The organism is Variovorax sp. YR752, from assembly GCF_943372545.1.
Genome location: NZ_CALRZC010000048.1, coordinates 1 through 43,305, shown reverse-complemented (window position 1 = coordinate 43,305; position 43,305 = coordinate 1). Strand labels below are relative to the sequence as shown.

37 protein-coding genes and 3 tRNA genes are annotated in these 43,305 nt (G+C 68.5%); 32 read left to right on the top strand and 8 right to left on the bottom strand.

Annotation, left to right across the window (positions count from 1 at the left end):
* The first annotated feature begins 343 nt into the window (after window positions 1-343).
* The 18 genes from AAG801_RS13915 (at window position 344) to AAG801_RS13830 (ending at window position 26,051) form a co-directional block, all read left to right on the top strand.
* Window positions 344-2,257 carry a serine/threonine-protein kinase gene (locus AAG801_RS13915; RefSeq protein WP_341888898.1) on the top strand — a complete coding sequence of 638 codons (1,914 nt, stop codon included), beginning with the start codon at window positions 344-346 and terminating at the stop codon, window positions 2,255-2,257.
* Between the two features lie 60 nt (window positions 2,258-2,317).
* On the top strand, window positions 2,318-3,901 hold the full coding sequence (locus AAG801_RS13910) for a murein transglycosylase A (protein ID WP_341888897.1): 1,584 nt from the start codon (window positions 2,318-2,320) through the stop codon (window positions 3,899-3,901).
* Window positions 3,902-4,012: 111 nt separating this feature from the next.
* On the top strand, window positions 4,013-4,681 hold the full coding sequence (locus AAG801_RS13905; protein WP_341888896.1) for a hypothetical protein: 669 nt from the start codon (window positions 4,013-4,015) through the stop codon (window positions 4,679-4,681).
* A 27-nt stretch (window positions 4,682-4,708) separates the two neighbouring features.
* Window positions 4,709-5,842: a hypothetical protein gene (locus AAG801_RS13900; protein WP_341888895.1), complete on the top strand. Its 1,134-nt coding sequence runs from the start codon at window positions 4,709-4,711 to the stop codon at window positions 5,840-5,842.
* A gap of 128 nt (window positions 5,843-5,970) precedes the next feature.
* Window positions 5,971-7,992: a caspase family protein gene (locus AAG801_RS13895; RefSeq protein ID WP_341888894.1), complete on the top strand. Its 2,022-nt coding sequence runs from the start codon at window positions 5,971-5,973 to the stop codon at window positions 7,990-7,992.
* 57 nt (window positions 7,993-8,049) lie between these two features.
* On the top strand, window positions 8,050-8,607 hold the full coding sequence (locus AAG801_RS13890) for a type VI secretion system tube protein Hcp (protein WP_101488406.1): 558 nt from the start codon (window positions 8,050-8,052) through the stop codon (window positions 8,605-8,607).
* 28 nt (window positions 8,608-8,635) lie between these two features.
* Window positions 8,636-9,478 carry a type VI secretion system accessory protein TagJ gene (locus AAG801_RS13885; RefSeq protein WP_341888893.1) on the top strand — a complete coding sequence of 281 codons (843 nt, stop codon included), beginning with the start codon at window positions 8,636-8,638 and terminating at the stop codon, window positions 9,476-9,478.
* Window positions 9,471-9,986 (top strand): type VI secretion system baseplate subunit TssE, encoded by a 516-nt coding sequence (gene tssE / locus AAG801_RS13880; protein ID WP_062481207.1) that lies wholly within the window; start codon window positions 9,471-9,473, stop codon window positions 9,984-9,986. The genes AAG801_RS13885 and tssE overlap by 8 nt, the downstream gene beginning before the upstream one ends.
* Window positions 9,987-9,993: 7 nt before the next feature.
* Window positions 9,994-11,886, top strand: coding sequence for a type VI secretion system baseplate subunit TssF (gene tssF, locus AAG801_RS13875; protein ID WP_341888892.1), 1,893 nt, complete (start codon window positions 9,994-9,996; stop codon window positions 11,884-11,886).
* On the top strand, window positions 11,883-12,935 hold the full coding sequence (gene tssG, locus AAG801_RS13870) for a type VI secretion system baseplate subunit TssG (protein ID WP_341888891.1): 1,053 nt from the start codon (window positions 11,883-11,885) through the stop codon (window positions 12,933-12,935). The genes tssF and tssG overlap by 4 nt, the downstream gene beginning before the upstream one ends.
* A 39-nt stretch (window positions 12,936-12,974) precedes the next feature.
* Complete coding sequence (gene tssH, locus AAG801_RS13865) at window positions 12,975-15,677, top strand: type VI secretion system ATPase TssH (protein ID WP_101488409.1); 2,703 nt, start codon at window positions 12,975-12,977, stop codon at window positions 15,675-15,677.
* Window positions 15,678-15,717: 40 nt separating this feature from the next.
* The gene (gene tssI, locus AAG801_RS13860) at window positions 15,718-18,540 is read left to right on the top strand and encodes a type VI secretion system tip protein TssI/VgrG (RefSeq protein ID WP_192194725.1); all 2,823 of its coding nucleotides are present in this window, start codon (window positions 15,718-15,720) and stop codon (window positions 18,538-18,540) included.
* Between the two features lie 29 nt (window positions 18,541-18,569).
* Window positions 18,570-21,167 (top strand): DUF2169 domain-containing protein, encoded by a 2,598-nt coding sequence (locus AAG801_RS13855; protein WP_341888890.1) that lies wholly within the window; start codon window positions 18,570-18,572, stop codon window positions 21,165-21,167.
* Window positions 21,168-21,180: 13 nt separating this feature from the next.
* Window positions 21,181-22,236 carry a pentapeptide repeat-containing protein gene (locus AAG801_RS13850; RefSeq protein WP_341888889.1) on the top strand — a complete coding sequence of 352 codons (1,056 nt, stop codon included), beginning with the start codon at window positions 21,181-21,183 and terminating at the stop codon, window positions 22,234-22,236.
* Window positions 22,237-22,280: 44 nt separating this feature from the next.
* Window positions 22,281-22,970, top strand: a complete 690-nt coding sequence (locus AAG801_RS13845; protein WP_180838813.1) for a DUF3540 domain-containing protein — start codon at window positions 22,281-22,283, stop codon at window positions 22,968-22,970.
* Window positions 22,971-22,979: 9 nt separating this feature from the next.
* Window positions 22,980-23,375, top strand: a complete 396-nt coding sequence (locus AAG801_RS13840; RefSeq protein ID WP_056584565.1) for a DUF4150 domain-containing protein — start codon at window positions 22,980-22,982, stop codon at window positions 23,373-23,375.
* 154 nt (window positions 23,376-23,529) lie between these two features.
* Window positions 23,530-25,215 carry a type VI secretion system-associated FHA domain protein TagH gene (gene tagH / locus AAG801_RS13835; RefSeq protein WP_341888888.1) on the top strand — a complete coding sequence of 562 codons (1,686 nt, stop codon included), beginning with the start codon at window positions 23,530-23,532 and terminating at the stop codon, window positions 25,213-25,215.
* 41 nt (window positions 25,216-25,256) lie between these two features.
* Entirely contained in the window at window positions 25,257-26,051 is a 795-nt protein-coding gene (locus AAG801_RS13830; RefSeq protein WP_341888887.1) for a PP2C family serine/threonine-protein phosphatase, read from the top strand.
* Window positions 26,052-26,146: 95 nt separating this feature from the next.
* Here the strand turns inward: AAG801_RS13830 and AAG801_RS13825 are convergent, their stop codons facing one another.
* The 5 genes from AAG801_RS13825 to AAG801_RS13805 all read right to left on the bottom strand — a co-directional run bounded on the left by AAG801_RS13825 (window position 26,147) and on the right by AAG801_RS13805 (window position 30,505).
* Window positions 26,147-26,647 (bottom strand): peptidoglycan-binding domain-containing protein, encoded by a 501-nt coding sequence (locus tag AAG801_RS13825; protein ID WP_341888886.1) that lies wholly within the window; start codon window positions 26,645-26,647, stop codon window positions 26,147-26,149.
* An 86-nt stretch (window positions 26,648-26,733) separates the two neighbouring features.
* Complete coding sequence (locus AAG801_RS13820; protein WP_101488416.1) at window positions 26,734-27,213, bottom strand: type VI secretion system tube protein Hcp; 480 nt, start codon at window positions 27,211-27,213, stop codon at window positions 26,734-26,736.
* 152 nt (window positions 27,214-27,365) lie between these two features.
* Entirely contained in the window at window positions 27,366-28,859 is a 1,494-nt protein-coding gene (tssC, locus tag AAG801_RS13815; protein ID WP_192194731.1) for a type VI secretion system contractile sheath large subunit, read from the bottom strand.
* 52 nt (window positions 28,860-28,911) lie between these two features.
* Window positions 28,912-29,424 carry a type VI secretion system contractile sheath small subunit gene (gene tssB / locus AAG801_RS13810; protein WP_101488418.1) on the bottom strand — a complete coding sequence of 171 codons (513 nt, stop codon included), beginning with the start codon at window positions 29,422-29,424 and terminating at the stop codon, window positions 28,912-28,914.
* Between the two features lie 49 nt (window positions 29,425-29,473).
* Window positions 29,474-30,505 (bottom strand): type VI secretion system ImpA family N-terminal domain-containing protein, encoded by a 1,032-nt coding sequence (locus tag AAG801_RS13805; RefSeq protein WP_341888885.1) that lies wholly within the window; start codon window positions 30,503-30,505, stop codon window positions 29,474-29,476.
* A 71-nt stretch (window positions 30,506-30,576) separates the two neighbouring features.
* On the opposite strand from AAG801_RS13805, the gene tssJ reads away from it, so the two are divergent.
* Window positions 30,577-31,092, top strand: a complete 516-nt coding sequence (tssJ, locus tag AAG801_RS13800; protein ID WP_341888884.1) for a type VI secretion system lipoprotein TssJ — start codon at window positions 30,577-30,579, stop codon at window positions 31,090-31,092.
* A 28-nt stretch (window positions 31,093-31,120) separates the two neighbouring features.
* On the opposite strand, the gene AAG801_RS13795 is transcribed toward tssJ, so the two are convergent.
* Window positions 31,121-32,446: a DotU family type IV/VI secretion system protein gene (locus tag AAG801_RS13795; RefSeq protein ID WP_341888883.1), complete on the bottom strand. Its 1,326-nt coding sequence runs from the start codon at window positions 32,444-32,446 to the stop codon at window positions 31,121-31,123.
* A 253-nt stretch (window positions 32,447-32,699) separates the two neighbouring features.
* Between AAG801_RS13795 and AAG801_RS13790 the strand changes: the two genes are divergently transcribed.
* Window positions 32,700-33,398, top strand: a complete 699-nt coding sequence (locus tag AAG801_RS13790) for a response regulator transcription factor (RefSeq protein ID WP_341888882.1) — start codon at window positions 32,700-32,702, stop codon at window positions 33,396-33,398.
* Between the two features lie 4 nt (window positions 33,399-33,402).
* On the opposite strand, the gene AAG801_RS13785 is transcribed toward AAG801_RS13790, so the two are convergent.
* Window positions 33,403-34,635, bottom strand: a complete 1,233-nt coding sequence (locus AAG801_RS13785; protein ID WP_341888881.1) for an NUDIX domain-containing protein — start codon at window positions 34,633-34,635, stop codon at window positions 33,403-33,405.
* Window positions 34,636-34,714: 79 nt separating this feature from the next.
* Between AAG801_RS13785 and AAG801_RS13780 the strand changes: the two genes are divergently transcribed.
* The gene (locus tag AAG801_RS13780) at window positions 34,715-35,392 is read left to right on the top strand and encodes a phosphoglycolate phosphatase (protein WP_341888880.1); all 678 of its coding nucleotides are present in this window, start codon (window positions 34,715-34,717) and stop codon (window positions 35,390-35,392) included.
* Window positions 35,393-35,404: 12 nt separating this feature from the next.
* Here AAG801_RS13780 and AAG801_RS13775 read toward each other — a convergent pair whose 3' ends face one another.
* Window positions 35,405-36,010, bottom strand: coding sequence for a chalcone isomerase family protein (locus AAG801_RS13775; protein ID WP_341888879.1), 606 nt, complete (start codon window positions 36,008-36,010; stop codon window positions 35,405-35,407).
* Window positions 36,011-36,338: 328 nt separating this feature from the next.
* On the opposite strand from AAG801_RS13775, the gene trpE reads away from it, so the two are divergent.
* From trpE to AAG801_RS13720, 11 genes are all read left to right on the top strand, one after another.
* Window positions 36,339-37,841, top strand: coding sequence for an anthranilate synthase component I (gene trpE, locus AAG801_RS13770; protein WP_099794846.1), 1,503 nt, complete (start codon window positions 36,339-36,341; stop codon window positions 37,839-37,841).
* Complete coding sequence (locus AAG801_RS13765; RefSeq protein ID WP_056584604.1) at window positions 37,838-38,230, top strand: GxxExxY protein; 393 nt, start codon at window positions 37,838-37,840, stop codon at window positions 38,228-38,230. The genes trpE and AAG801_RS13765 overlap by 4 nt, the downstream gene beginning before the upstream one ends.
* Window positions 38,227-38,811: an aminodeoxychorismate/anthranilate synthase component II gene (locus AAG801_RS13760; protein ID WP_099794847.1), complete on the top strand. Its 585-nt coding sequence runs from the start codon at window positions 38,227-38,229 to the stop codon at window positions 38,809-38,811. The genes AAG801_RS13765 and AAG801_RS13760 overlap by 4 nt, the downstream gene beginning before the upstream one ends.
* A 5-nt stretch (window positions 38,812-38,816) precedes the next feature.
* Complete coding sequence (gene ltaE / locus AAG801_RS13755; protein ID WP_341888878.1) at window positions 38,817-39,875, top strand: low-specificity L-threonine aldolase; 1,059 nt, start codon at window positions 38,817-38,819, stop codon at window positions 39,873-39,875.
* A 197-nt stretch (window positions 39,876-40,072) separates the two neighbouring features.
* On the top strand, window positions 40,073-41,095 hold the full coding sequence (gene trpD, locus AAG801_RS13750) for an anthranilate phosphoribosyltransferase (protein ID WP_341888877.1): 1,023 nt from the start codon (window positions 40,073-40,075) through the stop codon (window positions 41,093-41,095).
* Between the two features lie 37 nt (window positions 41,096-41,132).
* Window positions 41,133-41,933, top strand: coding sequence for an indole-3-glycerol phosphate synthase TrpC (gene trpC, locus AAG801_RS13745; protein ID WP_341888876.1), 801 nt, complete (start codon window positions 41,133-41,135; stop codon window positions 41,931-41,933).
* Window positions 41,930-42,652 carry a uracil-DNA glycosylase gene (locus AAG801_RS13740; protein WP_341888875.1) on the top strand — a complete coding sequence of 241 codons (723 nt, stop codon included), beginning with the start codon at window positions 41,930-41,932 and terminating at the stop codon, window positions 42,650-42,652. Before trpC ends, AAG801_RS13740 begins: the two co-directional genes overlap by 4 nt.
* A gap of 94 nt (window positions 42,653-42,746) precedes the next feature.
* A tRNA-Tyr gene (locus tag AAG801_RS13735) sits at window positions 42,747-42,832 on the top strand.
* A gap of 65 nt (window positions 42,833-42,897) precedes the next feature.
* Window positions 42,898-42,971, top strand: a tRNA-Gly gene (locus AAG801_RS13730).
* A gap of 42 nt (window positions 42,972-43,013) precedes the next feature.
* Window positions 43,014-43,088: transfer RNA gene (locus AAG801_RS13725), tRNA-Thr, on the top strand.
* A 73-nt stretch (window positions 43,089-43,161) separates the two neighbouring features.
* A partial coding sequence (locus AAG801_RS13720) for a GTP-binding protein (RefSeq protein WP_341888899.1) occupies window positions 43,162-43,305 on the top strand: 144 nt, incomplete at its 3' end.

Sequence of the window (43,305 nt, the reverse complement as noted above, 5' to 3'; positions counted from 1 at the left end):
ACAAATTCCAACCGCCGCAGGCGCGAAGCGCCTGCGGCGGCCCACTGGCCGAGCGCAGCGATGGCCCGTTTGGTATCCAAACCCCTTCTGTATGCGCCGAGGAGCGCAGCGTTTCGCGGATCAGGGCTCGCCCTTGTTTGAGCGAAGCGAGTTTGGGCGAGACCCCGCGAAACGTGAGCACCGCAGGTTGCCCGCAGCGACGCGGAGGGACGCAGACAGTAGGGTCGCCTTTCTTTTGCCTACGTTTCTTTGGCGAAGCAAAGAAAAGTAGGTCGCCCGCCGGGGCGAGACCCGGCCCCGGAAAGCAAACCAAAAACGGCGTTCACCCAGCAGGAGCAGGTCAATGACCGACAACGCCCCTCCACCCGAAGACGACCGCACCCGAGTCGTCTCACGCACTCCCACAACCGAAGCTGACACAGGCGGCGCCACCGTCATCACCGCCGGCGGCTTCACCACAGCCTCAGGCACCCCAGTCAACAGCCCAGCAACAGCAACCCACGACGCAGGCCTCCTCCCCGTAGGCAGCCGCCTGGCCGAATTCGAAGTCACCCGAGTCGTAGGCCAAGGCGGCTTCGGCGTCGTCTACGAAGCCTGGGACCACACCCTAGAACGCGTAGTAGCCATCAAGGAATACCTCCCCACATCGCTATCGACAAGACAGCAAGACGGCACCGTAGTCCCCTTGTCAGAAAGACACAGAGAAACCTTCGACCTAGGCATGCGCAGCTTCATCAACGAAGCCCGCCTCCTCGCCCAGTTCGACCACCCCTCGCTACTCAAGGTCTACCGCTTCTGGCAAGAAAAGGGCACCACCTACATGGTCATGCCCTTCTACAAGGGCGACACCTTGCGAGAAGCACTCGTAGCCATCCCGGCAGGCGTCGACGAAGCCTGGCTCACCCGCATCATGGACGGCGTCACGCAGGCCCTCGCCGTGATGCACAGCGCCAACTGCTACCACCGCGACATCGCCCCCGACAACATCATCCTGCTCGAAGGCTCCGGCCGCCCCGTGGTGCTCGACTTCGGCGCCGCGCGCCGCGTGATCACCGACAAGACGCAGGCGATCACCGTCATCCTCAAGCCCGGTTACGCGCCCATCGAGCAGTACGCCGAGATGCCCGACATGTCGCAGGGCGCGTGGACCGACGTCTACGCGCTCGCCGCCGTGATGCACGTCGCGGTGTGCGGCCGTGCGCCGCCGCCGTCGGTGGCGCGGCTGCTGTCCGACAGCTACGTGCCGCTCGCGGGCAACGACATCCTGCGCCAGCGCTACAGCGACCGGCTGCTCGCCGCGATCGATGCGGGCCTGGGCGTGCGGCCCGAAGCGCGGCCGCAGTCGATGGCCGAGCTGCGCGCGGCGCTGGGCCTCGAAGTCGGCCACAGCATCGCACCCACGCCGCGCACCGTGCCGCCGTCGGGTGCACGAAGCAGTCAGTCGGGTGCCGATGCACCCACCGTGATCGGCACGGCCCACATGCCGAAGCCCATCGCCGCCAAGGCACCTGTCTCCAACAACAGCAAGAGCAGCGGCAGCAACAACAAGGCCGTCCTCGGCGCAGTCGCCGCTGCCGTGCTGCTCGCCGCAGCAGGCGGCGGATGGTGGTTCCTCGGCCGCACAGGCGGCGAAGGCGATGCAGGCAAGACGGCGCAAACCGCCACACCCGCACCACCCCCCGACACCCCCACCCAGGTCGCCGAGGCCCCACCGCCGCCTCCACCCCCGCCGCCCCCCAAGCCACGCACCCCCATCGAATCCCTGCAATCCCTCGCGGCCGGTGCCGCCCCGGGCTTCGAGGTCACGGCCACGCCGAAGAAGGCCGAGGTCGCCATCGGCAAGGACAAGCTGGCCTTCGAAGTGCGCAGCAAGCGCGACGGCTTCGTCTACGTGTTCCTGCTGTCCAGCGGCGGCGAGATGTTTCTGCTGTTCCCGAATCTGCTCGACAAGTACAACAAGATCACCGCCAACGCCGCGCTCGCGCTGCCGCGCGCCTCCTGGCCGATGGACGCCGGCGGGCCGGCCGGCACCAACCAGTTCGCGGTGCTCGTGAGCGAGCACGAGCGCGACTTCGGCGCCTCGGGCGTGCAGAACGAAGGCGTGTTCCCGCAGTTCCCGCTGCCGGTGCTCGCGGCACTCGAAGCCACACGCGGCACGGGGCCGTCGCCGCTGTTGGGCAAACCGGTGTGCGCGCCGGGCGCTCCGCCGTGCAACGACGTCTATGGCGTCGCGAATTTCAAAATCGTCGAGAAGTAATCGTCTGTAGAGCGTCGGCCGCTTTCGGCCCCCTTTCCACGACCCGACCAGGAGACTTTCATGCACACGTCACCGTCGCCGCACTTCGCGCTTCCCCTCTGCCGAACGGCCGCCGTGGTCGCGCTGGCACTGCTGGCCGCCTGCGCCAACACGCCGCCGTCCGCCACGGGCACAGCCGCCACGCCGACCGCCACGACCGACCCCGCGACCGCACCGGCCCGTCCCACCGGCGGCAGCGTGGCCGGGCAGGCGCGCACCTTCTCGACCCAGCTCGCCACCTACACCTCGGTCGGCTTCGACGCCGTGCCGGGCTGGGCGCGCGACGACTTCTCGGAAAGCTGGCCGGCGTTTCTGGGCAGCTGCAAGGTGCTCAACGGCCGCGGCGCCGAGTGGAAGGAGGTGTGCGACCGCGCGCTGAAGGTCGACGGCAAGAGCACGCAGGCGATCCGCGGCTTCTTCGAAAGCGAGTTCTCGGCGTACCAGATCCGCGACGACGACCGCAAGCCCGACGGCGTGGTCACCGGCTACTTCGAGCCCGAGATCGCGGGCAGCCGCACCTACGTCGCGCCATTCATCTACCCGGTCTACGGCCAGCCCGAGGACATGCTGTTCGTCGATGCGCGCAAGCTCCCGGCCGGCAGCGGCACGGTGGCCGCGAAGGTCGAGGGCCGCAACGTGATCGTGCAGACCGGCCTGAACACGCGCGACATGGGCGCGCCGGGCCTGTACGCGCTCGACCTCTCGGCCATCACCCGCGACACGCTCGACCGCAAGGTGCGCCTGCGCATCGACGGCAAGCGCCTGCTGCCGTACTACACGCGCGAAGAGATCGAGACCAAGGGCGCGCCCAACGCCAAGGTGCTGGCCTTCGTGAGCAGCGCCACCGCGCTGTACGAGATGCAGATCCAGGGCTCGGGCCGCATCAAGCTGCCCAGCGGCGAGATCGTGCGCGTGGCCTATGCCGAGCAGAACGGCCAGCCGTTCCGCCCGACCATCGCGCAGGCCGCCAACGGCAAGCCGCGCAGCGCCGTGAAGGTGCGCGGCGGCTCGCTCGAGCTGACGCTGGACGACGGCGACGACGAAGACACGGGCGCCATCGACAACAGCGTGATCCGCACGCGCGGCTTCACGCTGGCACGGCCCACGTCCAGCGGCGCGGTGGTGGTGCCGGGCCGTCGCACGGCCGGCGCGGTGGCCGGCTCCGGCATCAAGGACCCGAGCTACGTGTTCTTCAAGGAATCGACCTCGCCCGCGGGCGGCCCGGTGGGTGCCTTCGGCGTGCCGCTGTCGGCCGGCCGTTCGATCGCGGTCGATCCGCGCAGCACACCGCTGGGCTACCCGGTGTTCGTGTCGACGCGCACGCCCGGCAGCGGCGCGCCCATGCAGCGCCTGACCATCGCGCAGGACACCGGCGGCGCGATCCGCGGCGCGGTGCGGGCCGACTACTTCTTTGGCAACGGCCAGCAGGCCGCCACCAACGCGCGCCGCATGAAGGAGCGCGGGCAGCTGTGGATCTTGCTGCCGCGCGGCCTTGCGGTGGCGCAGGCGGCGGTGTCGGGGGCGATCCGCACGCGCGGTGGTCCGGTCGGCGCCAACCTGCCGCAATGCCTCGTTCCAAGCGAAGGCGTCTGCGTCGACGACTGACTCCACTTTTCTCGAACCCCTTGGCCCTTCATGCAGGAAACCCTTTCGTCCGCAGAAAGTTCTGAACTCGTCCGCCTCTGGCGGCGACGGCAGACGCTGTCCTCGGACGACATGGGCACCATGTACCGCATCGTGGGCGATGCGCTCGTGGCCTGCAATCCGCCCGAGCTGCAGGTGCTGGGCGAGGGGCGGCAGGAGCTGGTGGCGCAGTTCATCTACGTGAAGGTGCTGCGGCTCGACGCCGACCCCGACGAGTCGGAAGAGCGCGCGGGCCACAGCGCACCTTCCACCGCCTTCGCACTGTGCGCGTACTTCCGCCGCTACCTCATCGACTGCACGCGCGCCAGCGCGTTCCGCCGCAAGGTGTCCATCGGCGACCAGATCACCGAGGTCCAGCTCGAAGACGAACTCGGCCCGGGCGAAGACCTCGAGGGTTGCCTGGCCGAGCACGGCTTGAGCGCGCAGGCCGTGCAGCTGGCGGCGCGCGCCTTCATTGCCGGGCTGCCCGAGCCCGAGCGCATCCTGCTGTGCGAGGGCTTCGGGCAGGAGGCCGAGGGCGGGCTGTCGGGCATCGCCTCGCGCCACGCCATCGCCTCGTACCACTACCGCGCTGGCCGGCTGGGCCTCGTGCACAAGCGCGAAGGGCTGGGCGCCGGCTATGCGCAGACCCGCATCGGCAGCTGGATCGGCCAGACCCTGGGCATTGCCCTCGAGGCCGACAACATGGCGGCGATCCTGCAGGTTTTCAAAATCCTCGGAGCTGAAGCGTCTTATGTCTGAAGACATAGCCATTCAGGAACAGACGCCATGACCACCGACCTCTGGCCCCCGCTCAGCGTGATCCGCCATGCGTTCGAAACCGGCGCGCCGCCGGGCGATGCCCCACCGGGCGTTGCCACCGTCGCGATGCCGCACAGCAGCAGCGCGAGCGCGGGCACGCCCGTCGTGTCGGACCTGCTGCTCCCTTTGACCGAATTGGCCCGGCGCCGCGAGGCTGTCGCCCGGCGCGCCTTCACTGCGCGCTGGGCGCCGGGCCGCCTCGTGAGCGTGGTGCACGACGGGCGCCTGCTCGGCGTGCTGCTCGACCGCTGCATCCACGGCGATCTCTGGCAGGGCTGGATGGCCGCCGGCGAGCCCGACTGGGCCTCCGACTTCGACGTGCTGCTCGAGCCCGACGACGAGCCCTTCGAGCCGATGTTCGGCGTGATCCAGGCCTGGAACGTGCTCACGCTCGAACCCAGCCCGCAGCTGGCCGCGCGCGTGCTCGGCGAGGTGTCGGCCACGCGGCTGGCCGCGATCCGCGCGGTGCACGACGAATGGGCCGCGCACGCGGTGCCCACCATTTCACCGGAGCCAGGGCGCATTGCGCTGCGCGCCGTGGGCGGTGCGTTCTCGGTGCTGTCGGGCACGCCGCTCGGGCCGCAGGACCCGCGTGTCGACTACCAGGCGCTGTACCGCGATGCGGGTTTGCAACTCGGTCGTGCGTTGGCGCAACCGCAGGACGAAACGCCCGCCGCACCATCGCCATCGCCCGCCCGGCCACTGCCACGGCCCGAAGACGGCTGGTGGGGCAGCATCCGCCGCTGGTTCGGCGCCGAAGGCTGGGCGCGCCCAGCCTTTGCGGCGGTGGCGCTGTTCGCGGTGATCCAGAACGTGGGGCTCATCGGCGGGCGGAGCACCACCGAAGACGACGACGTGCGCTTTCGCTCGGTGCCTGTGGCGCCTGTCGCGGCGCAGGCGAATCTGGTCGTGCGCTGGAAGGACGGCGTGCGCATCGATGAAGCCGATCGCCTGCTGCGCACGATGTCGGCCGAAGTGGTCGGCGGGCCGGGGCCGAACGGCGTCTGGCGGTTGCGCGTGGCCGATCCGGTCGGCGACTTGTCGGTGCTTGCGGCGTCGCCGTTGGTTGCATCAGCCGGACCGGCTTCGGAACAACGATGACACGCGCCGCGCGGCCCCCGTCTTTCTCCCTCCCCCGCTGGGGGAGGGCGGGGGTGGGGGCAAGCGGCGCATCCATCGGGCGCTCTGCCCGCCCCCATCCCAACCTTCCCCCAGCGGGGGAAGGAGCGATGCGGGTGCTCGGCTTGCAGGTGCTGTGGATGCTGGCGCTGCTCGTCTGCGGCAGCACCGCCTTCGCCACCCAGCGCGCCTTGCTCGTCGGCGTCTCCGAACTCGTCAACCAGCCGCAGGCCCTGTGGCTGCAGGCGCCGCGCAACGACGTGATGCTCATGCGCGATGCCTTGCTGAAGCAGGGCTTCACCGTGCCCGACATCGCCGTGCTCGCCGACGGTGTGCCCGGCGCCGCGCTGCCCGAATCGCAGGCCATCCACGAGGCGCTGGCGCGGCTGCTCGCGCAGTCGGCCAGCGGCGACTTCGTGCTGCTGTATTTCTCCGGCCATGGCACGCGCCTGCGCGACGTGGCCAAGCGCTACCAGGAGCCCGACGGCCTGTCCGAGAACTTCCTCGCGCGCGACGTGCGCGGCACGCTCGGCGCCGACGCCGCACTCAGCGGCGACCTGCGCGACGTCGACTTCGACGCCTGGATCCAGGCCTTCCTCGCGAAGAACGTGTTCGTCGCCTCGGTGTTCGACACCTGCTCCGCCAACTCCATGACGCGCGGCACGGGCGATGCGCCCGCGACCGCCGAAGGCCCGGCCGACGACGAGGTGCGCTGGCGCGGCCTGCGCACGACGCAGCTCACAGGCGGTGGGGCACCCGCACGCTCCCTTTCTCCGCCAGTAGTGAACGACGCCGTGCCGCGCGCCCGCTACGTGGCGTTGTTCGCGTCCGAGAGCCACCAGATCACGCCCGAGCTGCGCCTGCCGCGCAAGGCGCGCAGCGCCCGGCCGCAGGGCCTGCTGACCTGGGCCGTGGTCGAGTCGCTGGCGCGCAAGCCCGCCACCTGGCGCGACCTGTTCGACGGCGTGCTCGCGCTGTACCCACCGGTCATCGACGAGCTCGCGCAGCGCTTTCCCACGCGCGAGCTGCCGTCGCCCGTGGCCGAGGGCAACCTCGATGCGCCGCTGTTTGCCAACAGCGGCGCGCCCGCGTCCACGCGCCCCGTGTGGAGTGCACAACGCAGCGGCGACAGCCTGGCCGTCAAGGCCGGCCTGCTCGACGGCCTGGCGGCGCTGCAGGAGGTGCGCGTGCTCGCGACGCTCGACGACGGCACCGTGCGCCGCGCACCGGCCGCCATCGCACAGATCAAGCTCGGCGGCGCTTGGCTCGCCGTGCCCGCGGCGTTGAAGGACCTGCCGGGCAGCGCCTTCTGGAGCGTCACGCCGGTCACCGAGCCGGCCGCGACGGCCCTGCGCGTGCGCGCCGACAAGGCGCTGCCCGCCGGCCTGAGCCTCGACTACCCGGCGGCGATCCGCCTGGCCGACGATCCCGCGAGCGCCGACGTGCGCTGGACCGACCTCGGCCCCGCAGGCCATCGCCTCGAAGCGCTCGCGCCCGTGTTCGGCACCGCCGCTTCAGCCGTCGTGGTGCCCGACGTGGCCGCGCTGCGCCGCCGCCTCCAGGCCCTGGCGCAGCTCAAGTGGCTGGCCCAGTTGCAGGCCCATGCGAAGGGCGGTCAGCTCGACGGTTTCGATGCGGCGCTCGAAGTCTGGAGCGCCGACCGGCTGCTGCGCAGCGTGCCGGTCGCCGAGGCCGCGAGCGTGCTGCCTGCATTGCGGGCAGGGGAGCGCGTGCGCCTGAACGTGCGCAACACCAGCGGCCGTTCGCTCGACCTCGTCATCACCGGCATCGACGCGCGCGGCGCGCTGCAGGCGGTGTACCCCGACGGGGCCGGCGAAACCAACCGCTTCAAGCGCGGCACGCCCGAGCAGCCGGCGGTCAAGCGTTTCGATCTGCCCTGGCTCGACACAGCCGGCGAGGCGCGCCTGCTCGTCATGGCGGTGCCGGCCGCGCCCCACAGCGCGCCGCGCCTGTTCGGCGTGGCCGCCGCGGCGCAGGCCGATGTGTCGGAAGTGCGCGTGCGCGGCGGCCAGCCACCGGCCGCCAGCGGCGAGCGCCAGGTGTTCGCGGCCTTGCTGCGCAGGAGCGGCAGCAGCAGCGCTGCCACGGCAGACGGTGGGGCGCGGCCATGAGGCGGGCGCGCGTGGTGCCGGTTCAGTTGATTTCTTTGTCCGAATCCGGAGGTTGATATGGCATTTCTCGAAGACGGCTCCTGGAGCCCCGAAGACGCACGGCAGTTCTACGAACTGATCGGCACCGGCTCGGCCGAGACCGACCTGGTCATGATGATCGAGAGCAAGGGCTCGCCCGTCGAGGGCGAACTCGAACGCGTCTTCGACGACGGCAAGGCGCGCCTGAACATCGGCGGCTACTACTGGTCGGTGCAGGTGCCCGAGTCGTCTGCACAGAACCAGGTCGTGCCCAACAACTTGGTCGTCGCGCGCCGCAGCGACGCGGCCACGGCCACGCTCGCCAGCCTGCTGCGCGCGCAGGAAAAAGACCTGAAGGTCGTCATCAGCGCCTACAAGGCCGGCGGCGATCCGCAATCGCCCGAGGCGCAATCGACCTTCGAGATGTCGCTGGAAAACGCGCGCATCTGCCGGCTGGTGCTCAACTCCGGCGGCCACTGGGGCGTGCCCTCGGAGCTGGTCTCCATCAGCTACCGCACGGTGAAGATCAAGTCGGCCCCGCAGAAGACCAGCGGCGCGCGCGGCGCGGTGCGCGAATGCCAGTTCACCCGGACCTGATTCCGAACGCCTCCAGGAGCACTACGCCATGACGACGACCGCCGCAGACTTCCTCAAGGCCGCCGACCCGGTGGCCGCTCTCAAGGCCCTGAGCGACGATGTGCGCGCCAAACCCTCCGACGCCAAGCACCGCGTCTTCATGGCGCAGTTGCTGTGCGTGCTCGGGCAGTGGGAGCGCGCGCTCAACCAGCTCACCGTCGCGGCCGAGCTCGACGCGCTCGCCGTTCCCATGAAGCAGGTGTACGGCGAGGCCGTGCGCTGCGAAGGCCTGCGCGCCGAGGTGTTCGCCGGCACGCGCACGCCGATGATCTTCGGCCAGCCCGATGAATGGCTGGCACTGCTCATCGAATCGCTGCTGCGGCAAGGCCGCGGCGAGAGCGGGCTGGCCGAAGACCTGCGCCAGCGCGCCTTCGACGGCGCACCCGCCATCGCCGGCACCATCGATGGCGTGCCCTTCGAATGGCTGGCCGACGCCGACATGCGCCTGGGCCCGGTGCTCGAGGCCTTCGTCAACGGCAAGTACTACTGGATTCCCTACGCGCGGCTTGCGCACATCAAGATCGAACCGCCCGAAGACCTGCGCGACTGCGTCTGGATGCCCGCGCACCTGCAGTTCGAGAACGGCGGCGAAACGCTGGCGCTCATTCCCACGCGCTACGAAGGCACCGAGGCGCAGGAAGACGGCGAGCTGCGCCTGGCGCGCAAGACCGAGTGGCGCGAGCTGCGCCCCGAGGTCTGGGCCGGCTACGGCCAGCGTGTGCTCGGCAGCGATGCCGGCGAGTACGCGCTGATGGACGTGCGCGAAATTCTCTTCACGCCCGCCGCCGCCGACACGGCCGAGGGCGGTGAAGAAAGCAGCGGCGGTGGCTGAACTCACCGCGCAGGAGCGGCTGCAGCCCTCGCTGCTCGACCGCCTCGTCGACCACGCGCCCGATGAAAAGCGCGAGGGCGACGACAAGCGCACGCTCACCAAGCAGGCGCTGCGCCAGGCCGTGCTGCGCGACCTCGGCTGGCTCTTCAATGCCACGGGGCACGGCCTCTCGATGGATGACAAGCAGCACCCGAATGCCGCGCGCTCCGTCATCAACTACGGATTGCCTATGCTGTCTGGCCAGTTCACCTCGTCGGTGCAGCGTGTCAGCATGGAACAGGCTTTGAAGAACGCAATCCTGCAGTTCGAGCCGCGCATTTTGTCCCGCACACTCGAAGTCGAACTCGTCATGGAAGGCCCGGCCCTGGAGTCCCACAACAGCATCGGCCTGCAGATCCGCGGCATGCTGTGGGCGCAGCCCGTGCCGCTCGAGTTCCTGATGCGAAGCCGCGTCGATCTGGAAGAAGGACGCATCGAGATCGTGGACATGGCGCAAAACCCAAGGTAAGTCCGACATGGACCCTCGGCTGCTGAGCCTGTACGAGCAGGAACTGCGCTACTTCCGCGAAAGCGCCGCCGAGTTCGCGCGCGCTTTTCCGAAGATCGCGCACCGCCTGGGCATCGAAGGCCAGGAAGTCGCCGACCCGTACGTGGAGCGGCTGATCGAGGCCACGGCCTTTCTCTCGGCGCGCGTGGGCCTGAAGCTCGACGCCGAATACCCGCGCTTCACGGGCCACCTGCTCGACATCGTCTACCCGCACTTCCTGGCGCCCACGCCGGCCATGACGGTGGTGTCGTTCGTGCCCGACCCGGAAGACGCCAACCTCGCGGCCGGCCCCACGTTGCCGCGCGGTGCCGGCCTGCGTGCGCGCCAGGCCGTGGGGCAGAACACGCACTGCGAGTTCCGCACCGCCGCCGCGCTGCGCATCTGGCCGATCGAGGTGCAGCGTGCCCAGTACTTCACCTATGCGCCCGACCTGCCGTTGAACACGCATCCGCAGTCGCGCGCCATCCGCGGCGGCCTGCGCATCGCGTTGCGCGCCACGGCGGGTCTGGACTTCAGCCAGATCGGGCTCGACGACCTGGTGCTGCATTTCGGCGGCGCGGAAGACGTGGCCTGGCAGCTGCACGAATGCGCGCTGGGCCAGCCCATCGGCGTGTGGGTGCGACCGCTCACGGCCAGTGGCGCCTTGCAGGGCACGGCGCGCAGCCTGCCGGGCAGCGCCATTGGCGCGGTCGGCTTCGAGGACGACGAGGCCCTGCTGCCGGTCACGGCCACGGGCTTCTCGGGCTTCCGGCTGCTGCAGGAGTACTTCGCGTTTCCGCAGCGCTTCCAGTTCGTGCGCATCGGCGGGCTGCAGGCGCTGCTCGCGACGATGCCGGTGACCGACATCGAGATCGTGCTGCTGTTCTCGCGCGGCGATGCGGCGCTCGAGAAGCTGGTGAGCGCCGACAACGTGCAGCTGCACTGCGTGCCCGCCGTCAACCTGTTCACCAAGCGGCTCGACCGCGTGCCCGTGACCGAGGGCGTGAGCCAGCTCCACCTCGTGCCCGACCGCACGCGGCCGCAGGACTTCGAGGTGCACACCGTCACCGAGGTCATCGGTCACGGCGCGCCCGGTGCCGACGCCGCGGTGGCCGAGCAACCGTTCCGGCCGTTCTACTCGGCCTTCCACGGCAGCCGCAACAGCCATCCGGCTTACTTCACGACCACGCGCGAGCCGCGCATGCTCTCGGTGCGCCAGCGCACCGAAGGCCATCGCAGCAGCCACATCGGCTCCGAGGTCTACATGCAGATCGTCGACCCGCAGCAGGCGCCGTATGCCGCCACGCTGCGCCAGCTCGCCGTGACCGCGCTGTGCACCAACCGCGACCTGCCGCTGCTGATGCCGCTGGGCCGCGAGAACGACTTCGACTGCGTCGATTCCTTTCCCGTGCAGCGCGTGCGCATGGTGCGCGGGCCGTCGCGGCCGGTGTCGCCGGTCGTGAGTCAGGGGCTGGGCTGGCGCGTGGTCGATCACCTGGCGCTCAACTACCTGTCGCTGTCCGACAGCACGCCGGAGCAGGGCGCCGCCGCGCTGCGCGAGACGCTCATGCTCTACGCCGTGCATGCCGACGAGATGCGCCAGGGCCAGGTGCGCGGGCTGCTGTCGGTGAAGAGCAAGTCCGTCGCGCGGCGCCTGCCGCTCGCGGGCCCGATCGCCTTCGGGCGCGGGCTCGAAGTGACGCTCGAAGTCGACAAGGACGCCTTCCACGGCCACAGCGCCTTCCTGTTCGGCGCCGTGCTCGCGCAGTTTCTCGCGCGCCATGTCGAGGTGAATCACTTCGTCGAGACCGTGCTGCGTGTCGCCGGCAAGGGCGAAGCCATGCGCTGGAGGCCGCTGTGCGGGACACGACAGATTCTGTGAGCACGCGAGTGGACAACGCGCTGCGCGGGTGGTCGGCGCAGCCGTGGGACTTCGATTACTTCGCGGTGATGCGCCGCCTCGAATCCGTCGCGAAGACCACACCGCGCTGGGGTCGCGCCTTGCTGCCCAGCGCCGAGCCGGTGCGCGTGGGGCAGGAACCGTCGCTCTCGTTCGCGCCCGCCAGCTTCAGCCGCTTCGAGCCCGCCACCGCCTATTCGCCGCCGCGCCTGCGACAGCACTTCTTCGGCTACATCGGCCCCAACGGACCGCTGCCGGTGCACCTGAGCGACTTCATCCGCGAGCGCAGCCTGAACCACGGCGATCCGACCTGGCTGGCTTTTCTCGACACCTTCTCGCACCGCTTCTCGCTGCACTTCTACCGCGCGTGGGCGCAGTCGCGTCCGGCCGTGGCGCTCGACCGGCCCGGTGAAGACCGCTTCCGCCTGCAGGTCGGCGCGCTGATCGGCATCGGCACGCCGGGGCGCATCGACCGCGACGAGATCCATGACGACGCGCGCCTGCATTTTTCGGGCTGGCTCGCACGCCGCGTGCACAACGCGGAAAGCGTGGAGTCGGTGCTGTGCAGTTATTTCGGCGTGCCGGTGAAGCTGGAGCGCTGGGTCGGCCACTGGATGCGCCTGCCGACGGACGACCTCACGCGGCTGGGGCAGGGCGAGAGCTCGCGCTCGATGGGCATGGGCGCGATGCTCGGCACGCGCGCGTGGGACCGCCAGCACCGCGTGCGCCTGCACCTGGGACCGCTCACAGTCGAGCAGTACCGCATGTTCTTACCTATCGGCGACGCGCAGCCCGTGCTGCAGCGCTGGATGCAGCAGCTGCTCGGCGACACCCTCGAATGGGACGCCGAGCTGGTGCTCGAAAAAGCACAGGTGCCGTCCACGCGCCTGGGCCAGGCCCGGGGCAACGGCCCGCGCCTGGGCTGGGTCTCGTGGCTCGGCGAACGCCCGCGCACGCGCGATGCGGCGGACGTGCGCATTGCCAGTCAGCCGTCGAGGGCGCGCCTGCCGCAGCCCGCCTCCTTTCAATAAACCCCTCTTCATTCGTTCAGAAGAGATACGGAGTCCTCCATGAGTGAAATCAGCCGCACCGCCCTCTTCGGCAAACTCAACTCGCTGGCCTACAAGGCCATCGAGGGCGCCACCGTCTTCTGCAAGATGCGGGGCAATCCGTATGTGGAGCTGGAGCACTGGTTCGCCCAGCTGCTGCAGGCACAGGACTCCGACCTGCACCGCGTGATCCAGCACTACGGGCTCGACGTGTCGGTGATCGCGAAAGACATGACGGCCGCGCTCGACCGCCTGCCGCGCGGCGCCACCGCCATCAGCGATTTTTCGCCGCACATCGAGAACGCCATCGAGCGCGCCTGGACCTACGCCACGCTGCAGTTCGGCGAGGCGCAGGTGCGCACCGGCTACATCGTGGTCGCCATGCTGAAGACGCAGAGCCTGCGCAACCCGCTGTTCAATCTCTCGAAGCAGTTCGAGAAGATCAAGGTCGAAGACCTGGCCGACAACTTCCCGAAGATTTGCGACGCCTCGCCCGAAGCGCAGATGCGCGCCCAGGACGGCACCGGCATGGGCAGCGGCACACCCGGCGAAGACTCGGGCGCCATGGCGCCGGCCGCCATGGGCAAGGGCGACGCCCTCAAGAAATTTGCTGTCGACCTCACGGAGAAAGCCAAGAAGGGAGAGATGGACCCGGTGACCGGGCGGGACGAGGAAATCCGCCAGATCGTCGACATCCTCATGCGCCGCCGCCAGAACAACCCGCTGCTCACGGGTGAGGCGGGTGTGGGCAAGACCGCGGTGGTGGAAGGCTTCGCGCAGCGCCTGGCACGCGGCGACGTGCCGCCGCAGCTCAAAGACGTGAAGCTGCTCACGCTTGACATCGGCCTCTTGCAAGCGGGCGCGAGCATGAAGGGCGAGTTCGAGCAGCGCCTGCGCCAGGTGATCGACGAAGTGCAGAGTTCGCCGACGCCGATCATTTTGTTCATCGACGAGATCCACACGCTCGTCGGTGCGGGCGGCGCGGCCGGCACCGGCGATGCGGCCAACCTGCTCAAGCCTGCACTGGCGCGCGGCAACCTGCGCACCATCGGCGCCACCACCTGGGCCGAGTACAAGAAGTACATCGAGAAAGACCCGGCGCTCACCCGGCGTTTCCAGGTCGTGCAGGTGCCAGAGCCCGACGAAGTCAAGGCGATCCTGATGCTGCGCGGCGTGGCCAGCGTGCTCGAGAAGCACCACCGCGTGCAGCTGCTCGACGAGGCGATCGAAGCCGCGGTGAAGCTGAGTCATCGCTACATTCCCGCGCGCCAGTTGCCCGACAAGGCCGTGAGCCTGCTCGACACGGCCTGCGCGCGCGTGGCCGTGAGCCAGCACGCGACACCGCCCGAAGTGGAAGACTGCATGCGCCGCATCGAAGGGCTCACGGTCGAGCAGGAGATCATCGGCCGCGAGGCCACCATCGGCATCGACGTGACCAAGCGCTCGGCGCAGGTCGAAGCCTTGCTCGTCGAATCGAAGCTGCAGCTCGAAGGGCTGAATGCGCGCTGGCAGGAAGAGAAAGGGCTGGTCGATCGGCTGCTCGAACTGCGCAGCAAGCTGCGTGCGGGCAACAAGCCGGTCGATGCGCCCGCGAACGGCGAAGCCGCCGCAGAGCCCGCGGAAGCCGGTCCCGACCGCGCCACGCTGCTCGCCGAGCTGCACGAACTGCAGGCCAAGATCCATGCGGTGCAAGGCGAGTCCCCGCTGATCCTTCCGTCGGTCGATGAGCAGGCCGTGGCCTCCGTCGTCGCCGACTGGACCGGCATTCCCGTCGGCCGCATGGTCAAGAACGAAGTCGAAGCGGTGCTCAAGCTCGCCGACACGCTGAACCAGCGCGTCATCGGCCAGAAGCATGGCCTCGAGATGATCGCGCGCCGCATCCAGACCTCGCGTGCGCGGCTGGACAACCCGCAGAAACCCATCGGCGTGTTCATGCTCTGCGGCACCTCGGGCGTGGGCAAGACCGAGACCGCACTGGCACTGGCCGAGGCCCTGTACGGTGGCGAGCAGAACATCATCACCATCAACATGAGCGAGTTCCAGGAGGCGCACACCGTCTCCACGCTCAAGGGCGCGCCGCCGGGCTACGTGGGTTATGGCGAGGGCGGCATCCTGACCGAGGCCGTGCGCCGCCGTCCCTACAGCGTGGTGCTGCTCGACGAAGTGGAAAAGGCCCACCCCGACGTGCACGAGATCTTCTTCCAGGTCTTCGACAAGGGCTGGATGGAAGACGGCGAGGGCCGCATGATCGATTTCAAGAACACGATCATCCTGCTCACCACCAACGCCGGCAGCGAGCTCGTGATGAGCATGTGCCGCGACCCGGAGCTGCTGCCCGATTCGAACGCACTGGCCGATGCGCTCAAGGCGCCGCTCATGAAGGTGTTCCCGCCCGCGCTGCTGGGCCGCATCGTCACCATTCCTTATTACCCGCTGTCGCCGGACATGATGAAGAAGATCGTGCGGCTGCAGCTGGGCCGCATCAAGAAGCGCGTGGAGACCAACCACGGCGTGCCCTTCGAATACACCGAGGCGGTGATCGAGCAGGTGGTGGCGCGCTGCCAGGACCCGGAGTCGGGCGGGCGCGTGATCGACGCGATCCTGACCAACACCGTGCTGCCCACCATTTCGGTCGAGTACCTGCAACGCCTGGCCTCCGGCGGCGAGATCCGCCGTGTCGCGCTCGACGTGAAGGACGCCGACTTCACCTACGCGTTCGACTGAGCACCCCGCAGCGAGACGCTCCACTTCCGAGAGACCCAAGATGGCCGACCACGAGTTCCGCATCGAGAGCGATTCGCCCGCCAAGGACGACCTGATGTTCTGGCGCATCGTCGGGCACGAGGCGCTGGCGCGCCCCGCGGCCTACGAGCTCACCGTGCTGTCGAAGAACAAGGACCTCGCCGCCAAGGACATCCTGGGCCACGCCTTCGACGTCGTCATCGCGTTCCAGGACGCCGACGGCGGCGCGCACGAGCGGCATTGCCAGGGCCATGCCGTGCGCTTCGTGCGCGCGGGCCACATGGGGCGGCACTACGAGTACCGCATCACGCTGCGCTCGTGGTTCTGGCTGCTCACCAAGCGCGCCAACTCGCGCATCCACCAGGAAAAGAAGGTGCTCGAAGTGCTCGACGCGGTGTTCGAGGACAGCCCGATCAAGCGCTTCAAGAAGACCAAGGCCACCAACGTCATCGGCACGCACAACCCGCGCCGCTACTGCGTGCAGCACCAGGAGAGCGACTACCAGTTCCTGTCGCGCCTGCTGGAAGACGAGGGCATCTACTACTGGTTCGACGCGCACGACGCGCCCGGCACCATGCACCTGTCGGACGCCAGCGACATGGCGCACGACAAACTGCCCGCGACCGATACGCTGCGCCACATGGCGGTCAACGCGGCCGAGCCGCGCTTCAACGAGATCTCGCGCTGGGTCAGCGCGCGGCAGTTCGACACCGGCAAGCATGCGTCGCGCGACAGCGACTTCAAGGCCATCAAGAAGAAGCTGGGCGCCGACATCGACAGTTCCGACGAGCACGAACTCGCGGAGTTCGAGATGTTCGAGTTTCCCGGCGGCTACTTCACCGGCGGCGACGCCGAGACGCGCGCCAAGCTGCGCGGCGACGAACTCAACGCGCGCCGCGACCGCCACTGGGCGCTCACACCGTGGCCCGACGTCGCGGCCGGACGCAGCTTCAAGTACGAGGACGACCCCGACGGCACGCGCAACGGCGAGTACGTGATCGCCGCCTGCACCTTCATCGCCAGCCACCGCGGCTACGAAGGCGTGAGCGCCAGCGCGGCGGCGCAGCCCGTGCAGCGCGCGCTGGCCGACGTGCTGCGGGACGACGCCGTGAACGCCGACACCCTGCCGGTGCTGGAAGAGTTGATCGCCGCCACGCCCGCGCTGGCCGCCGCGCAGACCGGCAGCAGCATCTTCCTGCTCACCGTGATGCCGGTCGACCGCCCGTTCCGTGCGCCGCGCCTCACGCCGCGCGTGACCATGCCCGGCCCGCAGACGGCGATCGTGGTCGGTCCCAAGGGCGACGAGCTGCACGTGGACGACCACGGCCGCGTGAAGGTGCACTTTCACTGGGACCGCTACGACGAGAGCAACGAGAAGTCGACCTGCTGGGTGCGCGTGTCGCAACCCTGGGGCGGCAAGGGCTGGGGCGGCTACTTCGCGCCGCGCATCGGCCAGGAGGTGATCGTCGACTTTCTCAACGGCGACCCCGACCGCCCGGTGATCGTGGGCCGCGTCTACAACGACGACCAGCCCATTCCGTACAAGTCGCCCACGCAGAGCGGCTTCCGGACCCGGTCCACGCCGGGCGGCGGCGTGAACAACTACAACGAGATCATGTTCGAGGACAAGAAGGGCGAGGAGAACATCAACATCCACGCCGAGAAGAACATGAGCCGCAGCGTGGAGCTGGACGACTCCACTACGGTGGACCGCGACCAGACCGTGACCGTGAAGCGCGACCAGACCTCCACGGTCGTGCGGGACCGCAAGACGACGGTGGAGAACAACGACACCACGATCATCCAGAAGTTCCAGAAGCTCACGGTCGGCAAGAACCAGGACAACCATGTGGTGGGCTACCAGACCACGAATGTCGACATCGACCATGCGTTGCTGGTGAAGGGCCATCACAAGATCCAGTCCGACGGCAACCGCACCGACATCACGGGCGGCAACGAGACGCGCACGGTCACGGGCACGCAGACCGTCACGGTGCAGGGCGGAGTGAAGTACAAGGCCCCGACCATGGTCTTCGAAGCGGGGCACATGGAGTTCAAGGTGACCGGCGGCAACTCGATGAAGATCGATGCCAATGCCGCACCGTATGCCGCGGCGTTCCAGAAGTACACGCTGGTGAGCAACACCGAGCTCAACATGGTGGCCATCGGCAACATCAACACCGTGTCGGTGGGCTCGAACACCACGGTGCTCGGCCCCAACACCAGCGGCTACATCGGCAACAACACCGACTTCAATCTCGGCGTCGCCCGCTCGACCTTCATGGGGCTGAGCATGGACAACGCGCTGGGCATCGCGATGTCGAACTTCCTCGGGTTGAAGGTCGACAACACCTTGGCCATCAGCATGGAATCGGTGGCCGGCCTCAAGATCGAGCGGGACGGCACCTCGGTGCGGCAGGCCCCGCTGCATTCGATCATGCCGGGCGCCGGGGCCGGGGCGGGCACCGCCGCGACGGGTGCCATGGCCACCGCCGGGACGGTGGGGGCAGTCGCGAGCCTTGCGTACGGTGCCGTTTCCATGATCAGCGGCGCGGCGTCCCTGGGTTCCCAGTACGCCGACGCGAGGAAGTTGATGAACGAAATTCTCTCGAGCAGCGACATCGACCGCATCCCCGGCATGCGCGGACGGCTGGAGCGCATGCGCAATCTGGTGAGCACCAATCTCAACGACGGCGCCCTCACGGTCGCGACGGTGGGCACCGGCGGCGCGGTGCTGGCACTGCTGGGCATGATCCCCGGCGTCGACGCCGTGGGCAGCGAACGCGGCGCCGGCGAGCTGCTCGGCCGCGATGACGCCGGCAACCCCACCCATCCCAACGGCTGATCGGGAAGAAGGCCAGCGCGCAAACCACCATGCAAGTCGTCAAACCCCAGGCTGTCTGCCTGAGCACCCGGCCGATCGAGTACCGCAAGCGCTTCGGCCTGTGCGTGACGGCCATGCTGCACGTGCCGTTCGAGCAAGCCGAGGGCGGCACGCTGTGGGGCGAGCAGTCGGCCTGGAACTTCATCGGACGCGAGATGGCGGTGCCGCTGGTCGACGAAGGCGTGGCCAAGCTCACGCCCGAGTTCCTCGTGCACGGCCAGGCCTTTCCTCCCGCTGAAAGCCCGAGCGCCTGCGCGGTGCGCGCGCGGCTGGGCAGCCGCAGCAAGACCCTGCTCGTCTTCGGCGATCGCCACTGGGAGGGCACGAAGGCCAGCGCGCCGCTGCCGTTCGACGCCATGCCCATCGACGCCGCGCATGCCTATGGGGGCCCCGCGGTGCCGGCCAACCCCGAGGGCATCGGCGCAGCGCCCGAGGGCGGGCGCCACCGGTTGCCCCACATCGAGCGGCCCGACCAGCCCTTGCGCGATCCGGCACAGCCTGTGGCGCCCGCCGGCTTCGGCCTGCGGGGGCCGATGCATCCGGAGCGCGCGCGTTTTCGCGGCACCTACGACGCGGACTACCTCAAGGCGCACGCGCCGGGCTTCGCGCCCGACCTGGACTGGCGCTACTTCAATCTCGCTCCCGAGGACCAATGGTTCGACGCCCCGCTGCGCGGCGACGAGCCTTTCCAGTTCGATCACATGCATCCGCAGAAGCCGCGGCTCGAAGGCCGGCTGCCCGGCCTGCGCGCGCGCGTGTTCGCCGACTACCGCGCCGTCGGCGCCGCCGAGCCGCGCCTGCGCGAAGTGCCGCTGCGCCTGACGACGGTCTGGTTCTTTCCGCATGCCGAACGGGCGCTGCTGCTGTTCCAGGGGCTGGCCGAGGTGGCCACCGACGACGGCTCCGACGTGCACGGACTGCTCGGCGCCGTCGAACGTGTCGATGCGTCGCGGCCCGACGCCCACTACCTCGATGCGCTGGCGCGACGCGCCGATCCGCGATGGGGCGGGGTCGAATGCCTGGACGACAGCGACCTGCTGCCCGAGGGCCTGGACGCGGTGGACCCCGAGGCCGAGCGGGCCGCCGAGGCCTTCGCGAGCCAGGGCCTGCAGGCGCAGGCGCAATACCGCCGCGCCGAGATCGATGTGGCCCTCGCACGGGAAGAGGTGCGCGCCAGCGGCCGCGACCCGGATGCGATGGGCATCGTCATGCCGCCGCGTGAAGAGCCCCCAGCGCCGGCGCAGCGCGTGGCCTATCTGAAGCAGAAGCTGCAGGAGGCCGAAGCGCAGAAGCTGGCGGCCGTCGACGATGCGCTCGACGCCCTCGAGCAGGCGGTGGCGGCGCGCAAGGCGAACCCGGCCATGAAGCCCATCGAGCATCGGGGGCCGCCGCTCTTCAATGCCGATGTGGCGCTGGCACAGCTCCAGGGTGCGAACGCCGGCGCGACCGGCACGTTCGACCTCGCGGCCGTGCATGGCCAGTTGCTGCAGCAGGAAGCGATGGAGCGGCTGGGCTATCTGCAGGGCGCGCACGCGCAGCAGCCCGCACCCGCGATGCAGGCGGCGCAGGCCCAGACGCTGAAGGACGGCATGAAGCAGGCGCTGGCCGGCGGGCTGCGGTTCTTCGGCGGCATGGACTTCACCGGCGCCGACTTCTCGGGGCTGGACCTGCGCGATGTCAATTTCGCCGGCGCGTGGCTCGAGAGCGTGGACTTCGGAAAAGCCAACGTGTCGGGCGCGAACTTCACGGCGGCGGTGCTGGCGCATGCGAACCTCGACGGCGCGATCGGCATCCGGGCCATCCTCCAGGGCGCCAACCTGGGTTGCACGCGCTGGCAGGGCGCGGTGTTCGACGAGGCCGATTTCAGCGCGACGCAGCTGTCGCACGCCAACCTGGGTGGCCTCTCGCTGCGACGCGCCAGGATGAAGGGCGCCATGCTGATCGGCACGCGCTGGGACGGCACCGATGCGCACGGGCTGCAGGCGCCCGAGCAGCTGTTCTACCGGCTGTCGCTGCCGGGCCTCTCGATCGCCGAGGCCGATCTCGCGGGCTGCCAGTTCGTCGAGTGCGACCTCACGGGGGCCGACTTCCGCGAGGCCCACCTGGCCCAGGCCAACCTGATCACCTGCAAGCTGACCGGCGCCCGCTTTGGCGGTGCACGCGGCACGGGCATGGTGTTCGCCCAGCACTGCGACCTGGCCGACGCGGATTTTTCCGGAGCCCGGATGCAGGGCGCCAACTTCGGCGCCGCGGACATGTCGCGCGCGCGGATGCTCGGCAGCGTGCTCGACGGCGCCAACCTGTGCGAGGCCCGGCTGCCCGACAGCGATTGGCGGCTGGCCTCGGCCAAGGGCGCGTTGCTGCGCCGGACCGTGCTGCGGGGCGCCAGGCTGGCGGGCGTGAACTTCAGCGAGGCGATCCTGCAGCACGCGGACCTGCGTGGCTGCGACTTGCGCAACAGCAACCTGTTCGCGGCCGACCTGTCGCGCGCACGGCTCGACGGCGACGTGCGCTTCGACGGGGCCCTGCTGCAGCGCGCGCGCACATGGCCGCGGCTCACGCCCGAGCAGCAGGCCGCGGGCGCATGAGGACGCCGCCGCCATGATGAACACCACCACGCTGACCCTGGCCGTGCTGCTCGGCGAGTCGATTGCCGGGCTCGACCTGTCGGGCGGTCATTTTTCGAATGCACAGCTGGCCGGCGGGCTGTTCGACCGGGTGAACTTCGCGAAAGCCGATCTGCGCGGGGCCGACCTGCGCGAGGTCGTGTTCAACCAATGCGACCTGCGCGGCGCGCTGCTGGGCGGGGCGCGGCTGCAGCGCGCCGTGTTCAACCAGTGCCTGATGGACCACATCGACCTGCACGGGGCTGGCCTGCACGCGGCCGTGTTGAGCGAGTGCCAGGCGCCTCATGCAAACCTGTCGGATGCCGACCTGAGCATGCTCGCCTGCACCAAGACCCGCCTCGATCACGCGATGTTGCGCGGTGCGCTGCTGGATGCCAGCGTGCTCACCGAGAGCAGCCTGGTCGACCTGGGGGCCGAATCGACGCGCTGGACGCACGTGACCGTGGTCGGCTGCGATCTGCGCCATGTGGCGTGGCGCGGTGCCCACCTGCTGCGCGTGGCGTTCTCCACCACGCAGCTGGCCGGCGTGTCGTTCGACGGCGTCGCGCTCGAGAGCTGCCAGTTCGCGGGCGCCGACCTGCGCGGTGCCCAGTTCAGCGGAGCGCCGCTGCGCCAGTGCAACTTCCAGGGCGCCACGCTCGACGAGGCGCGCTTCGACCGCATCGACGCGCCCCTGGCCCTGTTCTGCGAGGCCCAGGGAGCCGGCGTCGATTTCTCCAGTGCCGTGCTGACGCAGGCACTGTTCACCGGTGCCAAGCTGCCGCAGGCGAACTTCAGCGGCGCGCGCCTGCACCAGGCGCATTTCGCCGGCGCCGTGCTGGACCGGGCGCGCTTCAACGGGGCGGACCTCACGTACGCCGACCTGCGCCACGCGCACCTGCACCAGGCCGACCTGCGCGGTGCGACCCTCGCGCGCACCTGCCTGCACCGGGCCCTGACCGACGAGGCGCAGATCGAGGACCGCTCCCGCGCGATCGAAACCGATCCCGAGTTGGCCCAGGCCGAAGATTGGCGCCCCCTGCCGGCCTGAGGCGCCACCGGCCGATGCCCCTTCTTTCCATTGGAAGCCCTGCCATGAAAACCACCGCCCACCACCCCGTCCGCCGCGCCACCGCCGCGCCGCGCAGCGCCAGGCCGATCGACGCCGACCCGGCGCCGCCCGCGGGCCCCCCCGAGCGTTGCTGGACCGCGCTGCTGGAGGCGGGACGCAACGGCACGCTGTGCGTCCGGCAGGGCGCGCAGGTCGCGGCCGTGCGAACGGCCGCGGGCTGCCTGCTGGTGCCGGCGGCCGGCGACACCGTGCTGTGCTTCGGCACGGCACCCGGCGACATCTGGGTGCTCTCGGTGCTGGAGCGCTGCGCCGGCACGCAGGAGCGCGTGCTCCGGTGCAGCGGCGACACGCGGCTCGTGGTGGAGGGCGGACAGCTCGCGCTCGAGGCCGATCAACTGCACCTGGCGTCGCACCGCCTGGGCGTGCGCGCCGCCACCGCCACCGTGTCGCTCGATTCGACCGAGTTCATCGGCGAACGGGTGCGCATGATCGCCGGCACGGTCAAGCTCGTGGGCAGCCTGCTGAGCACAGTGGTGGACCGCGTCAACCACTTCAGCCAGCACTACCTGCGCACGACCAAGGGGCTGGACCGCGTGAATGCGGCCCACATCGAATGCGATGCAACCGAGCTGCTGCACCTGCGCGGCGAGCATGCGCTGATCAACGGCGCCAAGCTGGTGAAGACGCGCGGCGCGCAAATCCACTTCGGCTGAGGCAGCACCATGTTCGCCAACTGCCAGATGATGGGAACGGACATGGGGTTTCCCGATGTCTGCATCACGCCCGCCGCGCCCTCGCCGATCCCGGTGCCTTATCCGAACATCGCGATGGGGCCGATGGCCATTCCGAACTGCCCGACGATCCTGTTCATGTGCACGCCGGCCCACAACCTCGGCACGGTCATTCCCATGACCAATGGCGACAACCCGGGCGTGCTGCTGGGCGTGGCGTCCGGCACGGTCATGGGACCCAGCCGCCATCTGACGGGCGCCTTCACGGTGCTGCTGAACAGCATGCCCGCCACGCGCCTGACCAGCACCTCGCTGCAGAACAGCACCAACTGCCCCGGCGTGCGCACGGTGCCGAGCCAGACGCTGGTGCTCCTGCTGGCGCCATGAGGTGCATGCAGTGCGCGCTTTGCCACCACCGCGCCGCAATGGCATACCTCTTCCGGCGAGATTGCCAACCCGCCCCCCGGAATGAATACTCCTTTGGACTTCGCCCGCGCACGCGCGGGCCGTGTTCGGGCGTAGCAGCCCCGGGGGCCTACTCATGATTCATATCGCTGTCATCACACGGCAAGGCGCCCCGGCAGGGCCGGCCATTGCCGCCGATTTCGGTCCCAGCGGGGGCACGATCGGGCGTGCCGACACCAACACGCTGGTGCTCGACGATCCCGATCGCACCGTCTCCCGCGTGCACGCGCAGGTGCTGTGCCGCGAGGGCCAGTACTTCGTCATCGACCGCGGCAGCAACGCGATGCAATGCAACGGCGTGTCGCTGGGCGCGGGCAAGGAAGCGGCGCTGACGGACGGCGCACGCCTCGTCATCGGCAGCTTCGAACTCTCGGTGCGCGTGATGGCGGCTGCGGCGCCATCGCCCGCGCCGGTCATTCCCAACACCGTGATGTCGGCACCGGCCGCTGCGCCTGCCAGCAACAGCGACGATCCGTTCGCTGACCTGCTTGCGGGGCTGGGGTCACCGGCGGCGCCCGCCCCGGCGCCTGCTGCGGCCCGTGCCGCCGCGCCCGCCGAGTCGCTGCTCTTCCCCGACCCGATGGCCGGCGGCTCGCGCAATGCGCAGGCCGACCAGGTCGACCCGTTCGCGAACCTGCTCGGCCCCACGCCGTCGGCCGCACCTTCTGCGGGGCTCGGCGCGCTCGACGATTTCTCCGACCTTGGCGCGCCGCCCGCACACGGCAAGGCGGCGAGCATCGACGACCTCTTCGGCGGCTCGCCGGGCGCCGGCGGGATCGGCGGCGATCCGCTCGCGCTGTCGCCGCTGGCCGATCCGCTGCTGCAGCCCAACACCGCGTCGGACGCCGACCCGATGGCCGCGTTCCAACGCCCCGCGCCCGCCACGCCGGTGCCGCGTTCCGATCATTTGCCGATCGACCAGTTCGGCTTCGAGCCGCCGAAGGCCATCACGCCGCCACCACCGCCACCGCCGCCGCCCCCTGCGCCCGCGCCAGCACCCGTGGCCTCGCTCGCGAAGTTCGACGACGTGACCGGCCAACCGATCCGCATCAGCGGGCCCGAGAACGCCGGCCGCGTGGCGGAGCCGCCACCGCCCCCGCCACCACCGCCTCCCGTGTACGTCGCGCCGCCCGCAACGCCGGCAGCCGCCTCGTCCCCGCGCACCGCCTCCGACGACGAACTGCTCGCTGCCTTCCTGCGCGGCCTGGCCAGCACGCACCAGCCGCCCGAGATGCTCACACCCGGGCTCATGGAGCGGATCGGCGCGATGTTGCGTACGTCCACCGAAGGCACGCTGCAGCTGCTGCTCACGCGCCAGGAGTTCAAGCGCGAGGTGCGCGCCGAGGTCACGATGATCGCGTCGCAGGCCAACAACCCGCTCAAGTTCTCGCCCACGGTCGAGGTCGCGCTGGCGCACCTGCTGGGCCCCGGCGTGCGCGGCTTCATGCCGCCCGAGGCCGCGATGCGCGACGCCTTCGACGACCTGCGTGCGCACCAGTTCGGCGTGATGGTGGGCATGCGCGCGGCGCTGGCCCATGTCATCGGGCGCTTCGAGCCGGCCGAGCTCGAGAAGAAGATCAGCGCGAAGACCGCGCTCGACGCGCTCTTTGCCGCCAACCGCAAGGCCAAGCTCTGGGACCAGTTCGTGGCGCTGTACGGCGGCATCGCGAGCGAGGCCGAGGACGACTTCCACAGCCTCTTCGGCAAGGCCTTCCTCGCGGCCTACGAAGAGCAGATGGCGCGCCTCAAGTCCGACACCTGAAGAAAACCAGAACAACCCCCAGCACACGCGAGGCACCCCGCTTGGAAATCGAAATCGTCACGCTCTCCCGGCAGGGCGGCCGCACCTACAACGAGGACGTGCACGGCCACTGGCACGACGAGCGCTACGTCGCCTGCCTGGTGGCCGACGGCGCGGGCGGCCACGGCGGCGGCGACGTGGCGGCGGCCACGGTGCGTGCCAGCATGCTCGGCGGTTTCTCGGCCTTGCCCTCGCTGGACGAGGCGGCGCTGCGCTCGCTGGTCGAACGCGCCAACCTCGATGTGGTGGCGCGCCAGGCCGAAGGCGGCAAGCTCGCCGGCATGCGCTCCACGGTGGTGTTCGCGGTGATCGACCTGGAGCGCGAAGCGCTGGCCTGGGTCCACAGCGGCGACAGCCGCGCCTACCTGTTCCGCGGCGGCGCCATCGTGGCGCGCACCACCGACCACAGCCTGGTGCAGCAGATGGTCGCGGGCGGCATGCTCGACGAAGAGGGCGCGCGCCTGCATCCGCAGCGCAACATGCTGCTGTCGGCACTGGGCTCGATCGAGGAGGCGCCCGACATCGCAGTGTCCGACCGCATGCGCCTGCTGCCCGGCGACGTGCTGCTGCTGTGCAGCGACGGCGTGTGGGAGCCGCTGGGCGACGAGTGCCTGGTCGACACGCTGCATGCCTCGCGCACGCCCAGCCAGTGGACCGAGCTGCTCGACGCGCAGATCAAGGCGAACGCCAAGCCGGGCCACGATAACTACACGGCGCTCACGCTGTGGGTGATCGAGGACCAGGATGACGACATGACGCGGCTGCTGCCCGAAAGCGTTGCGTCGACGGACCCCTGAGCACGGCCTGCCTCGCGACGAGGCGGTGTCATCCAATCCTTCAAGCAAAACGCCCATCCGATGGATGGGCGTTTTGCCTGGGGCGCTGAGGCTGTTCAGCTGTACTTGCTGGCCTTCTTCTTGACTTTCTTCAGCGCGCTGCGCAGCAACGCGGGCATGTCTTCCCGGTTCGGCAGGTTGCTGTAGTTGTCGATGTTCTGCTCTTCGCAGCTGTTGGCACAGCCGTTGTTCAGCAGGTCGAGCGCATAGCGCGTCTTGCTGATCGTGCTGGACGCACCGGGCTCGCGGAACGGATCGAAGATGCCGTCCGGCAGGACCTTGCGGCCGCGCGCGATCGCCTGTTCCTGGAAGTGCGTGATGTGCTTCTGCGTGACCGGCCCGTAGTAGCCGTCCACGACGATCACTTCGTTCCAGTTGGGGGGCGGGTCGAAGTCGTGGTTGAAGCCGAGCAGCTCGTAGTAGAAGATCTTGAACAGGGCCTGCACCAGCATCACGTCTTCACGCGTGTTGGAGCCGATCCGTCCGACCGACCAATCGGAGTTGTAGGTGGTGTGCAGCTTGCCGCTGCTGCCGACGAGTGTGGTGCTGAATGCCATGGCATTGCTCCGGTGAGGACGTGCAGGGACCGGCCCCGGCACCGTGGGGTGCCAAGGGCGGACTGGGCTGGCGAGTCCGTCGCCCGTCAGCGGGTTTCGGTGGTGGCCACGTTCCAGCCGAACTTCACTTCGCCGCCGCCGGCGCCCTTGTCGTCCTGGCCCTTGTAGGCGAACTCGATGTCCTTGAAGCTGCAGGCCACCTGCTCGTGCACGTCGCCGCCCTGCGCGCCGCCGGGGCCCACGGCGGAGATGAAGACTTCCTTGAGCGTGACCTTCAGGTACTCCTGCTGGCCTTCGCCCGACTTGCGGCAGGTCATGACCATGTCCTTGAAGTGCTTGCCGCTCACGCAGTTCTTGGCGAGCACGGGGGAGGCCTTGTCGTAGGTGTGCGTGAAATTGAATTCACCCGGCGTGGCCTTGCCCTTGCCCGAACCGCCGCCAGAGCCCGCGCCCGATGCATTGCTCACGTTCCAGGACCACGACGAAATCTCGATCTCGTCCTTGTGGTCCTTGTGCGAGGACTCGCCCTTGACGCCGTCGAGCTTGATGTGAAAGTCAGATGACATGTTCCTACTCCTTGGAACCCGATTGCACTCGGGCGGTTGATGATCGAAACGAAAAAAATGGCTGCCGGCGGGGAGAGAAAAGTTCCGATGCCCGGCAGCTACTCATAGAACGAAACGGAACCCGGAATTCAAGAAGAATCCGCAGATTTTTTTCAACCGGCCCCCTTGGCCGTCGGCAGCTTGGACACCAGCCGCAGCGAGACCGTGAGGCCTTCGAGCTGGTAGTGCGGGCGCAGGAAGAACTTGGACGTGTAGTAGCCCGGGTTGCCTTCCACTTCTTCCACGATCACCTCGGCGGCGGCCAGCGGCTTCTGGGCCTTGGTGGTTTCCGACGAGTTGGCGGGGTCGCCGTCCACGTAATTCATGATCCACTTGTTGAGCCAGCGCTGCATGTCCTCGCGCTCCTTGAAGCTGCCGACCTTGTCGCGCACGATGCACTTCAGGTAGTGCGCAAAGCGGTTGCAGGCAAACAGGTACGGCAGGCGCGCCGCCAGGTTGGCGTTGGCCGTGGCGTCGGGGTCGTCGTACTCGGCCGGCTTGTTCAGCGACTGGGCACCGATGAAGGCGGCGAAGTCGGAGTTCTTGCGGTGGATCATCGACAGCAGGCCGGCTTTCGACAGCTCGGCCTCGCGCCGGTCGCTGATGGCGATTTCGGTGGGGCACTTCTGGTCCACGCCGCCGTCGTCGCTGGGGAAGGTGTGCAGCGGCAGGTTTTCGACCGCGCCGCCCGACTCGATGCCGCGGATGCGCGAACCCCAGCCGTACAGCTTGTACGAGCGGTTGATGTTGGTCGCCATCGCATAGGCGGCGTTGGCCCAGGCGTACTTGCTGTGGTCGGCGCCGGCGGTGTCTTCCTCGAAGTCGAACTCTTCCACCGGGTTGGTGTTGGCGCCGTAGGGCGTGCGCGCCAAAAAGCGCGGCATGCACATGCCCAGGTACTTGGAGTCGTCCGACTCGCGCAGCGAGCGCCAGCCGGCGTACTCGGGCGTGGAGAAAATCTTGGTCAGGTCGCGCGGGTTGGCCAGCTCCTGCCACGACTCCATCTGCATGAGGTTGGGGCTGGCGCCGGTGATGAAGGGCGCGTGCGCCGAGGCGGCGATCTTGGCCATCTCGCCGAGCATCTCGACGTCGGGCGGGCTCTGGTCGAAGTGGTAGTCGCCCACCAGCGCGCCGAATGGCTCGCCGCCGAACTGGCCGTACTCTTCCTCGTAGATTTTCTTGAACATCGGGCTCTGGTCCCAGGCCGCGCCCTTGAACTTCTTGAGGTTCTTGGCCAGCTCGACCTTCGAGATGTCCATCACCCGGATCTTCAGGTTCTCGTCGGTCTCGGTGTTGTTCACCATGTAGTGCAGGCCGCGCCACGCACTCTCGAGCTTCTGGTAGTCGGGGTGGTGGATGATCTTGTTCACCTGGTCGGTGAGCTTGGCGTCGATCGCGGCGATCATGGCCTGGATCGACTTGGTCACGTCCTTGCCGATGACGGTGCTGTTGCTCAGCGCCTGCTGCGCCAGCGTGAGCACGGCGGCTTCGACGGCGCTCTTGGCTTCGTCGCTGCGCGGTTTGAATTCTTTTTGCAGCAGCGACGAAAAGTCGCTTCCCGCATACGCAACGTCTTTGAGTGCGCTCTGCTCGAGTGCGTCGGCCATGATGGTTTCTCCTCGTGTACCGGTGTGTGTCTGTCAGGGAATCTGAACGGGCTCAGGCGGCGGCTTCGCCGTCTTCGGGCTTCTTGCTGGCGGCCAGCGTCTGCAGCAGGGCCGGGTCTTCGAGCACCTTGGCCAGCAGGTCTTCGGCGCCGCCCTTGCCGTCCATGTAGGTCACGAGGTTCGACAGCTGCGTGCGCGCTTCGAGCAGCTTGTTGAGCGCGCCCACCTTGCGGGCCACGGCGGCGGGCGAAAAATCGTCCATGCTGTCGAAGGTGAGCTCGACCTTGAGGTCGCCCTCGCCGGTGAGCGAGTTCTCCACGGCGAAGGCGGCGCGCGGCTTCATGGCCTTCATGCGGGCGTCGAAGTTGTCGACGTCGAACTCCAGGAACTTGCGATCGACCACAGGCGCGAGCGGGTCGGCGGGCTTGCCCGACAGGTCGGCCAGCACGCCCATCACGAAGGGCAGCTGGACCTTTTTCTCCGCGCCGTACAGCTCGACGTCGTATTCGATCTGGACCCGGGGCGCGCGGTTGCGTGCGATGAATTTCTGACTGCTCTTGGCCATGGCGATGCTCCTTGCGGGAATGAAGGGGAACGGGTGGAAACGGGGTCGGTCATTCGGACTGGCGTTTGCCCGTCACGGTCTCGATGGTGTCCATCGCGCCGGGCGCGAGGTTGGCCATGATGTCGAGGAAGCTCACGCCGATGAGCTTCTTGGCGCGTTCGATCAGGAGCGGCGCGGGGTTGCCGGGCTCGGCCTGTTCGAGGTAGCGGATGACGCGGTCGAGCATCTGCACCGCGTCCTGGCGGTTCTGGATCTCGCCGCGTGCCGCGGCTGGGCGGGCCGCGTTGCCGGACGGTGCTTCGCCGTCTGCGGTTGCGCCTTCATCGGTCGATGCTTCCGGTGCGCCGGCTGCCGCGGTGCAGGCCTTGGCGACCGTGCGCGACACGGTGCGCAGCGTGCCGAGGTCTACCGCATCGGTGCGGCCGGTGCGCTCACCCAGCAGCTTCTGCAGGCGGTCGAGCAGCGCGGGAAGACCGATGGCGGCCTGCAGTTGCTCGGGGTTCGCCGCGTGCAGGGCCTCGAGCCCGCCATGCACCTGCGCGGGCGAATAGGAGGCGTCGCCGCCGACGGCATTGAGCACGCCGTGTGCAATGGCAATGTCGCGCACGCGGATCGGGCCCACGCCGGGCGCGTTGCCCACCACGGCGTCGTACAGGTCGCGCGGCACCATGCTGTCGTCGCCGAGCGGCGCGAGCGCGTTCAGGCGCATGGTGGGGTCGTTGTCGTCGTCCGCATCCAGCTTTGGATGTATGCCGTCCCAGAAGGTGTCGAGCAGCGAGGTGAGCAATTGCAGGCCGGTGGCGAAGCCGACGGTGCCTTGCAGGCGCGTGGCGCCGCGCAACAGCAGCACGGCGGCGCGCACGTCCTTGCTGCGGCGCAGCTGCGCGTCGGCACGTTCGGCCACGTCGCGCCAGTCGGGTTCGACAGCGGGGATCACGGTGTCGCCGAACTGCTGTTCGGCCTTGCCCTGCGCCGCAGCGGTGAGGGCCATGAAGTCCGCGTCGTACTCCAGGTCGTCCCCGCAAGGCGAGGCCTCGCCGATGGGCGTGAGCAGTGCGTCGACGAGTTGTGGAGTCAGCATGTTGCCTGTTCGAGTTCGCTGGTGATAATCAAAGATGCGTCAGGACCGGTCAATGCAACGAAGGGAATAGCATGCGCACGTTGGGTACACACCATTCGTCCTATGAGGGCCTTCTTGCTGCTGCATCGCGGCGCCGAATCGCAGCCCTTGGCCTTGCTGCAGCGGGTCTTTGGCTGACAGGCTGCGCGAGCAAACCGGTGGTCACGCCGGTGTCGATCACGCTCACGGCCGCGGCCGATGCCAACCCCGACGCGCGCGGCCGTGCTTCGCCGCTCACGGTGCGCGTCTACGCGCTCAAGACGCCGGGGCCCTTCGAAGGCGCCGACTTCTTCTCGCTGTTCGAGAAAGACCAGGCCACGCTTGGCGCCGAACTGGTGCAGCGCGAAGAAATGCTGCTGCGCCCCGGCGAGAGCAAAAAGCTCGACCTCACCCTGCCGGCCGATGCCAAGGCGATCGGCGTGATGGCCGCGTTTCGCGACCTCGACCGCGCGCGCTGGCGCGAGGTGCGCGCGGTCACGCCGGGCCAGGCGCAGGTGCTCCACGTGACCTTCGGCGCGCGGCAGATCCGCGTGGACGCGGCCAAGTAACTTCAGCGTCTGTGCGCGCTGACCACGTTCAGCGCGCCACGGTTTCCAGCGAGATGAGATCGGCGATCAGTCGCTCGCTGTTCTTGCTGGCCGCCAGCGCCTCGCGCAGGCGCAGCAGGTAGGCCGAGGCCATCTCGTACGGCGGGCGGTTGGAGGTCTCGCTGAACGGCATCGGCGCCGACAGCACAGTGATCATCACGTTGCCGAACGGCGGACTCACGAGCCAGCTCGACGGAATGTCGCGCCCCAGCTCCAGCGACTCGCCCGCGCGCAACCGCGTCGGGGCCGGCCCGGTGTTCAGGTGCATCACGGAGCCGTCGGCGGTGAAGTAGTCGACCCAGATGTAGCTCTCGTGGTGCGGCGCCACCACCTGCACGCGCACCGCATCGCCCTCGCGCAACCGGCCGTCGCTGTCGGCCGAGGGGGCGGTCACGCTCAGCCCGTGTTTCTTCTCGCGGTTGCGGGCCTGCGAGGGCTTGAGGATGGCGAACACCTCGCAGTGCGGCCACACGCGCAGCCCGATGTTGAAGTGGGGCGCGCGCACGCCGGGAATGGCCGCCACGTCGTCCGCCACTTTCAGCAGGTCGTCGCGCTGCGAGACAAAACCGGTCACGCGCGGACGGCCGTCGGCATCGATCGACGCCTCGAGGTCGGCGCAGGCGTAGCTGGCGAGCTGCTGGTCGATGCGCTGCGTGAGCGCGGTGTCGGCCGCCGGCGGGCCGGCCTGCCAGAGCCACAGCAGGACGAGCGAGGGCAGCAACACCGCAAGCGTGGCGGCGGTGCGCCGCAGGGTGCGGTCGCGCCGACGTCGGCGCAGGGTGGCCAGGCCGCGCGGGTCATGCGGCTGCGGCGTGACGCGCTCCTGCGCGAGGCCCTCGAGTTCAGGCAGGCGCGGCTGCAGCTGCCGGCCGTGCAGGTCCTTCAGCTTGCCCAGCTCGCCTTCGTCGCCCGACTCGAAGTAGTACTGGCCCTTGAAGCCGTGCGCCAGCGCGTGCCAGTAGACCTCGCGCACTTCGTGATCGTGCGCGCCGAGGGCCGAGAGGTGGTGGAAGAACTCGCTGTGTGCGTTGTTGGAGTTGAACAGCTGCACCTGCAGCGGCGCGGCGCCGTCCACCGCATCGGGGTGGCGCCCCAGGATCTCGTCGAGCCACGCGACCATGGCGAAGGCGGCCGATTCGATCTGCGTGGCGCTGGCGCCTGCGTCACGGGCGTCGGCGCGCGCAATGTCGAGCAGCCGCAAGGCCTCGCGCTGGGCGTCGTCATGGGGGAGGGTGGGGCGGCCGGCGGCAATCGATGCATCCAGGCCGAGACCGAAGGCAATGAAGGGCGAGAAGCAGTCGAGCAGGCGGGCCATGAGGGATGCCCGCTTCTCAAGCGTGCATTGCGAAGCATGCCGTGCACCGGCGCCTGCAGCGATCGCACATGCCCATGTCCCCGGTGGTTCGAGTAGGCGTTCATTTTTTCAACGCGCCGAACGGGCCGCCATACCGCTTGGGGTCTATGCCGTTGGTAGGGCGCAGCGGCCTTGTGGGACGGGACAATCGCCGTTATCTTCGCAGTCGCAGAAGAATCCAATGCACATTGCCGTTGGGACACTGGGGTATGCCATGAAAATTCTGATCGCCGACGACCACCGGCTCGTCATCGAGGCGGTCAAAGCCAAGTTGTCGGAGCTGGGCACCGGCATCGAGTTCGTCCTGGCGCTGAGCGTCGACGAGCTGCTTGCCGGCGCCACCGACGATCTCGACCTGGCCCTGATCGACCTCAACATGCCCGGCGCGGACGGGCAGGCCCACATCGACGAAATCCGGCGACGACATCCGGCCGTGCCCGTGATCGTGCTGTCGGGCTACGAAGACCCGTCCATCATGCGCAGCGCGCTCGAACGCGGCGTGCTCGGTTTCATTCCCAAGGCCTATTCCCCCGAAGTCATGCTGTCGGCGGTGCGTCTCGTGCTGGCGGGCGGCGTGTATGTGCCGCCGATGATGCTCACGGCGCTGCCGCCTGGCATCGTGGCCGGCGTGTCGCCGCCGTCTTCGGCAGGGGGCGAGCCCTTTGCGCGCGGCGGCAATGGCGGCGGCACCCAGACCCTCGAACACCTGCGCAACGTGCTGACCGAGCGGCAGGTCGAGGTGCTGCAGCTGCTGTCGCAAGGCAAACCGAACAAGCTGATCGGGCGCAGCCTGGGCATCAGCGAAGGCACGGTGAAGATCCACCTCGCAGCAATCTTTCGGGCGCTCAACGTGCGCAACCGCACCGAGGCGGTGGTGGCGGCGCAGGCGCTGACGGAAGCGCAGCAGGCCTGAGGGCTCAGTCGGCCGTAGGCGATGCCGGCCGGCGCATGAAGCCGCGCGAGGGCACGATCCATTCGACAACGTGATCCGTTTCGACGGCGACGTTCACTGCGTCGCCCGTGAACAGCATGCGCTCTTCGGCCAGCAGGAAACCCTGCGCACCCAACACGTGGAGCGTGGCGCCGCCAAGGTCCAGGGACTGCGGCGCCGAGTCAGCCGACAACTCCCATCGCACCGGCCCGGGCGCCGCCGCTCGCAGCGCGGCCTCGTGCGCCGCATCGCCGGGCACGCGATTGATCAGCGCCCAGCCCTCGGTGCCGCCGACGAGAAAACTGTTGAAGCCGCTGTCGTGCACGACGCGCAGCACGCGCGCGGACAGCGGCGTGACGAGGCCCGCTTCGAGCGCATAGCGACCGCCGCCCTGGCCGTCGGGGTCCAGGTGACCGATCTCGTCGTAGGCGGGTTCTTCCATGTTCACCGGCCGACGGCCCGCGGGGCCATCGGCCAGCCGCGGCATCGTCAGCGGGATGCGGCGCAGCGCGTGCGCATGCGCCATGAAGTCGTCGACGTTGGCGAAGGTGCCCAGGTGCTCGAGCACGCGCCGCGTCACGTTCATCAGCTTGAGGCCGCGCGCGGGGCTGACCGCGTCGGCGGGCTTCAGCCACATATGTTCGACGGTCTCGCGGCCGTCGGGGCGCACGTCCTGGCCGGCGGGCATGGCGGCGGCGAAGAAGCGCGTGTCGAAGCGGCGCGGCATGCCGGGCGGGGTCAGCCAGTGGCTGAAGTAGGCGACGCGATCGACGGCCAGGCACCAGCGGCGGGCCGCGCACAGTGCGAGCAAGGCGTCGGTGCTGCGCTCGGCGGCGGCGCGCATGGCGTCGAGTTCGCCCGAGGTGAGCGTGAGCAGCTCGACCGGGCGGCCCTGCGCATCGTTCGCGAGCAGCAGGCCGGCCTCTTCGAAGCATTCGCGGATGGCGGCGGCATGGAAGTCGAGCCCGCCTTCGGGCAGGCCCAGGCGCGCGCTCGCGGCGGCATCGTCCAGGCCGGCACACAGCGGGTGCAGCAGCCGGTCGTGCGCATCGACCATGCCGCCCGGAAAGACGCTGGCGCCGCTGTTCTGGTCGTTGGCTTTTTCGGCCCGCCGCAGCATCAGCACCTCAAGGCCGTCGGGGCCGTCGCGCAGCACGACCAGCGTGGCGGCGGTGCGGATGGGGCGAGGGGCGGCGGGCGGGGGCGTCGTGGAAGTCATGGGCGCCTATTTTGCGGCCGGGGGAGAATGCGTGCCTCGCGCATCCACCATCCACTTCGCTCCCCGGGAGCCGCCTGTTTTGGACACTCTTCGCACCGATCTTTCCCGCTTCGACGCCGCCATCGTCGACCTCGACGGCACCATGGTCGACACGCTCGGCGACTTTGCCGAAGCCCTGAACCGCATGCTGCGCGACCTCGACCTGCCGCCGGTGCCGCCCGCCGCCATCGAGCACATGGTGGGCAAGGGCTCGGAGCACCTGATCCTGTCGGCGCTGGCGCATGTGGGCGCGCCGGCCCCGGCGGCGGTGTTCGATCGCGCCTGGGAGCGCTACCAGCACCACTATCTGGAGATCAACGGCCGCCATTCGGCCGCGTACCCCGGCGTGGTCGAGGGCCTGAAGGCGCTGCGTGCGCGCGGGCTGCGGCTGGCCTGCCTCACGAACAAGCCGACGGCGTTCGCCAAGCCGCTGCTGGCAGCAAAGGGGCTCGACGGTTTCTTCGAGCAGGTGTTCGGCGGCGACGCCTTCGAGCGCAAGAAGCCCGATCCGCTGCCGCTGCTGAAGACCTGCGAGGCGCTGGGCACGGTGCCGTCGCGCACGCTGATGGTCGGCGACTCGAGCAACGACGCGCGCGCCGCGCGCGCTGCCGGCTGCCCCGTGGTGCTCGTCACCTACGGCTACAACCACGGCGAGCCGGTGCGCGGCGTGGATGCGGACGGGTTCGTGGATTCGCTGGCCGACCTCGCGGCGGCCTGACGGGCTGCCTGCTTACTGCTTTCCGAGCAGCGCGTCCTTGAGCTTCCAGTCGGCCGGGTTCGGGCCGAGCCAGATGCGCATCAGCGCATTGAAGAACGCCACTTCCTTCACCGGATCGGGCTGCGGCACGCCGCGCACCGTGATCAGCGTGCCCGTGCCGGGCAGCCAGTCGATGGTGAAGGTGTCGCCGGCCTTGAGCTGCTTCTGGTCCGCGAACATCTGGCCCATGCGCAGCAGGCCGGGAATCAGGTTGACCATCTCGCTCTTGGGCGAGTTGTCTTCCACGCCCTTCACGAAGAGCTTGCCGAGCTCGTTGGCGTCGATGTCGCGCAGCATCGTGATCGCCACGCGTTTGGGGCCCGGCACGGCCAGCGCTTCCTCGGTGGTCGAGGCCTTCTTGCCCAGGTACAGGCCGGCCGTGTAGACCTTGATGATGGTCTTGTAGCGGATGCCTGCGCCGTTCAGCACCAGCGGGGCGCCGCGCAGGTCCATCTGGTCTTCGAGCTTGACGCCGGCCACGTCGACCTGCGCCGCAAAGGTGCCGCCACAGAGCACGGCGGAAAGAAAAACGAGCGCCGCGAGGCGGGAGAACACGGCCGGGAGCGGGAGGGCGAACAAGTGAGTCTCCTTGAATTTGCGAACGGTCGTGCGAATGTATCTTTTCGTTTTATCCCGCAGGGCCCGGGGGAACCCTGAAGCCTGCGGTTGCACAAGGCGCCGTTTTCGTGGGCTAAACTCGGCGCTCCATGTTCGTTCATCACATCATTCAAACAGGTGAAGGCAGCCGGGGAGCCTGGCCCTGGCGTCGCCATACATCGCTGACTGTTTGATTGCACGGCGCACGCCGTGCGCCCGCGGTTCCGGATCGACGCATCGATTCCGGGCCACCAGTGAATGACCTTGCCACCGGCCAAAGGAGCGCCGGCAGGCAACTGGAGAACGATCCGTGATCACCGAACTTGAATTCAAGAGCCTCAGCGCCCAGGGCTACAACCGCATCCCGCTGATGGCCGAGGCCTTTGCCGACCTCGAAACCCCGCTTTCCCTGTACCTCAAGCTCGCCCATTCGCAGGGCGGCGGCAAGCACAGCTTCCTGCTCGAATCGGTCGTCGGTGGCGAGCGCTTCGGGCGCTACAGCTTCATCGGCTTGCCGGCGCGCACCTTGCTGCGTGCCTCAGGCTTCGGCGACGAGGCCGTCACCGAAGTGGTGACCGATGGCCAGGTCGTCGAGACCGCCAAGGGCAACCCGCTGGACTTCGTGGCCGACTACCAGAAGCGATTCAAGGTCGCGCTGCGGCCTGGCCTGCCGCGCTTCTGCGGCGGCCTGGCCGGCTACTTCGGCTACGACACCGTGCGCCACATCGAGCGCAAGCTCGAAAAAAGCTGCCCGCCCGACACGCTGGGCTGCCCCGACATCCTGCTGCTGCAGTGCGAAGAACTAGCGGTCATCGACAACCTGTCGGGCAAGCTCTACCTCATCGTCTACGCCGACCCGAAGCAGCCCGAGGCCTATGCCGTGGGCAAGCGCCGCCTGCGCGAGCTGAAGGACAAGCTCAAGTACTCGGTGAGCGCGCCCGTCGTGAAGCCCACGCAGGCGCATCCGCCCGAGCGCAGCTTTGCCAAGGCCGACTACATCGCGGCCGTGGAGCGCGCGAAAGAGATGATTGCCGCCGGCGACTTCATGCAGGTGCAGGTGGGCCAGCGCATCAGCAAGCGCTACACCGAGTCGCCGCTGTCGCTGTACCGCGCGCTGCGTTCGCTGAACCCGTCGCCCTACATGTACTACTACAACCTGGGCGATTTCCACGTGGTGGGCGCCTCGCCCGAGATCCTGGTGCGCCAGGAGAACACGGGCGACGGCGAGCAGAAGATCACCATCCGCCCGCTGGCCGGCACGCGCCCGCGTGGCGCGTCGATCGAACTCGACAAGGCCGCCGAGGTGGAGCTCATCAACGACCCGAAGGAGCGCGCCGAGCACGTGATGCTGATTGACCTCGCGCGCAACGACATCGGCCGCATCGCCAAGACCGGCACCGTGAAGGTGACCGAGGCCTTCGCGGTGGAACGCTACAGCCACGTGATGCACATCGTGAGCAACGTCGAAGGCACGCTGAAGGACGGCATGACCGCCATCGACGTGCTCAAGGCCACGTTCCCCGCCGGCACGCTGACCGGCGCGCCGAAGGTGCACGCGATGGAACTCATCGACCAGCTGGAGCCCACCAAGCGCGGTCTCTACGGCGGCGCCTGCGGCTACATCAGCTATGCGGGCGACATGGACGTGGCGATTGCGATCCGCACCGGCATCGTGAAAGACCAGATGCTGCACGTGCAGGCCGCGGCCGGCGTGGTCGCCGACTCGGTGCCCGAGCTGGAGTGGAAAGAAACAGAAGCCAAGGCGCGCGCACTCCTGCGTGCCGCCGAACTGGTCGAGGAAGGCCTGGAATGAGCAACGCACCCGACATTCAGAACGACTTCTCGCACGAGATCATCGGCGCCGCCGTCGAAGTGCAGCGTGTGCTCGGCACGGGGCTCGACGAAGGCGCCTACGCCGCGGCGCTGGCCATCGAACTCGCCGAGCGCGAGATCGGCTTCACGCGCGACGTGGCGCTGTCGGCCAGCTACAAGGGTCGCTCGCTGGGCGATGTTTACCGCGCAGGCTTCGTGATCGAGCAGTCGGTCATCGTCGAACTCAAGGCGGTCGATGTGCTGACCGACCTGCATCGCGCGCAGGTGCTGGCCGCATTGCGCCTGTCGGGCCTCAAGCTGGGCCTTCTCATCAACTTCAACGTGTTCCCTGTCGTGAAGGGCGTGCACCGGATTGTGAGCAAGCCATGAAACTGCTGATGATCGACAACTACGATTCGTTTACCTACAACATCGTCCAGTACTTCGGCGAGCTGGGGGCGGATGTGCAGGTGCATCGCAACGACGAGATCACGGTGGCGCAGATCGGCGAGCTGATCGCTTCGGGCGTGACGCGGCTGGTGGTGTCGCCCGGACCGTGTTCGCCGGCCGAGGCAGGCGTGTCGGTGGCGGCCATCGAGGCCTTCGCGGGCAAGCTGCCGATTCTTGGCGTGTGCCTGGGCCACCAGGCGATCGGCGCGGCCTTCGGCGGCAAGATCGTGCGCGCGCAGCAGCTCATGCACGGCAAGACCAGCGAGATCACGACCACGCAAGAGGGCGTGTTCGCGGGCCTGCCGCAGAAGTTCATCGTCAACCGGTACCACTCGCTCTCGATCGAGCGCGAGAGCTGCCCGAAGGCGCTGGCTGTCACCGCCTGGACCGACGACGGCGAGATCATGGGCGTGCGGCACACCGGCTTTGCGCACGACGTGCGCATCGAAGGCGTGCAGTTCCATCCCGAATCGATCCTCACAGAACATGGCCACGCCATGCTCAAGAACTTCCTGGACTGATCACCATGACCGACCGCTCCTCCCTCGTCGACCTGCGCAGCGACACCGTCACGCAGCCCACGCCCGCGATGCGCGAGGCCATGGCGGCCGCACCGCTGGGCGACGACGTCTTCAGCGCCGACCCGAGCGTGAACGCGCTGCAGGAAAAGATCGCCGCACTGCTGGGCTTCGAGGCGGCGCTGTTCGTGCCGACCGGCACGCAGAGCAACCTGTGCGCGATCCTGTCGCACTGCGGCCGCGGCGACGAGTACATCGTCGGCCAGCAGGCGCATGCGTACCGCTGGGAAGGCGGCGGCGCTGCGGTGTTCGGCAGCGTGCAGCCGCAGCCACTCGACCATGCGCCCGACGGCACGCTGCCGCTCGCGCAGATCGAGGCGGCCATCAAGCCCGACGACGCGCACTTCGCGCGCACGAAGCTGCTGGCGCTGGAAAACACGCTGGGCGGAAAGCTGCTGCCCTTCGACTATGTGCAGGCCGCCACCGATCTGACGAAGAGCAAGGGGCTGCAGCGGCACCTCGATGGCGCGCGGCTCTTCAATGCCGCCACCGCGCAGGCGGCACAGAACAAGCGAACCGACATCCGCGCCGAAGCCCGCCGTATCGCGCAGTGCTTCGACAGTGTGTCGGTGTGCTTCAGCAAGGGCCTGGGCGCACCCATCGGCTCGGCGCTGGTCGGCTCGCGTGACTTCATTGCGCGCGCGCACCGCATCCGCAAGATGGCGGGCGGCGGCATGCGGCAGGCGGGCCTGTTGGCGGCTGCGGCCTCGCATGCGCTCGACCACCACATCGATCGCCTGTCCGATGACCATGCGCTGGCGCAACGGCTCGCACAGGGGCTCGAAGGCATCGAAGGGCTGACCGTCGAGGCGCCGCACACGAACATCGTGTTCGTCGACCTCACGGGCGCGGCGCAGGCGCGTTCTTCGGAGCTGCTCGCTAGCCTCAACCAGCAGGGCATCCTTGCGACCGGGCTGTACCGCCTGCGCTTCGTGACGCACCTGGATGTCGATGCCGCAGGCGTCGACCGCGCTGTCGCGGCGATCCGCGGCTTCTTCAAGGCCTGAGAAGGTGTGAACGAACCCGCCATGTCCGCTCATCCCGCCCAGGCACTCCCCCTCTGCGTTGCAAATGCTCGCCATAGCCCGAGCTATGGCTGCGCTTTGCGCCTTGAGGGGGCGCGCCTGGGCGGGCTGCTCGGCCACGCCGGATTCATTCACACCTTCTGAAGCCTGCCGATACGCACACACCGAGGAGACTCTTCATGATCACCCCCCAGGAAGCGCTGCAGCGCACCATCGAACACCGCGAAGTCTTCCACGACGAGATGCTGCACATCGTGCGGCTCATCATGAGCGGCGAGTGTTCGCCCGTGATGATGGCCGCGCTGATCACCGGCCTGCGCGTCAAGAAGGAAACCATCGGCGAGATCACCGCAGCCGCAGAGGTGATGCGCGAGGTGTCGACCAAGGTGCCCGTGGCCGACACCACGAACCTCGTGGACATCGTCGGCACCGGCGGCGACGGCTCGCACACCTTCAACATCTCGACCTGCTCGATGTTCGTGGCGGCCGCGGCCGGCGCCAAGGTCAGCAAGCATGGGGGGCGCAGCGTGTCGAGCAAGTCGGGCAGTGCAGACGTGCTGGAGTCGCTGGGCGTCAACATCAACCTCAAGCCCGAGCAGATCGCGCAGTGCATCGCGCAGGTCGGCATCGGCTTCATGTTCGCGCCGAACCACCACCCCGCGATGAAGAACGTCGCGCCGGTGCGCAAGGAACTCGGCATCAAGACGATCTTCAACATCCTCGGCCCGCTGACCAACCCGGCCGGCGCACCGAACATCCTGATGGGCGTGTTCCACCCCGACCTCGTCGGCATCCAGGTGCGTGCGCTGCAACGCCTTGGCGCCGAGCATGCGCTGGTGGTTTACGGCCGCGACGGCATGGATGAGATCTCGCTGGGCGCGTCCACCATGATCGGCGAGCTCAAGGACGGCGAAATCCGCGAGTACGAGCTGCACCCGGAAGACTTCGGCTTCCAGATGGCGAGCAACCGTTCGCTGCGCGTCGAGACGCCCGAGCAGTCGAAGACCATGCTCATGGGCGTGCTGGACAACCAGGCCGGCCCGGCGCTGGACATCGTGCTCCTCAACGCAGGCGCGGCGCTGTACGCGGCCAACGTGGTCGACTCGGTGCTGGCGGGCGTGGAGCGTGCGCGCCAGGCCATCGCATCCGGTGCGGCCAGGGCCAAGCTCGATGAGCTGGTCAAGGCCTCCACCTCCTTCTGAGAATCAGGCCGTCGTGCCACCGAAAGCAGAGCAAGCCATGTCAGACATTCTCGACAAGATCGTCGCCGTCAAACGCCAGGAAGTCGCCGCCGCACTGAAGCGCGCCCCGCTCGAGGCCGTGCGCTTCGACGCCGAAAGCCGCGTGCTCACGCGCGACTTCGAAGCTGCGCTGCGCGCCAAGATCGCGGCCGGCCAGGCGGCGGTGATCGCCGAGGTCAAGAAGGCCAGCCCGAGCAAGGGCGTGCTGCGCGAAGACTTCATTCCGGCCGACATCGCGCAAAGCTATGCAGAGGGCGACGGCGTGGTCAGCGCGGCCTGCCTCTCGGTGCTGACCGACAAGCAGTTCTTCCAGGGCGGCGTCGACTACCTGAAGCAGGCGCGCGCCTCGTGCGACCTGCCGGTGCTGCGCAAGGATTTCATCATCGACGCCTACCAGGTGTACGAGTCGCGCGCGATGGGTGCCGACGCGATCCTGCTGATCGCCGCCTGCCTCGACGACGCGCAGATGAAGGACTACGAAGCCATCGCGCGCGGACTGGGCATGGCGGTGCTGGTCGAGGTGCACGACGCGGCCGAACTCGAGCGCGCGCTGAAGCTCAAGACGGCGCTCATCGGCGTCAACAACCGCAACCTGCGCACCTTCGAGGTGTCGATCCAGGCGACGATCGATTTGCTGCCCAAGCTGCCGGCGGATCGCCTGCCGGTGACTGAATCGGGCATTGCCACGCGCGAGGACGTCGCTGCGCTGCGCGCCGCGGGCGTCAATGCCTTCCTGGTCGGCGAGGCCTTCATGCGCGCCAAGGAACCCGGCGAGGCCCTCGCTGCGTTGTTCAAATGACGCGGCCGGATCAGCTGTCGAGCAGCGATCCTGCCGACTGGCCGGTGGCGCCGGGCTGGCAGCCGCTGGTCGACGAGTTCTTTGCCGGAGCGGTCGGCCAGAAGCTGCAGGGTTTTCTGCGCGAACGCCTCGACGCCGGGGCGGTGATCTTTCCGCCGCAGCCGCTGCGGGCGCTCGAACTCACGCCGCCGGAAGACGTGCGGGTCGTGATCCTGGGCCAGGACCCGTACCACGGGCGAGGGCAGGCCGAGGGGCTGGCCTTCTCGGTGGCGTCGGGCGTGGCCCTGCCACCGTCGCTGCGCAACATCTTCAAGGAACTCCAGCGCGACCTGGGCACGCCGCCGCCGGCGTTTCCGAACCCGGGCGGCAGCCTCGTGAAATGGGCGACGCACGGCGTGCTGCTGCTCAACACCTGTCTCACGGTCGAAGAAGCCCAGCCGGCCAGCCATGCAGGCCGCGGCTGGGAGGTGCTCACGGACGCCGTGATTCGCCATGTGGCGCAGGGCGAACGGCCTGTTGTTTTTATGCTATGGGGCTCGCACGCGCAGAGTAAGCGCGCGTTGATCGATGTTGGGCGCCATAAGGTGCTGATGTCGAATCATCCCTCGCCGCTTTCGGCGCTCCGGCCGCCGGTTCCGTTCATCGGCTGCGGCCATTTTGGCCAAGCCCGTGCATGGCGTGAGTCGCAGCAGTCGGGAGGCTCCGAACTTCGCTCATAATCAGAGGCTTCACACCTCGAGCAGGTTTCCACGCTTCATCTTTTGCTGGGAATCCTGTGTAGTCACAAAATCGTGCTATATTTCGAGGTTCGCCGGAGAGGTGGCCGAGTGGTTAATGGCAGCAGACTGTAAATCTGCCCTCTTACGAGTACGCTGGTTCGAATCCAGCCCTCTCCACCAGCGATGAATTTGGTTTCTAAGAGCGATTGGATCTAGCGCTTTGGGTGCCTTGAAGTGCCCCCGATGCGGGAGTAGTTCAATGGTAGAACCCCAGCCTTCCAAGCTGATGACGCGGGTTCGATTCCCGTCTCCCGCTCCAGAGACCCGGTTCGGCGCCGGAAGCGATTTGGTTAGAACAAAAGCCCTTTTGGCTCAGTGGTAGAGCACTCCCTTGGTAAGGGAGAGGTCGCGGGTCCGATTCCCGCAAAGGGCACCAGTTTTCTGGGGTTGCAACGACAGGCTTGCGACCCATCTGCATGCGTTGAAATCGTTTTTTTCGGAGTCGAAAAATGGCAAAAGGTAAATTCACCCGCACCAAGCCGCACGTGAACGTGGGCACGATCGGTCACGTTGACCACGGCAAGACGACGCTGACGGCTGCGATCGCAACCGTTCTGTCGGCCAAGTTCGGCGGCGAAGCCAAGGCTTACGAC

Coding starts and splice junctions, on each gene's coding strand:
- AAG801_RS13915 (WP_341888898.1), top strand. CDS start 344: ATGACCGACAACGCCCCTCCACCCGAAGACGACCGCACCCGAGTCGTC.
- AAG801_RS13825 (WP_341888886.1), bottom strand. CDS start 26,647: ATGGCATTCAGCACCACACTCGTCGGCAGCAGCGGCAAGCTGCACACC.
- AAG801_RS13885 (WP_341888893.1), top strand. CDS start 8,636: ATGACGACGACCGCCGCAGACTTCCTCAAGGCCGCCGACCCGGTGGCC.
- AAG801_RS13840 (WP_056584565.1), top strand. CDS start 22,980: ATGTTCGCCAACTGCCAGATGATGGGAACGGACATGGGGTTTCCCGAT.
- AAG801_RS13890 (WP_101488406.1), top strand. CDS start 8,050: ATGGCATTTCTCGAAGACGGCTCCTGGAGCCCCGAAGACGCACGGCAG.
- AAG801_RS13790 (WP_341888882.1), top strand. CDS start 32,700: ATGAAAATTCTGATCGCCGACGACCACCGGCTCGTCATCGAGGCGGTC.
- tssC (WP_192194731.1), bottom strand. CDS start 28,859: ATGGCCGACGCACTCGAGCAGAGCGCACTCAAAGACGTTGCGTATGCG.
- trpD (WP_341888877.1), top strand. CDS start 40,073: ATGATCACCCCCCAGGAAGCGCTGCAGCGCACCATCGAACACCGCGAA.
- AAG801_RS13765 (WP_056584604.1), top strand. CDS start 37,838: ATGAGCAACGCACCCGACATTCAGAACGACTTCTCGCACGAGATCATC.
- AAG801_RS13820 (WP_101488416.1), bottom strand. CDS start 27,213: ATGTCATCTGACTTTCACATCAAGCTCGACGGCGTCAAGGGCGAGTCC.
- tagH (WP_341888888.1), top strand. CDS start 23,530: ATGATTCATATCGCTGTCATCACACGGCAAGGCGCCCCGGCAGGGCCG.
- AAG801_RS13900 (WP_341888895.1), top strand. CDS start 4,709: ATGACCACCGACCTCTGGCCCCCGCTCAGCGTGATCCGCCATGCGTTC.
- AAG801_RS13905 (WP_341888896.1), top strand. CDS start 4,013: ATGGGCACCATGTACCGCATCGTGGGCGATGCGCTCGTGGCCTGCAAT.
- AAG801_RS13740 (WP_341888875.1), top strand. CDS start 41,930: ATGACGCGGCCGGATCAGCTGTCGAGCAGCGATCCTGCCGACTGGCCG.
- ltaE (WP_341888878.1), top strand. CDS start 38,817: ATGACCGACCGCTCCTCCCTCGTCGACCTGCGCAGCGACACCGTCACG.
- AAG801_RS13910 (WP_341888897.1), top strand. CDS start 2,318: ATGCACACGTCACCGTCGCCGCACTTCGCGCTTCCCCTCTGCCGAACG.
- tssH (WP_101488409.1), top strand. CDS start 12,975: ATGAGTGAAATCAGCCGCACCGCCCTCTTCGGCAAACTCAACTCGCTG.
- AAG801_RS13855 (WP_341888890.1), top strand. CDS start 18,570: ATGCAAGTCGTCAAACCCCAGGCTGTCTGCCTGAGCACCCGGCCGATC.
- AAG801_RS13845 (WP_180838813.1), top strand. CDS start 22,281: ATGAAAACCACCGCCCACCACCCCGTCCGCCGCGCCACCGCCGCGCCG.
- AAG801_RS13795 (WP_341888883.1), bottom strand. CDS start 32,446: ATGGCCCGCCTGCTCGACTGCTTCTCGCCCTTCATTGCCTTCGGTCTC.
- tssF (WP_341888892.1), top strand. CDS start 9,994: ATGGACCCTCGGCTGCTGAGCCTGTACGAGCAGGAACTGCGCTACTTC.
- AAG801_RS13850 (WP_341888889.1), top strand. CDS start 21,181: ATGATGAACACCACCACGCTGACCCTGGCCGTGCTGCTCGGCGAGTCG.
- trpC (WP_341888876.1), top strand. CDS start 41,133: ATGTCAGACATTCTCGACAAGATCGTCGCCGTCAAACGCCAGGAAGTC.
- AAG801_RS13895 (WP_341888894.1), top strand. CDS start 5,971: ATGCGGGTGCTCGGCTTGCAGGTGCTGTGGATGCTGGCGCTGCTCGTC.
- AAG801_RS13785 (WP_341888881.1), bottom strand. CDS start 34,635: ATGACTTCCACGACGCCCCCGCCCGCCGCCCCTCGCCCCATCCGCACC.
- AAG801_RS13805 (WP_341888885.1), bottom strand. CDS start 30,505: ATGCTGACTCCACAACTCGTCGACGCACTGCTCACGCCCATCGGCGAG.
- tssJ (WP_341888884.1), top strand. CDS start 30,577: ATGCGCACGTTGGGTACACACCATTCGTCCTATGAGGGCCTTCTTGCT.
- tssI (WP_192194725.1), top strand. CDS start 15,718: ATGGCCGACCACGAGTTCCGCATCGAGAGCGATTCGCCCGCCAAGGAC.
- tssB (WP_101488418.1), bottom strand. CDS start 29,424: ATGGCCAAGAGCAGTCAGAAATTCATCGCACGCAACCGCGCGCCCCGG.
- AAG801_RS13760 (WP_099794847.1), top strand. CDS start 38,227: ATGAAACTGCTGATGATCGACAACTACGATTCGTTTACCTACAACATC.